The organism is Bartonella sp. CL266QHHD, from assembly GCF_042195355.1.
Taxonomy (GTDB): Bacteria; Pseudomonadota; Alphaproteobacteria; order Rhizobiales; family Rhizobiaceae; genus Bartonella.
Map to the genome: position 1 here is coordinate 115,343 of NZ_JBHIOD010000058.1, position 57,671 is coordinate 173,013.

At 36.2% G+C, this 57,671-nt stretch carries 45 protein-coding genes, 1 tRNA gene and 1 pseudogene (2 of these 47 running past the window's edge); 19 read left to right on the plus strand and 28 right to left on the minus strand.

The genetic code is table 11. The annotated features are described in order from the left end of the window. Both ACFIK7_RS08195 and pth read left to right on the plus strand, forming a co-directional pair. On the plus strand, positions 1-88 hold the end of the coding sequence (locus ACFIK7_RS08195) for a 50S ribosomal protein L25/general stress protein Ctc (protein WP_273791234.1). The gene continues 542 nt to the left of window position 1, outside the view; only the last 88 of its 630 coding nucleotides appear in the window; its start codon lies beyond the left edge, outside the window; its stop codon occupies positions 86-88. Positions 89-164: 76 nt separating this feature from the next. Next, positions 165-791: an aminoacyl-tRNA hydrolase gene (gene pth / locus ACFIK7_RS08200; RefSeq protein WP_375630837.1), complete on the plus strand. Its 627-nt coding sequence runs from the start codon at positions 165-167 to the stop codon at positions 789-791. Between the two features lie 189 nt (positions 792-980). Here pth and ACFIK7_RS08205 read toward each other — a convergent pair whose 3' ends face one another. Then, positions 981-1,724, minus strand: a complete 744-nt coding sequence (locus ACFIK7_RS08205) for a L,D-transpeptidase (RefSeq protein ID WP_375663210.1) — start codon at positions 1,722-1,724, stop codon at positions 981-983. A gap of 266 nt (positions 1,725-1,990) precedes the next feature. On the opposite strand from ACFIK7_RS08205, the gene ychF reads away from it, so the two are divergent. Beyond that, positions 1,991-3,094 carry a redox-regulated ATPase YchF gene (gene ychF, locus ACFIK7_RS08210; RefSeq protein WP_375630839.1) on the plus strand — a complete coding sequence of 368 codons (1,104 nt, stop codon included), beginning with the start codon at positions 1,991-1,993 and terminating at the stop codon, positions 3,092-3,094. Between the two features lie 159 nt (positions 3,095-3,253). Here the strand turns inward: ychF and ACFIK7_RS08215 are convergent, their stop codons facing one another. The 4 genes from ACFIK7_RS08215 to petA form a co-directional block, all read right to left on the minus strand. Then, the gene (locus tag ACFIK7_RS08215) at positions 3,254-3,694 is read right to left on the minus strand and encodes a PRC-barrel domain-containing protein (RefSeq protein ID WP_273791238.1); all 441 of its coding nucleotides are present in this window, start codon (positions 3,692-3,694) and stop codon (positions 3,254-3,256) included. 110 nt (positions 3,695-3,804) lie between these two features. Then, the gene (locus ACFIK7_RS08220) at positions 3,805-4,701 is read right to left on the minus strand and encodes a cytochrome c1 (RefSeq protein WP_273791239.1); all 897 of its coding nucleotides are present in this window, start codon (positions 4,699-4,701) and stop codon (positions 3,805-3,807) included. Continuing rightward, positions 4,695-5,948: a cytochrome bc complex cytochrome b subunit gene (locus ACFIK7_RS08225; RefSeq protein WP_375660534.1), complete on the minus strand. Its 1,254-nt coding sequence runs from the start codon at positions 5,946-5,948 to the stop codon at positions 4,695-4,697. The genes ACFIK7_RS08220 and ACFIK7_RS08225 overlap by 7 nt, the downstream gene beginning before the upstream one ends. A gap of 4 nt (positions 5,949-5,952) precedes the next feature. Continuing rightward, complete coding sequence (gene petA / locus ACFIK7_RS08230; protein WP_375630845.1) at positions 5,953-6,501, minus strand: ubiquinol-cytochrome c reductase iron-sulfur subunit; 549 nt, start codon at positions 6,499-6,501, stop codon at positions 5,953-5,955. Between the two features lie 724 nt (positions 6,502-7,225). Between petA and ACFIK7_RS08235 the strand changes: the two genes are divergently transcribed. After that, positions 7,226-7,702, plus strand: a complete 477-nt coding sequence (locus ACFIK7_RS08235; RefSeq protein ID WP_273791242.1) for a tRNA (cytidine(34)-2'-O)-methyltransferase — start codon at positions 7,226-7,228, stop codon at positions 7,700-7,702. 634 nt (positions 7,703-8,336) lie between these two features. On the opposite strand, the gene ACFIK7_RS08240 is transcribed toward ACFIK7_RS08235, so the two are convergent. After that, the gene (locus ACFIK7_RS08240; RefSeq protein WP_375663211.1) at positions 8,337-9,590 is read right to left on the minus strand and encodes a CCA tRNA nucleotidyltransferase; all 1,254 of its coding nucleotides are present in this window, start codon (positions 9,588-9,590) and stop codon (positions 8,337-8,339) included. Between the two features lie 245 nt (positions 9,591-9,835). Here ACFIK7_RS08240 and ACFIK7_RS08245 point away from each other — a divergent pair, with 245 nt between their 5' ends. The 5 genes from ACFIK7_RS08245 to ACFIK7_RS08265 all read left to right on the plus strand — a co-directional run bounded on the left by ACFIK7_RS08245 (position 9,836) and on the right by ACFIK7_RS08265 (position 18,144). After that, positions 9,836-10,867, plus strand: coding sequence for a MoxR family ATPase (locus ACFIK7_RS08245; RefSeq protein ID WP_273791244.1), 1,032 nt, complete (start codon positions 9,836-9,838; stop codon positions 10,865-10,867). Then, the gene (locus ACFIK7_RS08250) at positions 10,868-11,779 is read left to right on the plus strand and encodes a DUF58 domain-containing protein (RefSeq protein ID WP_375663212.1); all 912 of its coding nucleotides are present in this window, start codon (positions 10,868-10,870) and stop codon (positions 11,777-11,779) included. Then, entirely contained in the window at positions 11,776-14,574 is a 2,799-nt protein-coding gene (locus tag ACFIK7_RS08255) for a DUF4159 domain-containing protein (protein WP_375663213.1), read from the plus strand. Before ACFIK7_RS08250 ends, ACFIK7_RS08255 begins: the two co-directional genes overlap by 4 nt. Continuing rightward, positions 14,571-16,667 (plus strand): glutamine amidotransferase, encoded by a 2,097-nt coding sequence (locus tag ACFIK7_RS08260; protein WP_375663214.1) that lies wholly within the window; start codon positions 14,571-14,573, stop codon positions 16,665-16,667. The genes ACFIK7_RS08255 and ACFIK7_RS08260 overlap by 4 nt, the downstream gene beginning before the upstream one ends. A 592-nt stretch (positions 16,668-17,259) precedes the next feature. Beyond that, entirely contained in the window at positions 17,260-18,144 is an 885-nt protein-coding gene (locus tag ACFIK7_RS08265) for a metallophosphoesterase family protein (RefSeq protein ID WP_375654399.1), read from the plus strand. A 1,449-nt stretch (positions 18,145-19,593) separates the two neighbouring features. Here the strand turns inward: ACFIK7_RS08265 and ACFIK7_RS08270 are convergent. The 12 genes from ACFIK7_RS08270 to ACFIK7_RS08325 all read right to left on the minus strand — a co-directional run bounded on the left by ACFIK7_RS08270 (position 19,594) and on the right by ACFIK7_RS08325 (position 34,051). Continuing rightward, the gene (locus tag ACFIK7_RS08270; protein WP_375654400.1) at positions 19,594-20,418 is read right to left on the minus strand and encodes an outer membrane protein; all 825 of its coding nucleotides are present in this window, start codon (positions 20,416-20,418) and stop codon (positions 19,594-19,596) included. Positions 20,419-20,861: 443 nt separating this feature from the next. After that, a complete protein-coding gene (locus ACFIK7_RS08275; protein ID WP_375663215.1) occupies positions 20,862-23,807 on the minus strand; it encodes a bifunctional [glutamine synthetase] adenylyltransferase/[glutamine synthetase]-adenylyl-L-tyrosine phosphorylase in 2,946 nt (981 codons plus the stop codon). A 77-nt stretch (positions 23,808-23,884) separates the two neighbouring features. Next, entirely contained in the window at positions 23,885-25,267 is a 1,383-nt protein-coding gene (locus tag ACFIK7_RS08280) for an ATP-binding protein (RefSeq protein ID WP_375637409.1), read from the minus strand. After that, entirely contained in the window at positions 25,264-25,950 is a 687-nt protein-coding gene (locus ACFIK7_RS08285; RefSeq protein ID WP_273791552.1) for a response regulator transcription factor, read from the minus strand. Before ACFIK7_RS08285 ends, ACFIK7_RS08280 begins: the two co-directional genes overlap by 4 nt. Positions 25,951-26,023: 73 nt before the next feature. Further along, the gene (locus tag ACFIK7_RS08290; RefSeq protein WP_273791551.1) at positions 26,024-27,535 is read right to left on the minus strand and encodes a Do family serine endopeptidase; all 1,512 of its coding nucleotides are present in this window, start codon (positions 27,533-27,535) and stop codon (positions 26,024-26,026) included. Positions 27,536-27,749: 214 nt separating this feature from the next. Next, a complete protein-coding gene (locus ACFIK7_RS08295) occupies positions 27,750-28,160 on the minus strand; it encodes a cytochrome c-type biogenesis protein CcmH (RefSeq protein ID WP_375654403.1) in 411 nt (136 codons plus the stop codon). A 1-nt stretch (position 28,161) separates the two neighbouring features. Next, positions 28,162-30,141, minus strand: coding sequence for a heme lyase CcmF/NrfE family subunit (locus ACFIK7_RS08300; RefSeq protein WP_375663216.1), 1,980 nt, complete (start codon positions 30,139-30,141; stop codon positions 28,162-28,164). Positions 30,142-30,148: 7 nt separating this feature from the next. Continuing rightward, positions 30,149-30,628 (minus strand): cytochrome c maturation protein CcmE, encoded by a 480-nt coding sequence (ccmE, locus tag ACFIK7_RS08305; protein WP_273791548.1) that lies wholly within the window; start codon positions 30,626-30,628, stop codon positions 30,149-30,151. Positions 30,629-30,705: 77 nt separating this feature from the next. Continuing rightward, positions 30,706-31,476, minus strand: coding sequence for a tetratricopeptide repeat protein (locus ACFIK7_RS08310; protein WP_273791547.1), 771 nt, complete (start codon positions 31,474-31,476; stop codon positions 30,706-30,708). Between the two features lie 233 nt (positions 31,477-31,709). After that, entirely contained in the window at positions 31,710-33,128 is a 1,419-nt protein-coding gene (locus ACFIK7_RS08315) for an ATP-binding protein (protein WP_375663217.1), read from the minus strand. Then, positions 33,128-33,793, minus strand: coding sequence for a response regulator transcription factor (locus ACFIK7_RS08320; RefSeq protein WP_273791556.1), 666 nt, complete (start codon positions 33,791-33,793; stop codon positions 33,128-33,130). The genes ACFIK7_RS08315 and ACFIK7_RS08320 overlap by 1 nt, the downstream gene beginning before the upstream one ends. Positions 33,794-33,814: 21 nt before the next feature. After that, positions 33,815-34,051, minus strand: coding sequence for a hypothetical protein (locus ACFIK7_RS08325; protein WP_273723886.1), 237 nt, complete (start codon positions 34,049-34,051; stop codon positions 33,815-33,817). Between the two features lie 343 nt (positions 34,052-34,394). Here ACFIK7_RS08325 and ACFIK7_RS08330 point away from each other — a divergent pair, with 343 nt between their 5' ends. The 6 genes from ACFIK7_RS08330 (at position 34,395) to ACFIK7_RS08355 (ending at position 40,351) form a co-directional block, all read left to right on the plus strand. Further along, positions 34,395-36,545, plus strand: coding sequence for a transglycosylase domain-containing protein (locus tag ACFIK7_RS08330; RefSeq protein ID WP_375630862.1), 2,151 nt, complete (start codon positions 34,395-34,397; stop codon positions 36,543-36,545). A gap of 17 nt (positions 36,546-36,562) precedes the next feature. Further along, positions 36,563-37,159 (plus strand): DUF1214 domain-containing protein, encoded by a 597-nt coding sequence (locus tag ACFIK7_RS08335; protein ID WP_273791544.1) that lies wholly within the window; start codon positions 36,563-36,565, stop codon positions 37,157-37,159. Further along, positions 37,152-37,691, plus strand: coding sequence for a hypothetical protein (locus tag ACFIK7_RS08340; protein WP_375630863.1), 540 nt, complete (start codon positions 37,152-37,154; stop codon positions 37,689-37,691). Before ACFIK7_RS08335 ends, ACFIK7_RS08340 begins: the two co-directional genes overlap by 8 nt. A gap of 533 nt (positions 37,692-38,224) precedes the next feature. Next, the gene (locus ACFIK7_RS08345) at positions 38,225-39,010 is read left to right on the plus strand and encodes a DUF1499 domain-containing protein (RefSeq protein ID WP_375630864.1); all 786 of its coding nucleotides are present in this window, start codon (positions 38,225-38,227) and stop codon (positions 39,008-39,010) included. Between the two features lie 892 nt (positions 39,011-39,902). Further along, positions 39,903-40,109, plus strand: coding sequence for a hypothetical protein (locus tag ACFIK7_RS08350; RefSeq protein WP_375630865.1), 207 nt, complete (start codon positions 39,903-39,905; stop codon positions 40,107-40,109). A gap of 8 nt (positions 40,110-40,117) precedes the next feature. Continuing rightward, on the plus strand, positions 40,118-40,351 hold the full coding sequence (locus ACFIK7_RS08355; protein ID WP_375630866.1) for a hypothetical protein: 234 nt from the start codon (positions 40,118-40,120) through the stop codon (positions 40,349-40,351). Between the two features lie 463 nt (positions 40,352-40,814). Here the strand turns inward: ACFIK7_RS08355 and ACFIK7_RS08360 are convergent, their stop codons facing one another. Both ACFIK7_RS08360 and ACFIK7_RS08365 read right to left on the minus strand, forming a co-directional pair. Continuing rightward, positions 40,815-41,045: a hypothetical protein gene (locus tag ACFIK7_RS08360; RefSeq protein ID WP_375630867.1), complete on the minus strand. Its 231-nt coding sequence runs from the start codon at positions 41,043-41,045 to the stop codon at positions 40,815-40,817. Positions 41,046-41,270: 225 nt separating this feature from the next. After that, a tRNA-Gln gene (locus ACFIK7_RS08365) sits at positions 41,271-41,345 on the minus strand. 875 nt (positions 41,346-42,220) lie between these two features. Here ACFIK7_RS08365 and ACFIK7_RS08370 point away from each other — a divergent pair. Continuing rightward, on the plus strand, positions 42,221-42,823 hold the full coding sequence (locus ACFIK7_RS08370; RefSeq protein ID WP_375663218.1) for a superoxide dismutase: 603 nt from the start codon (positions 42,221-42,223) through the stop codon (positions 42,821-42,823). Positions 42,824-42,905: 82 nt separating this feature from the next. On the opposite strand, the gene ACFIK7_RS08375 is transcribed toward ACFIK7_RS08370, so the two are convergent. Then, positions 42,906-44,999 carry a S9 family peptidase gene (locus ACFIK7_RS08375; protein ID WP_375663219.1) on the minus strand — a complete coding sequence of 698 codons (2,094 nt, stop codon included), beginning with the start codon at positions 44,997-44,999 and terminating at the stop codon, positions 42,906-42,908. An 854-nt stretch (positions 45,000-45,853) separates the two neighbouring features. Here ACFIK7_RS08375 and ACFIK7_RS08380 point away from each other — a divergent pair. Continuing rightward, positions 45,854-46,291 (plus strand): MucR family transcriptional regulator, encoded by a 438-nt coding sequence (locus tag ACFIK7_RS08380; RefSeq protein ID WP_012754848.1) that lies wholly within the window; start codon positions 45,854-45,856, stop codon positions 46,289-46,291. Positions 46,292-46,389: 98 nt separating this feature from the next. Here ACFIK7_RS08380 and ACFIK7_RS08385 read toward each other — a convergent pair whose 3' ends face one another. Together ACFIK7_RS08385 and ACFIK7_RS08390 are read right to left on the minus strand one after the other, a co-directional pair. Then, positions 46,390-46,800: a SufE family protein gene (locus tag ACFIK7_RS08385; protein ID WP_375663220.1), complete on the minus strand. Its 411-nt coding sequence runs from the start codon at positions 46,798-46,800 to the stop codon at positions 46,390-46,392. Between the two features lie 108 nt (positions 46,801-46,908). After that, a pseudogene (locus ACFIK7_RS08390) lies at positions 46,909-47,284 on the minus strand (DUF5330 domain-containing protein). 1,038 nt (positions 47,285-48,322) lie between these two features. On the opposite strand from ACFIK7_RS08390, the gene ACFIK7_RS08395 reads away from it, so the two are divergent. After that, the gene (locus ACFIK7_RS08395; RefSeq protein WP_375637422.1) at positions 48,323-49,156 is read left to right on the plus strand and encodes a peptidoglycan-binding domain-containing protein; all 834 of its coding nucleotides are present in this window, start codon (positions 48,323-48,325) and stop codon (positions 49,154-49,156) included. An 823-nt stretch (positions 49,157-49,979) separates the two neighbouring features. Here ACFIK7_RS08395 and ACFIK7_RS08400 read toward each other — a convergent pair. The 4 genes from ACFIK7_RS08400 to ACFIK7_RS08415 form a co-directional block, all read right to left on the minus strand. Then, positions 49,980-50,201, minus strand: a complete 222-nt coding sequence (locus tag ACFIK7_RS08400) for a hypothetical protein (RefSeq protein ID WP_375663221.1) — start codon at positions 50,199-50,201, stop codon at positions 49,980-49,982. Positions 50,202-50,896: 695 nt separating this feature from the next. Next, positions 50,897-53,563: a pyruvate, phosphate dikinase gene (ppdK, locus tag ACFIK7_RS08405; protein WP_375631392.1), complete on the minus strand. Its 2,667-nt coding sequence runs from the start codon at positions 53,561-53,563 to the stop codon at positions 50,897-50,899. A gap of 177 nt (positions 53,564-53,740) precedes the next feature. Continuing rightward, the gene (locus ACFIK7_RS08410; protein WP_273791562.1) at positions 53,741-54,400 is read right to left on the minus strand and encodes a DsbA family protein; all 660 of its coding nucleotides are present in this window, start codon (positions 54,398-54,400) and stop codon (positions 53,741-53,743) included. 82 nt (positions 54,401-54,482) lie between these two features. Next, complete coding sequence (locus ACFIK7_RS08415) at positions 54,483-54,983, minus strand: DUF721 domain-containing protein (protein ID WP_273791561.1); 501 nt, start codon at positions 54,981-54,983, stop codon at positions 54,483-54,485. Between the two features lie 203 nt (positions 54,984-55,186). On the opposite strand from ACFIK7_RS08415, the gene mutY reads away from it, so the two are divergent. Further along, positions 55,187-56,245: an A/G-specific adenine glycosylase gene (gene mutY / locus ACFIK7_RS08420; RefSeq protein ID WP_375663222.1), complete on the plus strand. Its 1,059-nt coding sequence runs from the start codon at positions 55,187-55,189 to the stop codon at positions 56,243-56,245. Between the two features lie 756 nt (positions 56,246-57,001). Here the strand turns inward: mutY and ACFIK7_RS08425 are convergent. Continuing rightward, a protein-coding gene (locus tag ACFIK7_RS08425) for a site-specific DNA-methyltransferase (RefSeq protein WP_375613050.1) crosses the window boundary here: on the minus strand, positions 57,002-57,671 show its 3' portion. Its footprint extends 419 nt past the window's final position; 670 of the gene's 1,089 nt are visible here — the last part of the coding sequence; its start codon lies off the right edge, out of view; the stop codon is at positions 57,002-57,004.

Genomic DNA, 57,671 nt, shown 5'->3' on the forward strand with positions numbered 1-57,671 from the left:
TGCAACCATTGCAGCTCCTGCTGGCATGGATGTCAGCGATGAAACTTCTGAACAAGAAAATGATGAAGAAAACACGGAAACTTCATAAAACTCAAAAGGCGGGAATTTTTTCCGCCTTAATTTATGAGACATTACCCTTACTCATACTTTGACTGAAGATACACATGTGGCTTATTGCTGGTCTTGGCAATCCTGGTTTACAATATCAAAATAACCGCCATAATATCGGTTTTATGGCTGTTGATGCCATTTATCAGTCCTTCTCTTTTTCTCCATGGTCAAAGAAGTTTCAAGCAGAAATCTCCAATGGTTTCATAAGTAATGAGAAAATTTTTCTTATAAAACCACAAACTTTCATGAATCTTTCTGGTCAAGCTATTGGCGAAGCTTTGCGATTTTATAAATTAGATTTGAAGAATTTGATCATCATTTATGATGAGTTAGACCTGTCACCGGGAAAAGTTCGTATAAAAATTGGTGGAGGAAATAATGGGCATAATGGCATTAAGTCTATTGATGCCCATTGTGGTACTGACTATTGTCGGATACGCATAGGAATTGGTCATCCTGGAAGCAAAGAACTTGTTCATCAGCATGTTCTGGGAAATTTCACCAAATCTGATCAAGAATGGTTATCCCCTCTCTTAGAGGCAATTGCAAAAAATATTGCTCTCCTTATAAAAGATGAGAAATCCCTCTTTATGAATGAAGTTTCACAAACGATAAAAAACAATCAAAACCATTGGCTTGAGTGTCCCAGTCGCGTGAAGAATATGGATAAGAACTCTTAAAAAAATCCTCTTATAAACTTTCTCAAAGGAAAAATCTGTTGGCAACGTGAGAAGCTAGAAAATAGAATCAGAATACAAGCTTGTATGCACTTTTGAAAAAGAAAGGCTTATTTTCTCTTTTAAGAAAAAGAGAAGATTGAACAGAAAACCAAAATACTTAAACAGCTCTCTCCAATCTTCTCCCCAAAATTAAAAAAATTCATTTGGCTGAATGGTCGACTGTAGCGGATCATAGCCATTTGATTGTTGACTATAAACTGTAGGAATACTCCTATTGTTTTGCAATACCACAACACGCGAACCAACGGGAACACGATCATAAAGATCGATAATATCTTGATTAAGCAAACGAATGCACCCACTTGAAATAGCACGCCCAATTGACCACGATTCGTGTGAACCATGAATACGGAAAAGTGTATCTTTCCCATTTTTGAACAAATAAAGTGCCCGCGCACCTAATGGATTATCGGGTCCTGGTGGCATTCCTTTCCCAAGATGTCCATAACGTTCTGGTTCTCGAGCCATCATAGCTGCAGTAGGAGCCCAATTTGGCCACCGACGCTTGCGCTGTATAACCCCCTCACCTTCAAATGCTAAACCTTCCTTACCGACCCCAATCCCATAACGCAAAGCTTTTCCATTTTCACCAATAAGGTAAAGAAAACACTCTTGCGTATCTACAACCAATGTTCCAGGTGGATAAGATGTATAATAAATCACTTCTTGTCGCCAATATTTTGGATCAATTGTCGCAAGATCAACAGCAGGTAACGAATAAGTCTCATTCGTTACAGGACCATACAAAGCCTGTATTTCTGGTGGAATGTATCGAACTTGTTGAAAAGAAACCGATGACATATCTGACTGATGTGTAGCACATCCAGCCAAAGCCAAAAGTGCTGCAATTAAAAAGGCACAACGAGATAACACTCTTCTATTTTCTCCGATTAATTATTTATGCAGATTTGCATACCATGAAAAACTTAGCACAATATTAACATTAATTCGAAGTTTTCTTATCCTTGAAACTAAGGAGAGAATTAAGATAAGAAGAACTAAGGTAAAAAAAGCAGATACCTGCTACTTTATACTTTTTTCTCACTTATCGCAAGGCAAGGACTATAACTCTTCTGAAAATATGCTATAAAAAAGAAGCTTTATCTTGACTATAAAATCAAACGAAAAGAAAGACTCTCATGGGCTTTAAATGCGGTATTGTCGGATTACCTAATGTTGGGAAATCAACTCTTTTTAATGCATTAACAAAAACAGCCACTGCACAGGCTGCCAATTATCCTTTCTGTACCATTGAACCCAATACCGGTGAAGTTGCTGTTCCAGATTTACGAATGGAAAAAATTGCATCAATCGCTGGTTCAAAAGAAATGATTCCTACACGCATTAACTTCGTCGATATTGCGGGGCTTGTGCGAGGAGCTTCAAAAGGCGAAGGTTTAGGAAACAAATTTTTAGCCAATATTCGCGAAGTCGATGCCATTGTCCACGTTTTACGCTGTTTTCAAAATGAAGATATTACCCATGTAGAGGGACGTATTGATCCTGTTAGTGATGCAACAACGGTTGAAACCGAACTCATGCTTGCGGATCTTGAAAGTCTTGAGAGACGAATCATACAAATTCGTAAACGAGCAACCGGAAAAGACAAAGAAGCTCTCACAATTTTGCCTATTATGGAAAAAGCATTAAACATACTGCAACAGGGAAACCCTGTCCGGTTATTGCTCAAAGATATCTCTTCCGATGAACACCACATTCTTAAAAGCTTGAATCTTTTAACCTCCAAGCCTGTACTTTATGTTTGTAATGTAAGCGAAAATGACGCCGCTCATGGAAATAGCTTTACCCAAACAGTTGAAAAAATGGCAACAGAGCAAAATGCACAAAGCATTATCATTTCTGCTTCTATCGAAGCGGAAATCACACAACTGAGTGATGCTGAAGCATCAGAATATCTCAATGCTTTAGGACTCTTTGAACCGAGTCTCAATCGCCTCATTCGCGCTGGTTACCATTTACTTGATCTCATTACTTACTTCACCTGTGGGCCTAAGGAAACACGAGCATGGACAATTACGCGTGGTACAAAAGCTCCCCAAGCAGCTGGCGTTATTCACTCAGATTTTGAGCGCGGTTTCATTCGTGCCCAAACCATCAGCTACAATGACTATATTGCTCTGGGTGGAGAAAGCGGTGCAAAAGAAGCAGGAAAAGCCCGCGATGAAGGAAAAGAATACATTGTGCAAGATGGCGATATCATGTTATTTAAACATAATACTTAAATCTTCACTCTGTCTTAATAGTTTATCTTGAAAACTTTGGTAATAGCTCCCTGGAATCTTGTCGCAAAAGCTCTCAAGTGTTTTTAGAACAAAAAGACTGTTGCTAGCATATGATTATGATAGCAACAGTTCTATCCATTAAAGAATGAAAATATAAAATTAGCGTGTCCAACGCCCTTCGTATTTAAATGTTGGAGCGTCCTTTAAAGAATCTTTTGTCGCATTTGTAATGAGTTTCCATTTACCATAATCATTTGTCATCTGGATTGTTTCTGGAGAAACGACCACATAACTCTCGCCTATGCCAAGAAAACCACCAACAGCAATAACAAATCCTGCAATATTATTTTCACGTAAAATAATATCTTTTACTTCACCAATATTTTCATCTTCTATATTATATACATTGGCGCCTATAAGACTGGAAGCTACAAAATCCGTTGCTAAAGGTGTCACATAACGCACAGACTTATCTATCCCCACCTGTACAATACCCGTCGAAGAGATCATTTCAGGTTTTGAAGGCACTTCAAAAGACTGAGCATAAGTACTAGAAACCATCAAAATTGACATAAGAGTAGTACATGCAATTTTTTTCATTTTAACATCTCCATTTTTACTTTGCTTTTACTTTATAAAACCTCAATGCATCATAAAAAGATTTGTTCCTTATGCTCTTTATACTCTATACTCTTTCGAGTCTTGTCGCTTTACCCTTTTCTCTTTATTTCGTCTTTTATTTCTTTCTCTAACTCTTTTTCTAAACCACACCAAATACGATTTTTTAAAATATAAACAAGCCCTGCAAAAATGATTAAAAATAAAATAACACGAAAACCGGTTTTTTTACGAATTTCCATATGAGGATCGGCAGCCCACATCAAAAAAGCAGAAACATCGCGCGCATAATGTTCAATGATTTCTGGAGTTCCATCTTCATAAGCAACCATACCATCACTCAAAGGAGGAGCCATCGTTAAAGAATTACCGGCAATAAAATAAGGATTATACCAATAACCATTCGCAATTTTTATCTCCTTCGGTGCCTTCTGATATCCTGTTAAAAGAGCTGTAATATAATCTGGACCAGCTGTATCATAATGAGTTAATACATCAGTAATTAAAGCAGGAAACGGCAAAGATACCCCACGTGCACGTGCCATCAATGACAAATCTGGAGGATAAGCACTATTCAAAATAAATCTTTCTTCTTCTTCATGTGAAAAGGGAGAAGGAAAATAATCCGTTGCAACCCCAGCACGTTTAAAAAATTTTCCTTCTCGATTAGGGCCATCGCGCACTTCATATTGCCCCGCCAAAGCTTTAATCTGTTCTTGATCATACCCTAGAGCTTTTAAATTGCGAAAAGCCACATATTTTAGCCCATGGCAGCTGGAACAAACTTGTTTATAAACCTTTAATCCGCGCCTCAATTGCGCCTTATCATAAAGCCCAAATGGACCTGAAAAACTCCATTCTTGTTTTTTAGGAACTTGTAAAGGAAAAGAAATAAATCCCTCTTCCTGATCAGAGTCATCACTCGCTAAACTCTGAGCAGAAAAGCTCATAGCAACAATAAAAATCAGTCCGACAAAAACATTTACCATAGTCTCTTTTTCTGTTTTAAATCTTGCATAATTGAAGAAGGAAGAGAACAATTTTTTTCAAACGCTGGCAAAATCGGCAAAATAACCAAAAAAAATATAAAATAATAAACAGTAGCCAATTGTGTCCATAAAAGAATTTTATCACTTATTTCTCTTGACCCCAACCAACCAAGAAAAACGACATCAATAACCAACGCCCAAAAGAAAATTTTATAAACAGGTCGATATCTTGCTGAACATATTTTAGAACGGTCTAACCATGGCACAAAAATTAAAATGCAAATCGAACTGACGAATAAAACAAAACCAACAAAGTTTGAAGAGAAAATACCAATATCAAAAGTTATAGCACGAAGCATCGCATAAAAAGGCAAAAAATACCATTCTGGAACCACACGAAGAGGTACCTTTAAAGGATCTGCCACACTATAATTTTCAGCCTGCCCCATATAATCGGGCATATAAAACAAAAACCAGGCAAAGAAGATCAGAAAAACAGTAATAGCAAAAATATCTTTGATAAGCGCATAAGGCGAAAATGGAACTGTTTCCTTATCTGATTGTATAGCAAGACCCGTTGGATTACCTTGCCCAACACAATGGATTGCCCAAATATGCAGCCCCACAAAAAGAAGCAAAATAAATGATAAAACATAATGGAAAACATAAAAACGATTCAACGTTGGTTGTCCTACGACATAACCACCCAGAAGTGTCTCATGCAACCATGTCCCCACCAAAGGTATCGTTTTAAAAAGCCCTGCAATCACTGAAGCCGCTGAAATAGACATCATCCCCCAAACAAGCACATAACCAAAAAATGCTATTGCCATCATGATGATATAAATAAAAATACCTGTAACCCATACCATTTCTCGCATGTTTTTATAAGAACCATAATAAAGTCCACGTGCCAAATGGATATAAACAGCAATAAAAAAAAACGAAGAGCCTACACAATGCCATGGACGAAAAAGCCAACCAAACTGCCCTTCACGCCGAAATCGTTCACTGGTTTCAAAAGCCAAATGAATATCTGGAACATAATGCATAGCCAAGACAATACCAGTCAAGAGCTGTGATAAAAGCATAATGGTCAAAATACCGCCAAATGTGTAAAAGTAATTAAGATTACGTGGAACAGGAAAAGTCACAAATGTATTATAAAAAAAACGAGGAAGAGGAAAACGCTTATCAAACCAACGAGCAAGAGCATTTTTAGGACAATAAGGAGGAAACCTTGTCATAACCTTATCCTATTTTGAGCAAAGTGTCAGAAAGAAATTGGTAAGGTGGAATAACCAAATTATAGTTAGCTGGGCCTGACCGCACTCTTCCAGCGGTATCATAAACAGACCCATGACAGGGACACAACCATCCTCCAAATTTACCCGATTGCCCAAGTGTTACACAGCCTAGATGCGTACAAAGATTAATAACAATCAGCCAATTTTCACGTCCTTTACCTGCTGAACGCGCAAAATCTGTTGCTTCTTTTTCACCTTCAAGATTAGGATTGCGCGCTTGACGATCTTTTAGAAGTCTCAATTCAGTAGCGCGCGCATCAGCAATTTCTTTTGCCGTACGATTTCGAATAACAACAGGCTGTCCTCGCCACTTTACCGTTACCGACATCCCCTCTTCAATACCAGAAAGATCAACCTCAACAGAGGAAGATGCCAAAACAGCTTCATCTGGACGCAACTGACGGATAAAAGGCCACGCAACCGCTCCCATTCCAACTGCTCCTGCAACAGCTGTTACCAAAAACAGAAAATCCCGCCTCGTTTGCTCACCCATGGACTTAACTTAAAGAGACACTTTGCTAAAACATTCTTTTACCATACCCTCTCCCATTGTACAATGCTTGATCATTCAGTTACCTCAACCATGAAAACATCCCCGTAAAAAACTCCTGCCATTTGTATGGTTTATACAAAAACTGTTTTATAATGATAATTCATCGTTTTACAGAGTGAATGAAATCCTGAAACACCGTAAGTTTCTTTCATTTCAAACCTATTCATATTAATCAATCAAAATTACTCCCCCACCCGTGAAAATCAGAGATAGCATGTAAATAAACACTTCTAAAGAAAGAAATATTGTCTTGTTATGACCATATCTCAGTAAATAAGTTGAGCTTATCGGTTATTTCTTTAACACATTTACAGCATCTCTCCCTTCCTCAATTCCAACTGGTTGCATGAGTATTTTTTTCGCTTCTGTTTTTGCATAAAAAGCATATTTTGTTGATTTTAATTAAAATGGATGATCTAACCTCATTAAATACCCCACTTTTCAACATAATGAGCCAATCTATTTCATGGATTGCTCAATAAAAGGAAGTCTCTAATAGGGAGCTTCTCTCTTATCCCAAACAGACCTATATACATAACTTTTTCCCTGAAATTTAAAGGGAATAAAAATTAACCGTAAAAACATGTATTTCTCAAAGCATATTTTTCGAATAAATTGTGGTGCTTCTTTACAAAGTCGAAAGAAAAATCATATTACAGAGAACATGACACTTCATATAGCTCTTTTCCAACCTGATATTGCTGGTAATACTGGAACGATTTTACGTCTTAGCGCTTGCTTTGGTTTACATGTGCACATTATTGAACCTGCAGGCTTTAATCTGTCGGATCGTAATCTCAAACGCGCAGGATTGGATTATCTCGAATATGCTTCCTTAGAACGACACATTGATTGGCAACATTTTATAAGCTCCATGAAACACTTAAACCGCCGCCTGTTGCTTTTAAGTACAAAAGCAAAAACATGCTATACGCAGATATGCTATCAAAGAAATGATGTTTTACTTTTTGGTCGTGAAACAGCTGGCGTTCCCGATTATGTTCATGAAGCGGCCGATTACACATTGAAAATTCCCATGCAACCACAGGCACGCTCTCTAAATCTCGCCATGAGCGTAGCCATAACAACAGGAGAAGCATTACGCCAAATTGGTTATCATGAAAGAACCTGTAATCTATAAAAACACAACAATTCCACTAAAATTTTTAATAGAACGATAAAAATACATAAAATATGGTTTTAAATAATTAAAAAATATTTTTTATAGCGTATAATAAGTAATTAAAAGCGCATACGTTTCAATAATACTTTTGGAATAACTTACAGAATTCCTGTAAAAAAACATAAATTATTACGAAAAACAATATACAATATATAAAAAACAGTTAGAGTGTATAATGCCTATCATTTTCCAACAATTAAGTGCTGATAAAATAAACATTTCTTAGTGCCCATCATATCCATTTCATATCACCACCTATAAATGATTAAATACTCCTCCTAGTAAAAATCCATTAGATATCCCCCTCTTCATGCTCATACAAAGTGCAAACCGCTATCACTATTCTCTTTATTCGTTCTCATTTTCGAGAATCCTTATCTTTGAGATGGTTCATAAGAGACATTTTTCCTCTCTGTAATCATTTTTCCTCACTTGTGACATCTAAGGCAAATAATTTTGATTGATCTAATATGAACAGGTTTGAAATAACCTTACAATATTTGGAGCTCTTATTTCACATGAAAAATTACTATTATAAATTAATATGTTGACTTAAAAAATATAAACAACAGTGGGTTTGTAAACAGATATATTATAAATCAATTTTTTCTAATAGTGCATGACGATCCATTAAAAATCCGCTTTCAACCCATATCATTTCTAACTCTTTAAGCTTTTTTCCTAAAAGTACACCTTTAGCAAAACCTTTCTTTATTAAATCGTTACCATTAATGGGAAAAGTTGGAATCTGCCATTTTTTGGCAAGCTGATGAAGCTTGACATAACCCTCTGCTTTTTGCAAAGCATCACTTTTTTCCAGATGATCAAGATGTGATGCAGCGACAGACAACGATAATTGATCTAAAACTGGCTGTCGTCCATGAAAATAAATCAGTTTTTGCACAAAATGATCAGAACAGTTTTGGTTTATTATTTCTAACTCTGCCCATTCTTTTAATCGCGTTCTTTCTTTATGGGAAAAATGCAAGCGCTGTGCCATTTCATGAAGACGTATGGGGTCAGGAGGAAGAAGGCTTTCTAGCCGTAATAATGGATCAACTTTCCAACCAAGAGTCTGTTCTGTCTTCACCAATGCGTGAATTGCATCAATGCCCCATCGTTCTGTTTCAGGAAAAATGAGTGCCAAAACTCTGCTTTGTCGCATCCATAAAAGAGCACGCGTTGGATCAAACGCCGCAAGAAGCTTTTTCATTTCTGCCCAAATACGTTCAGAAGAAAGTTTTTTTAAACCGTGTTTTAAACGAACACATGCCTTCAATCCTTGCACATCAGGTCGCCCTGCTCCATACCACGCAAAAAAGCGAAAAAACCGTAAAATACGCAAATAATCTTCGCAAATACGATCTTCTGCAACCCCAATAAAACGAACTGTTCGGCTAGCAATATCACTCAAACCTCCCACATCATCATAAAGGTTTCCAGCAGCATCACAATAAAGTGCATTTATCGTAAAATCCCGCCGTTCAGCATCTTTTTTCCAATCACGACCAAATGCCACTTTTGCATGACGACCATCTGTTTCAATATCGCAGCGAAGCGTTGTAACCTCATAAGAACATGAATGAGCAATTACTGTTATTGTACCAAAAGCAATCCCTGTAGGAATAGCTTTAAATCCTGCTTCTTCTACACGTGCAATAACCTGTTGCGGCAAACAGGTTGTTGCAATATCAATATCACTAATAGGCTGCCCTAGCAGTTGATTGCGCACTGCTCCCCCTACAATACGCGCCTCTTCCCCCTCCTCAGACAAAACACGAAGAAGTGTTTGAATATCACTTTGTTGTAACCACGCAACCTGTTTGAAGTTCTGTCTTATATTCACCCTTTAACCTTTCAAAAAAGTTGTCTTCACTGCTTTAAAGAACTCTCTTCATAAAACAAAATTTTTAAGACATCCCTTATAAAACACGTCTATTCTTCCAAAGAAACTTTTCTCTTCTATACGAATATGAAAAAAAACGGCATATGATACTTCATTTCTTCTCATTTTCTGTTACAAACAATAAGATATCCATTATCATGCAGAGAAAATTACCATTTTTGCGACAAACGCCTTAAGGAAGAAATATGAGTCAACATGATCCATCATCCAATTCTATAAAAAAGGTCAATATCAATCATGAGGCTCAAGTCATTATTGATGATATTGATACGACACACAAAGAATTGGATATTTTACAACAAGAAATTGACAAAGTTATTTTTGGGCAAAATCAGGTAATCGAATATGCTTTAATCGCTATTTTTGCTGGTGGTCACGCCCTTCTTGTCGGTGCTCCAGGACTTGCAAAAACACGTCTTGTTGAAACATTGGGAACAGTCTTAGGGCTTGATGAAAAACGCATCCAATTCACTCCTGACTTAATGCCATCGGATATTATTGGTTCTGAAATTATGGATTCCGATAAAGACGGTAAACGTTCTTTTCGATACATTCAAGGTCCTATTTTTACGCAACTTCTCATGGCCGATGAAATCAATCGTGCTTCCCCACGGACACAGTCAGCCCTTTTACAAGCTATGCAAGAATATCATGTTACTGTTGCAGGTACCCGTTATGATTTGCCACAACCTTTTCATGTTCTTGCAACGCAAAACCCTCTCGAACAAGAAGGGACATATCCACTTCCTGAAGCACAACTGGATCGCTTTTTGATGCAAATCGATATTGACTATCCTGACCTCACAACAGAGCGACGGATTATTTTAGAAACAACAAAAGAAAAAAAAACAAATGCAAAACCAATTTTATCCGGCAAAAAATTGCAAAAAATTCAAAATATCGTTCGCAAAATGCCTCTTTCAGAAAATGTGATTGAAGCTATTTTAAAAATTGTCCGCTCATCTCGCCCTCATAAAGACAATAGCCTTGCTAATACTTATGTTTCTTGGGGACCTGGTCCACGGGCATCACAAGCCCTTTCACTTTGTGTTCGCGCCCGTGCTCTTTATTATGGACGCTTAGCCCCTTCACTTGATGATGTTGAAGCATTAGCCTATCCCGTATTACAACACCGCATGGCTCTTAATTTTTCTGCCCGTGCTGAAGATATAACCGTAAAAGATATTATCAATAACCTTGTGAAAGATGCTCTTTGAATGGCATTTGGCAAAAAAGTTTTACAAAAGCCTCCATTGTCGCTGGCAAATGAACTGCATAAGGATACTGGCAAAATGCCATATTTCCTTTTGCAAGCGCGTCATATCGCTAATACACTGATAACCGGATGGCACAGACAACGTAAAAGCGGTAATGGGGAAAACTTTTGGCAATTTCGTCCCTATATGGAAGGAGAATCCATTACCCGCATTGATTGGCGTCGCTCAGCGCGTGATGAAAATACGTATCTGCGCGAAAACGAATGGCAAATGACACAAACCGTTTGGCTTTGTCCTGATCAGAGCGCATCAATGCATTACTGTTCGCGCTTTTCTAAAATCTCTAAAGGTAATCATGCCATTATTCTTACCCTTACCTTGGCATCCCTTCTTGCACGCAGTGGCGAACATATTGCTATTCCCAATTTAATGTCCCCCACAATGACATCCAATGTCGTAGAACGAATAGCCTTTGCTTTAGAAAATCATTCAGATGAAAATTCATTTCCGGATTTTTCAATGATTACACGCTTTTCACATGTCGTTATAATGAGTGATTTTCTCGACTATCCTGAAAAAATCATCCAACATTTAACCGTTTTAACTACAAAACAGGTGACAGCTCATTTAATTGAAATTTCTGATCCCGCAGAAGAAAGCTTTCCCTACACAGGTCACACAGAATTTTTGGATCCTGAAACGAAAGAGAAACATGTTTCCACTAAAGCAGAAGATCTTCGTAAGAGCTATTGTAAACTATATCACGCAAGGCGACAAGAATTGGTAAATTTTTGCGCACGCCAAGGATGGTCTTATCACGTTAGTACAACGGATCAACCTTTAACAGAGACCATTTTTCATCTTGCAAATACAATGAGCGACTCTCCATTGCAAAAAAGGAGGGCACTTTGAGTTTTGCTGCTCCCTTTCTGTTACTAGGGCTTTTGTTCCTACCGGTCATTTGGTGGCTGTTACGGATAACTCCTCCATCTCCGCGCAAAGAGCTTTTTCCCCCTTTTCGCTTCTTACCCAAACCAACTCATCAACAAGAAACAGCAAAACATACACCTTGGTGGTTGCTCTTGTTGCGTTTAACCATAGCGGCACTTGTTATCATAGCTCTAGCACGCCCCACTTGGAATCAAAAACCAATCAGCTTTTCTGGGTCTCAACCCCTTGCACTCATTATTGATAATGGTTGGGCTTCTGTAAAAGAATGGAAAAAGCGCATCTCTATCACTGAAATGCTTCTTGCACAGGCAGAAAAACAGCAAAAAAATATTTATCTTGTTGCAACGGCTGAAAATGATATCTCCAATATAGAGCCCCAACCAGCCAAGGTTATAAAACAGCATTTAATGCATTTGCAACCGCGTCCTTGGCCTGTCAACCGTGTGCATGCCTTCAAAAAACTCAGCGAAAGAACCAAAGGAAAACCTCTTGATATTGCTTATTTAAGTGATGGATTACGAACAAATGAAGATGAGCAAGCTTTTGCTCATCTTGAAGAATTAAAACCTAGAAACTTCTTGTGGTATTTGACTGATATTTCCGATTTAACCGGCATAACATCCATAGAAAATAACAATGGAAACATGGGCGCGCGTATTATCCGCTCAACAACACACAGCAACACTCCCGCTATACTCAGCCTCTACGATTCAAATAATCAACTTCTCGGTCAATTTACGAACATTTTCTCTGAAGGAGAAACAACAGCACTTGTTCCTTTTAATGTACCACTTGAACTACGCAATGATATCGCTTGGATAAAAATAAACAATCAAAACCATGCTGCTGCAACCTTCTTGGTAGACAGCCATAACAGGATAAGCCGTGTTGCTCTTCTCTCACCAGATACCAATGAAATGGCACAGCCTTTACTTGCTCCATTTTATTACATTATCAAAGCCTTACAAGGTCATACACAGCTTATAACAGCCGGTGGAAGAGAACTTTCAACGGATATTGATCATTTGCTTAAACAAAATCCATCTGTTTTGATTATGGGTGACATTGTTAACATACCCCCAAAAGCAGAAAAAAAACTTTCTGATTTTGTGAATAAAGGGGGAACACTCATCCGCTTTGCAGGAGAAAAACTCAGTAGTGCAGAACATTACGATAACCTCCTTCCGATACCACTACGCCCAGGTCAACGTTCCCTTGGAAGTATTATGTCTTGGACAAAACCACAAAAGCTTGCCCCTTTTGCAAAAAATAGCTTTTTCTTTGATCTTCCTTTTCCAAAAGATGTCACTGTCTCGCGCCAAATCCTCGCAGAACCAACCCCAGATCTTTTTGAAAAAACGTGGCTTAGCCTTTCGGATGGAACTCCTCTTATTACCGCAGCAAAACGTGGTAAAGGAACCCTCATTCTTATTCATGTTGCTCCTGACCCAACATGGTCTAATCTTCCTCTTTCTGGCTTTTTTGCACAAATGCTGCAAAAATTAATCACATTAGGTTCTAACGAAAACACAAACCTAACACACAGAGAAAAAAGAACCGTGGTACAAAGCCCTTGGCGAACTATAGCCGTTGACGGACAATTACAAGTACCACCCTCTGATGTTGTTCCTTTGATCTTTGACTCTCAAAATCCACCCCATCCTTCCTACCATACTCCCCCAGGACTTTATGGTGTCAAAAACAATTTTTATGCACTCAATCTCTTAACTCATTCGTCGCACTTGATGAAACAATCATCATTGCCAACTTCTCTTAATAAAAGCCCTTTATCTTACGATACAAAAGAAAAAAATCTTATTGGTCCACTTTTAGGATTAGCCATCTTATTATTCGCCTTTGACAATTTTCTCATTTTATGGATGGGAGATATTTTTTCTTTCATGAAACGGCGTAATATGTTTCTCCTCCCCTTTATAAGTCTTATTGCCTTGTTTTCATATGATCCAACTCTTCATGCACAAACGAAAGAAAACCATCATGATAGTGTACAAGCTGCCGGCGCAACACATCTTGCCTATGTTATAACCAATAATCATGAAATTGATACAACGAGTAAAAGTGGTCTAGAAGCGTTAAGTCAATTTATCGCAGAGCGCACAATGCTTACCCTCGGCTCTGTTACAGCACTTGATCTCGATAAAGATGAACTCTCTTTTTATCCTCTTATTTACTGGCCAATTGATGTTAAAAGTCCTATACCAACCCCCAAAAGCCTTGAAAAAATAAATAACTTTATGAAACATGGGGGAACAATTTTATTTGACACGCGCGATCAGATAAAGAGCAATCTTAATCTTGAAGGAGATGCCACTCCAGAAACGCAAAGATTACGAGATATCTTAAAAGAGTTAAATATTCCATCCATTGAGCCAGCATCAACAGATCATGTTGTTGCACGTTCTTTTTATATTATGCCAGATTTTCCTGGTCTCTACCGTGGTTCACCTTTATGGATTGAATCCTCCTCAACAAACAAAAAAAATAAAAATTCTCTTGCCAGCGGCGATAATGTAAGTTCTCTTCTCATTACTGCCAATAACTTTGCCGGTGCTTGGGCACTCGATGAAAAAGGGACATGGAAATATCCCCTTGTTCCCAATGATCCCATGCAACGTCTATGGGCATTTCGTGCAGGTTTAAATATTGTCCTTTATGTTCTTACAGGAAACTATAAAGCGGATCAAGTTCATGTTCCAGCACTCTTGGAACGCTTTAAAAGAGAAAGAAGGCAATGATATCATTTTTCACTTTTCAGCCTTTTTTACCACTCATTTGGATTCTGTTCTTAAGTGGAATATCGATTCTTTTTGTCGTTGTTGGTCTTGTTACGCAACGGCAAGGTTCTTTATTTCGTCTGATGGCATTAAGCGCCCTCATCCTTGCTTTGCTCAATCCAATGATCATAAAAGAACAGCGCGAACCACTGAAAAGCACAGTGGGAATTGTTATTGACCGCAGCAAAAGCCAAACATTTGGAACACGTACAAACGACAGTGATGAAGCGCGCGCGCAATTAACTCAAGCATTGGCGCATTATCCACAATTTGAACCACGCTTTATTGAAGCTGGAAAACTTGCTGATAATCAGTATGCGCCCTCAACGAATTTGTTTGAGGCTTTAACACAAGCAGTATCTGATGTACCGCTCTCTCGTTATGCAGGAACCATTTTTATCACCGATGGACAAGTGCATGACATTCCTGACCTATCAGACCTTCATCATGAAGCCCCTCTCAATGCCCTGATTACAGGGCACTCAGATGAATTTGATCGCCAAATTAAGTTTATCTCTCCTCCACGATTTGCCCTTGTCAACAAACCACAAACGCTCTCCATTTTGGTAGAAGATAAAGGCCCCACCAAAAAAACAATACCACAGAAAGCAAATATTACATTAAGCGTCAATGGACAAGACATTGGCCATTATTCTGTGACTCCTGGCGTGATTTTTCAAACTGAAATTACCCTTCCTCATGCTGAAAAAAATATTATCCAAGTTATAACCGATCCACACAAAGGTGAACTAAGCTTTGAAAACAACCGCGCCATAACAATTATTGAAGGAATCAGAGAAAATTTACGCGTTCTTCTTATTTCAGGTGCTCCTTATAATGGAGAACGGACATGGCGAGACCTTTTGAAAGGTGACTCCAATATTGATCTTGTTCACTTTACTATTTTGCGTCCTCCCACCAAAGCAGATAATACGCCCTCAAGCCAATTATCCTTAGTGGTCTTTCCCACAAGAAAACTCTTTGTTGAAGAAATTAATAACTTTGATCTCATCATCCTTGATGGCTACCAGCACTCTACTGTTCTCCCCTTAATCTATTATGATTATATCGCCCAATATGTACAAAAGGGGGGGGCATTGTTGATGGTAACAGGACCTGAATTTGCCCAAAAAAACTCACTTGCGAAAACACCTTTAATAAGCATTTTACCGGCATTACCTAATGGAACTATTATTGAAAAACCTTTTCGCCCCACATTAACCAAAGAAGGTGAGCGCCATCCTGTCACAAGAGGTCTTACAACACTTAACCTTCCAGCTTCTCAATGGGGGCAATGGTTGAGACAAATTGCTATTCAAAACATAAATAACGGAATCGCCCTCATGAAAGGAGCCGATGAGCAACCACTTTTACTTCTCTCTCATGTTGATAAAGGACGTGTAGGCATGTTGCTTTCTGATGAAAGTTGGCTTTGGGCTCGAGGTTTCGAAGGCGGCGGTCCTTATGCTGCTCTTTATCGACGAATTGCTCATTGGCTCATGAAAGAACCAGAACTTGAAGAAGAAAAATTAAGTGCGACCAGCAGCCATCATCATTTAACAATTCGCCGCCAAACTCTAAAAGACCATCCAGAACCCGCTGAAATAATCTTTCCCTCTGGAAAAAAAGAAAATATTACTCTGACCAAAGAGCAAGAAGGCCTTTTTACTGCAACTGTGACCACTGATGAGACAGGAATTTTTACCATTAAAAATGGCGATTTAACAATACTTTCTTCTGTAGGGATGCTCGATAATCTTGAGTTGTTTGACTTGACTTCAACACAAGAAAAACTAGCCCCCATTATTAAGCACACAGGCGGCTACATCGGACGTTTACACCCTGAGGGAAAAGAAAACATTCATCTTCCTCCATTCAAACTGATTCAATCAAAAACAAGTCCGTCCTCTTCCCCAGCACATTCAATTGTTCTGAAAGAAGCAACAGAAACCCGTTTAATCAATACCTTTTATTTTTCGATATTTTCTGGTTTTTTTGCATTGCTTGCTTGCCTTTTACTGTTGAGCAGCATGTGGTATTATGAAGGACGTTAAAAGGTTTGAGATTTCGTATAATAGTTTTAAAATTCAGCTTATCTTTTTACGTATTTACTTGTCTTTTATAATTAGATAACGTATTGATTTATAACTAAAAATACAGTATAATTCTCCTTATTTCAAATATCCTCATATTAAAAAAATAAAAAACATTCTCTTGCGTATTATTAGAAGAGATGCAGTATGGATAGAAACCATCGAAGAAAAGAATGAAATACCTCTTATGAATCCTCTTAAAGCAAGGATTTTCATAAAATTGGAGGAAAATAGTATGATGTTTTTTATTTGCACCTTGTATAAGCGTAGAGATGGTAGTGTACAGTAAGCCCTATATACTTCACAGAAGCTTTCTATTATAGCATCGAATACCGGTCGTGAAATTAGCTCAAACGCATTGAGAAATGTTTTTTTTACAAATATGTGAATGTACAACACAATGATATTCTATTGGGGATATTCTATTTGGAACATTCCGCTTGAGGCGTTCTTTTTTGCAAGCTAATTTTTATTTTACAATCTTTCTTGCCTTTAAGCACTAACTTATCTTATGTTTATTCTTTAAATCGTTTTTAATACTCTACGAGCTTTTATGTTTTATCTTGCCCATATATCGGATGTACATCTTTCACCTCTCCCGCAACCTTCCCTCTTCGAACTTTCTGGGAAACGTCTTACCGGTTATCTGAATTGGCAAAAAAAACGTAAGAGTCAGATGGCAACAGATGTCCTAGAAACTTTAATAGATGCCTTGAACAAAACAAAACCTGATCACCTTGTGATCTCTGGTGATCTTGTAAATCTTGCTCTCGATAAGGAATTTGAACAAGCACGTCGTTGGCTACTTAACTTAGGACAACCTCAAGATATTTCTTTGACATTTGGAAATCACGATGCCTATGTCCGCGGCGCTTTCCAAAAAGCATGCACTCTCTTTAAACCTTGGATCACAGGTGACATCCCTCAAAAAAATGCCTTTCCTTATATGCGCATTCGCAAAGATGTTGCCATCATAGCAGCTTCTTCAGCCATTGCGACACTGCCTTTTCAAGCTTCTGGTTATTTTGGTAAAATGCAAGCGCAAACTTTACCGCTCTTTTTAAAAGAAGCAGCACAGCGCAACCTTTTTCGTGTCGTCATGATTCACCATCCCCCTTTTCCCAATGCAACGTCTTGGCATAAAAAACTACGGGATATAAAACGTTTTCTAAACGTTATCAAATATCACGGTTGTGAGCTTATTCTTCACGGACATACTCATTTACCCACATTGAATTACATTGAAGGACCAATTAAAAAAATTCCTATTGTTGGTGTTCCTTCCGCATCACAAGCTTTTGGTGATAAAAAACCACCCGCAGGCTTTAATTTATTTTCCATTGAACGCTTACAAAATCAATGGCATTGCCAATTACAACGTTATAGCATTATCAACCCCAAAAACGAGATTGCATGTACTGAAACAATTAATCTTTAAACACCTTCATAGTTGCCAAAACAACCAAAAACGAAAATATTTTTATTTCATATCCCTTTGGAAATCATAATTCTTATTTCCCTTTTTCTCCTTAAAAGACAAAGTTTCACCTTCTCTGTTAATAGATCAATTTTTCTCAGAGAATTCCATCTGCTGCCCCACTTATGTAACGAGCTTTTTACAAGCTTATTGGTTTTCTTCCTTCCCGCCCTAAAGGACGAAAATTCTACCCCATCTGATTTATAAATAATCCGGATTCTTGTCGCACGGGTTCCAGCTGCTAATTGCGCATGTGATTTACTTCACAAAGCTCTACACATAAACCCTGCTTTAAATTTCATCATACACTCCTCCAAAAGCATCTAATGCGTAAAATCCTTATAATATTACAATGATGATATTTTATAGAATAATAGAGAAGCTCATTCAGCTTCTATACCTGAAAATAGATGACTAAAAAAGCCAAATAATAACTAAAGTATATAATTTAAATAACCCAACCTACTTGTGATTTATAAACAAATAATGTTGATTGATTTATCGTAAATAGATTTGAAATAATCCCTTACTATTTTACTCGATATTTATTATCGTACATTTAAAAAAATATAAAAAATAATAGATTATATTTCGATAACAGATATAGGTAATAATGTTTTTTATGTCTCGATAAATTCCTAATTTGCTATCTATTTTTTCCTATAAATAAATTTATAATACTCTTTATAATTATTTTATTATTATAAATTATTATTTATAATATCACATAAAATATCTAATAATAAAAATTATAATATGAATTTTTATTATTATTGAGTTATATTGCGGATGTAATTTTACATGCTTTAGAATTTTTTTGCGATCTTTTTGTTATTAAATAAAATATTTTACGATAACGCAAAACAGAAAAGTCGATTGTATCAGAGGTCTTTCAAATAAAACAAAACGCCATTAAGTTGCCAATTCATGTGTTGGTTTAAAAAAGCATCTTTTACAGCACCCAAACTCATTTCCCGACGGCACCTATGAATGATGTAATGATAAGTCCATTTAGCATCACCATCTTTACGTTTATGGAAAAGCAAGCTAGCATCAAACCTCACACTTTGCCAATCCCCTATGTAGCGACAGCTTTTGGCACTTAAGATGATTCATAAGAGGCATTTTTATTCTTTCTTTAATGTTGTTTATCTCACTGCTCTCCCTCCTTTTGACGTACAAAAGACGCGGTTTTGATTGGTCAACATGGTATAGGTTTAAAATGAGAAAATCTTATGATCCTTGGATCTCTCACTCAACATGACAAAAAGTAAATTATATTTATAAATCAACGTATTGTTCGAATAAAATAGTAGCTCTTTTGAGTGAAGAATATTTTCCAGCGCATATCTGAAAAATAAAAGCCTCATTCGAAAATGAGACTTTTGAATTGTTTAATTCTGCAAAAAATTAAAATTTATAAGCTACACCCACGCGGAAATCATTTGTTTTGTAGCCCATTTCAAATTTATCCTGTATGAACTTTTTTTTGCCAAAATCTGAATAACGATATTCTGCACGCACAATAACATTATCAGTCATTGCAAAATCAATACCACCTCCAAAGGTGTAACCAATCATGGTCTTTTTTTCATCATGCAACCAATCAGAAAAATCAACTTCTCCATTTTTGCTATCAGTAACTAACCCAAAAATATTCTGAAGCTGCGTATAAGCAACCCCTCCGGAAATATAAGGCATCATACGCTCAATCGCAAAACCAACTCTCACCCGTGTAGCACCAGCCCATTTTTGTTTTAAGGTATGACGTACAGCTTTAATACGCCTTGTTGAATCATTCTCATGCAAATCTCTTGTTAGACTTTTTTCTTCTGTAGGTTGTGGTTTTTCTTCAGTTGGACTTTTTTCCGGTAGATCGACATCTTTAGAATCCTTTTTACCAGACCACATAATATCCGTATCAATACCTATAATAAAACTATTATCGATATCAATATTGGAACCTGCATAAACTCCCCCTATAAAACCAGAAAGTTTAGGTAAATTCTCCTTTCCAATTGGATTCCATATCCTTGTCTCATCTTTTAAATAACTTGCAGTTGTTTTACCTGAAAAGTTACCAATCTGTCCTCCAAGATAAAATCCTGTCCAAGAAAAAGCAGGCGCTGCAATAACAGGAACAGGCTGTTCAGGAATAGCGATATCCGACGCCTGTACTACAGAAATTGAAATTAAAGAAAATATAGATGTTGAGGCTAAATACTTTGTAATCATAATTGCTCCCCTAAAAGCTAATGTGATACATAAATAATAATAAATCGTTTCACACTTTTTTCAAAAAATCTATAGCAAAAATGACACAGTTGAAAAATTAAAATCTTATTTATAATTTCCTAAAACTATTAATCTATAGTAGCTTTTATAGCTTCATATTGATCATTATTATCCAGAATTATATAAATAATTATAATATCAATTTTTTGAAAAGAATGAGATAAGGCTCATAAAGCATATCATTCACTAAACTAGTCACTCATCGCTTTTTGTATAAAGAATAATACCTAGAATAGCACATTTAACAGAGAAATTTTTTCATCACACTTGAAAAACCACTAGAGAACTTCACTCTAACCCTCTCAAGCGTGTAATGAAATAAAAGACAAAAATTAATATATAAAAATGGAATTAATAATTTTTATTATTCTTATAGAATTATTTTAATGTTTCATGATTTTTGTAAAAACTGAACAGACCAATTGCCCAGTTTCTGCAATTAATTTTTCAACACGAAGCAAATCAGGTTCCCCAACACTATTTAACAAAAGGTCACTTAATCTAGGTGGCATGTCATTGGGATCAAGAGAATCATTTAAGCAAAGCCGTATAATTTGACTCAAATTTGTATAAAGACGATAGGCATAATGTAAATCAGCAATACATGACTGATTAAGAAAACTGTTTGGTAAGTGATCTAAAATATCCGCTGTCGTCGCTCCAATTTGAAACTCAATGACATGCGTAATAAGAGAAAATTGAGCAATAAACTCCAAATCCATAATGCCACCAGACATCGTTTTTAAATCCCATTGATTTTTTGGCGGCTTTTCTTTTGCAATCAAGGAACGCATTTCACACACTTCTTTTGCAACTTCCTTCTTATCACGAGAAATAGCAATAATTGCACACACTTCATTTTCTAGCTTTTGTAAAAAATCAGGATCTCCTGCAATGCCTCGAGCCCTTGTTAAAGCAAGATATTCCCATATCCATGCTTCTTGGCGATAATACTTTTTAAAAAATGGAAAAGAAACAGCAATAGGTCCTTTATTGCCTAACGGCCGTAACCTTAAATCAACGACATAAAGAACACCTTGGCTTGTAAGAGTGGATAAAGCAGAAACGAGGCGCTGTGCTAAACGCGTATAATATTGAGAAATATAAAGAGGCTTTTCTCCATCAGATACTTCTGCATCATCATCGTGTTCATAAAGCAAAACGAGGTCAACATCGGAATCTGCTGTTAATTCACGACTTCCAAGTTTCCCCATACCCAATATGCCAACACGCCCCCCTTTAATACGACCATGAAGACGAGAAAATTCCTCTTGAACGGTAGCAAATGTTTTTGTAATCATAAGATCAGCAAGCGCAGTAAAAGCAAAACCCGCTCTTTCTCCTGTAATTGCACCATTCAAAATTCGAATACCAATCAAAAAACGTTGTTCATCTGCAAAAATCCTTAAATGGTCAAGAATCTCCTCATAAGAAAGAACATTTTCAAGAAAATATTCAAGCCGTTTTTCTAAATACGTTTTTGTTGGTAATTCTGAAAGAATATTTGGGTCTAACATTCCATCAAAAACGTGGGATCTGCGTGTAATAATTTCTGCAAGACGTGGAGCAGCACCCATAATAAGGACAAGCATATCCAAAAGAGAGGGATTAGACTGCAAAAGACTAAAAAGCTGAATTCCTGAAGGTAAGCCCTGTAAAAAACCATCAAAACGCAACATCGCCTCATCAGCTCGTTTTGTCCCACCAAAAGCTTTCAAAAGAGCTGGTGTTAATTCCGTTAATCTCTCGCGTGCTTCGGCTGATTGCGTTGCTTTATAACGACCAAAATGGAGCGTGCGCATAATACGACAAATATCACTTGCTCTTTCGAAGCCTAAACGGCTTAACGTTATTAATGTCTCCGGATCATCTTCTTCACCGGTAAAAACTAAATTACCAATTTCTAAACCAAGTTCTTGCTCATTCTCAAACAGTGCTGCATAATGTTTTTCAACAACCTGAAGTGTTTTTAATAAATCACGGATAAAACTGCTACTGTCTTGATAACCCATTAAATAGGCAACACTTGTGAATTGAGCAGTATCATTTGGAAGAAGATGTGTTTGTTCATCGAAAAGCATTTGAATACGATGTTCCACATTTCGAAGAAAAGCATAACTTTTTATAAGGCTATTTCTCGTTTTCTCACTGATCCAACCAAGCGTGTGAAGTTCTGCTAACATTGCAACTGTCTGACGTCCACGTAATTGAGGAAAACGTCCACCAGCAATGAGTTGCTGTGTCTGAACAAAAAACTCAATCTCACGAATACCACCACGACCTAACTTTATATTATGCCCATAAGCTGCAATTTGACCGTAATTTTTATGCGCATGAATTTGACGTTTGATCGAATGAATATCAGCAATAGCAGCGTAATCTAAATATTTCCGCCACACATAGGGAAACAGCTCTTTGAGAAAGTTAAAACCTGCCCTCTTATCACCAGCAACTGGACGTGCTTTAATCATGGCTGCTCGTTCCCAATTTTGCCCACGCCCTTCGTAATAACGCAATGCAGTCCTTACTGGTAAGGCCAAAGGGGTTGAACTTGGATCTGGACGAAGACGAAAATCAAGACGAAAAACATATCCTTCCGCAGTGCGTTCTTGAATGATACGGATTAATCGGCGTACCATTTTAGAAAATACGTCAACACTTTCAGAAAGATTACCAATATGAGGTGATGTTTCATCAATGAAAACAATAAGATCAATATCAGAAGAATAATTAAGTTCCCCTGCTCCTAACTTTCCCATCCCTAAAATAATTAAACCACAGTCTTTTTCTGGATTCTCACGGCTTAATAAATTGATCTTACCATGATCATGCGCTTCTCTTAATAGAAAACGTAGTGCTACACTTAATGCTGCTTCGCCCAAACGTGTCAACCAAGCACATGAAACTTCGTAAGTAAAAACACCTCCCAAATCAGCTAAAGCAATGAGAACATGCGCTTCTCGTTTTTTGCGCCTTAAAGCAGCCATCAATGAAGTTTCATTTATAGTTTCATCCTTATCGATAGCCGTAATATCATCTATAATTTCGCTCAGCCTTGTTTCTACATCAACATTTAATAAAGCACTAAGATATGATGGATTGGCAATTAAAACCTCACGCAAAAAAGGAGATAAGGTCATAACCGAACTGATAAAATCAATCTGCGTTCCACTCTCTGAAATGATGGAAATAAGCGATTCTAAACCTTCTTTCCTTGCTTGTTCTTCCATGTCTTTTAACCATTGGGAACTACTTTTATCGAGAGGGCATAAAGGGAGAAGCTGTGTTTTTAAAAAAGCTTGTTTCGTCTGCGCTCCCTTGAAAAGCATTTTGCTTTCCTTTCTATTGCTTTATACTTTTAAAATAGTTGTTACGTATGAAAAGAGAAAAGTGAAGAAAAATATCTTTAAGGAAATAACAAAATAGCCCTAAGCCCTGGATTTGCATTTTCAAGTAACAATTCACCCCCGTGAAGCTTCATAACTGCTTTTGCTATACTTAACCCAATCCCAAACCCAGGTTGTGTGCGGCTTTCTTCAAGACGAACAAATCGTTCTGTCACTTTTTCACGTTTATCCTCTGCTATTCCTGGTCCATTATCGCTCACAACAACTAATAAATGTTCATCACGATATTCCATTGATAAGCAAACCTCCGCTTTCCTTTCACCTTTAGAGGCATATTTAATGGCATTATCTATAAGATTAAAAATTGATTGTGCAACAAGCTCACGATTCAACTTAAGCTCTTTATCAAATATATTCCCCAACCGAAGTAAAACACCTGACTCTTCAGCAAAAGGTTCGTAAATCTCAACAGCATCCTCAAGGATCAGTTTCATATTCATCATTTCAAGATGCTCAATTGCACTGCTGGCCTCAATACGTGAAATCATTAAAATTGCATTGAACGTACAAATAAGTTGATCTGATTCTGCAATAACCCTATCAAGAACCTGACGATATTCAAGCTTTGTCTTATTTCCTGAAAGTGCTTCTTCAGCACGATTTCTAAGACGCGTTAACGGCGTTTTCAGGTCATGAGCAATATTATCTGATACTTGACGTAAACCAATATTTAACTCTTCAATGCGGTCTAACATAACATTAAGATTGGTTGACAATCGATCAAACTCATCCCCTACTCCAGAGACAGGTAAACGCCCACTGAAGTCACCATCCATCAAGCGCTGTGATGCAGCCGTTACATGATCAATCCTTTGTAAAGCTCTCCTGCCAACAAAAAACCATATGAGTAAAGCGCCTCCAACCATTGCAGCAAGTGCAATGATCACAGCTTTGCGAATAACAACAGCAAAACGTTCTGGCTCATCCAAATCACGTCCTATAAGAATCTTCATAGCATTAGGTAAATCAACAATAACCGCCAAAGCGCGATGTTCACTTGTTTTGCCATGTTCTCCAAAACGGGAATATAAAAAAGAGGTAGAAATAAAACCACTCTGATTCAAAAGACCTAATTCAATACGTGCTACATTTCCTGCTAAAATACGCCCCATAGAATCCGTGACAAGATAAAGAAATGCTCCTGGTTGTCTTGAACGATAATCAATAGTGCGCATTAATAAGGATAATCCCCCATAATTATAAGCATTTTCAATATACTTTAATTCTTCATGTAAAGCCTGTTCAGTTTGCTCTGTTAACAATGAAGCAGAAAATGCCGTCATATAAATAGAAAGTCCTGTTGCCACCAATCCAAACAATAAAATGTAAAGTGCTGAAAGCCTTAGCGCCGTCGTGCGCATTATATTAATCAAACGATTCATGCTTTGTTATCTGGTACTTTTAGCATATATCCAGCTCCACGCACTGTATGGAGAAGGGGAACATCAAAATCTTTTTCAATTTTGGCTCTCAAACGGGAGATATGGACATCAATGACATTCGTTTGTGGATCAAAATGGTAATTCCAAACATTTTCCAAAAGCATAGTGCGTGTAACAACCTGCCCGGCATAACGCATCAAATATTCAAGTAAACGAAACTCTCGTGGTTGCAATAGAATGTTTCTATCACCTCGTTTTACCGTATGTGCTAGCCGATCAAGCTCAAGATTACCTACACAGTAAACAGTTTCTGCTTCTTTAGGATTTTTCCGCCGTTGTAAAACTTCAACACGCGCAAGAAGTTCAGAAAAAGCATAAGGCTTTGTCAAATAATCATCTCCCCCTGCACGCAGCCCCGTTACACGATCATTAACTTGCCCTAAAGCAGACAGGATAAGAACCGGTGTTTCATTGCCTTTAGCGCGCAATTCAGCAATAATAGAAAGACCATCACGATGTAAAAGCATTCGGTCAACAACCATAACGTCATAATTTTCCGTGGTTGCTAAAGCATATCCCGTATCCCCATCATAAGCAACATCAACGGAATGCCCTACTTCCAAAAAAGCTTTTTCGAGATAATGCCCCGTCTCATGATCATCTTCAATAACGAGTATCTTCATAAAACGTATCTCCATTATTTTATTATGTTGTAGGACAAATATTTAATAAACATTTGTCCTACAAACTAAAGCCTTACTTTTTGAAAATTGGAAGAGCAACAAAACGATTTTGATCATTTGTCCGCACTTGTAAGAGTATAGCCTTTCGTCCTAACTGCTGAGCATTTTTGATTGTGTTAATAATATCAGAGACTCGTTTAACCGGTTTATTATTTACTGTCACAATGACATCACCAGGGCGTATCCCTTTATCTGCAGCATCTGAATCGGTATCGACATCCGTTACGACAACCCCTACACCATCATCAGAAGGCATAACAATCAGACCATAATCTTCCAATGTTTCATCTAAATCACTCTGTCCATTTGAATATTTTGAAGTCTCTTTCTTACTTTCATCTTCAGACATTGAAGCGAGTTTAACCTTGATGCTCTCCTCCTTACCTGATCTCCAAATCCCTATGGTTACCATTTCTCCTGGTTTAATATTTGCAATACGTTTCGCCAGCTCACGCGCATCAGCAATTTTTTCATTATTCACTGAAATAATTACATCACCCGCTTTAATACCAGCCTTTTCTGCCGGTCCTTTTAACGGATCAGTAACCAAAGCACCTTTGGCTTCTTTCAAACCTATTGAATCGGAAATCTCCTTTGTTACCGGCTGAATCTGAACACCTAACCAACCACGTTGAACTGAACCTTTTTCAATAAGTTGTTGTACAACCTGTTTTACAGTCGCAGCCGGAATAGCAAAAGCAATCCCAACATTTCCTCCAGAAGGAGAAAAAATTGCTGTATTAACCCCAACAACCTTTCCATTAAGATCAAACGTTGGACCACCAGAGTTTCCTCTATTAACAGCAGCATCAATCTGAATAAAATCATCGTACACACCAGTGCCAATATCACGTCCACGTGCAGAAACAATACCTGCTGTCACAGTTCCACCAAGACCAAATGGATTCCCAATGGCAACAACCCAATCCCCAACACGAAGCTTTGAATCATCACCAAAATCAACATAGGAAAATTTTCTTTTATCATTCACTTTTAGTACGGCAAGATCGGTTTTGGGGTCTTTCCCAATGAGCTTTGCATTCAATTCTGTACCATCATCAAGAACAACAGTATAACTTGTTCCATCAGAAATCACATGATCATTGGTCACAATGTAACCATCAGATGAAATAAAAAAACCCGATCCAAAAGCAACAGGACGGAGTCTCTGCGATTGGTGCGGAAATTTATTTTTAGGTTTATCAAAATCATAAAACTCTTTAAAAAATCTTTTTAAAGGATGCTGATCTGGTAATTGATCAAGTCCTGGACCACTAAAAAAGTTGCTAAAGAACCTATCTTCTTTCTTTTTATTGCTCTTTACTTGTACTGCTACAACGGCTGGTTTCACTTGAGCAACAATATCGGCAAATCCCTGTTGTTGCATTAACGAAGTAAATACAGAACTTGCATGAGCCTTTGTCATCCACAAGCTTGATGTACATCCACTAAAAAACAGTGCACTTTCCAATATCGCAGAAAAACTCACTGCGACAAATGTTTTAAAGAAAGCCTTTTTAACCATTTACTCTATGCTCCTATTCAATCATACCTTTATTCCAATTCCGACCACTTATAAAATACCAGACCTTACCGTTTTCTGTCTAAATTATTAAAGTTTTGTAAGGTTTCAGTATTCCCTAATATAATTACAATAAGATTGTATGCTCATTGCAAATGATCTGATTTCTTTTATGTAACATCTTTTTTAATGCAATGACATTTTTGACTGTTCTTTTTCATTCACATAACGCATGATTATTCCGTTTGAAGTGGAAAAATATGATACTTATGCCAATGATAATAATGATCAAAGGCGAGAACCATAAAAACCAAGTTATTTTATTCAATGGTGGCTTCAAGAGAATAAATTCACCATATCGCTCAACAAGAAAGTCAGTGACTTGCTGATTACTATAGCCCATTTTTAGCCTTTCCCGAATTAAAAGCCGTAAATCACGTGCTAAAGCAGCATCTGAATCATCAATTGATTGATTTTGACAAACCGGACAACGTAAATGCGATGAAATATGGCGTGCTCGCGCTTCAAGAATCTTATCCTTTAAAATCTCATCCGGCTCTACTGCTATTGCTAATTGAAAAGGAAACGTTGCAATTAAAAAAAATACAATCCAAAGAATTTTTTTCATCTCAATGTCTTTTCCAAAAATTTAAAGCAAGCACTACCCTATTGTACATGCCAATGCGAAACCAATACCCCAGAAGAGAAAGACATCCCCCCATAGCCATCATGAATGCCCCTAACCAAATACATATTACATAAGGCTTCCACCATACGTGCACAACAAGACCCCGATTATCGATATGTCCCGGTACAATATATAGCTGCGATAAGCCATGATTTTTCAGACCAACTTCTGTTGTTGATGTATTTTGACTTGAGTAAAATCGCTTTGAGGCTGTTACATGACCCACAATGTTTTTATTTTCATATATTTTAAAATAAAACTCCATTGTCGAATAATTCGAACCAACACCATCATACACTGCATCAAAATGAAGCGTTTTATCCGCTATCGTCACCCTATCCCCTATGTTCATGATTAAAATACGTTCTTGCCCAAAACTTGCCACACAAACAATACCAAATAGTGTAACGCCTAATCCCATATGTGCTATTGCTGCACCAAAAGTAGACCATGGCAATCCAAGAAATCTCTTAACGCGTACTGAAAAAGCTCTTTTGCCATATCCACTCTTTCCCCATAGATCCGCTAAACTGCCTAAAAAAACAAACGCTGAAAGCCCAATCCCTAAAACTGCAAAAATATCACGCACAGATGCCGCATAGAATATTATAAAACAGACGATACCAACGAATACAAAAACAAACCATAACCGTTCAAAAACTGCAAGAAAATCACCGCGTTTCCATGCCATCATTGTCCCAAACGGAACAAACAACAACAGCAAAACCATTAGCGGTCCACAAGTAATGTTAAAAAAAGCAGACCCTACAGAAATTTTTTGCCCAGTTAATATCTCAATAAAATAAGGATAAAGCGTACCAATCAATACTGTTGCTGTTATTGTTGTAAATAACAAATTATTTAAAACAATAAACCCTTCACGTGAAATTGGTTGAAAAAATCTTTCTGTTTTTAAAATAGGGGTGCGCAAAGCAAAAAGAAAAAAAGCCGCTCCTGTAAAAAAAAAGAAAAGCGCAAGCATTGCCTGCCCCCGTGCTGGATCAACAGCAAAACTATGAACAGAAATTAAAAGCCCAGAACGCACAAGAAAAGTTCCCATCAGAGAAAGGGAAAAAGTAAGCAGCGCTAAAAACAAAGTCCAACTTTTCAATATTTCTCGTTTTTCGAGAACAAGAGCAGAATGTAAAAGAGCCGTTCCTGAAAGCCAAGGCATAAACGAAACATTTTCAACAGGATCCCAAAACCAATAGCCGCCCCATCCTAGCTCATAATAAGCCCAATAGGAGCCAACCATAATACCCAATGTCAAAAAACACCAAGAAAGTAAAAGCCACGGACGAATTCCACGCGCCCAAATTCTATCAACATGTCCCATAATCAATGCCGCAACGGCAAAAGAAAAACAAAGTGAAAAACCAACATAACCTAAATAAAGTAGCGGTGGATGAATTGCTAATGCGATATCTTGTAAAAGAGGATTGAGACCATTTCCCTGCAATGCTGGTGGATTCACGCGTAAAAATGGATTGGATACAAAAAGAATAAATAAAAGAAAAGCAGTTGTAATCCAACTTTGGCAAATTAAAACAAGCGTCTTAAAATCTTCTGGCAAATGTTGGCTAAAAAAAGCCATCAATGCGCTAAAAAAAGCAAGACTTAAAACCCATAACAACATAGAGCCTTCGTGATTTCCCCAAACACCTGTAATTTTATAGAGCATCGGTTTTTCTGAATGAGAATTCTCAACAACGTTCAAAACAGAAAAATCAGATACGACATAAGCATAAATTATCACTAAAAAAGATAAAAGTAGTAATGTAAAAGTGATATATGTTAGAGGAACAGCTGTTTGCATTAACAAACGCTCTCTCCACCAAAAACCTAAAGCAGGTAAAAACGCCCCTAATAAGCTTACTGAAAATGCTGCAGCTAAAAAAATATGACCCAGTTCGACAAGCACAATCGAATTATTTCTCCATAATGTAATGTTTTTTCAAACGATCAGCTGTTTCTTTAGGCATATAAGTTTCATCATGTTTTGCTAAAATACGCATCCCTATAAAAAAGCCCTGTTTATCGAAATGCCCTTCTACAATCACCCCCTGACCTTCACGAAAAAGATCCGGTAAGGCACCATTGAAAACCACTTTTTCATGTTTTTTGTTATCCGTTACAAAAAAAATAACTCCTCTCTCTCCAACATATTGAACGGTTCCCTTTTCAACAAAGCCACCCAAACGCAAAGGGCGCTCCGTTAAAATATCTTCTCTTGTAATTTCAGAGGGCATTCTAAAAAAACTGACCGCATGACGCATTGCATACACTATGAGACTTGCTGCAATTGTCATAACCAAACAACATAATAATATGATCAGTAAGCGCCTTTTTTTTCGCTGCTCTAAAATAACCTTCCATGAGGCAGAACTCTTTAAAGATTGACTGTTCATAGACACTCTGCGAAAAAAGTTTAAATACGTTATAATTAAGTATCAATATTTTATTTTTTAAGAGCTTTGCACATCTTCTACATAGGTGCAAGATTTCTTTTCTCTGTATGCTCACTCGATAAATCACGTAACTGAATCATCATTTTTTTAACACGTGATTGTCCTGAAAAATTTTCAGGCATTGTATCAAGAAAGCTTTGTAAAAATTGCACTGCCTGCGCAGTTTTTCCTGCTTGATGCAATGCATCGGCCAACAACAAACGTGGATAAAAATCTGTTGGGGCTAAATCTGCTGCTTTTTGAAAGGCATTTTGCGCTTCTTGCGTTATCACCCCCCCTTCATAACCAACCAATGCTAAACCGTATCCGACAAGCCTTGGAGCTGTTTCTCCATTCAAACGAAGTGCATCTAAATAAGTATTCACAGCTTCTTGAAAAAGGCTTTCTTCGAGATACCCTACCGCTAACGCATCTGCTAGCTTGCCATCGTGAGGTGCACGGAAAAAAAGCACTTGTAAACGAATAAGCTTTTCTTGCTTACTGAGAGTTTTAGGATCCTTATCCATTAATTCGCTAAAAAAATAACTTTTCACTTCTGGATTGCCTGTCAGCCCATAAATACTCCATGTCATCAGAAGAACAAACAAAATACTCAAAGCCTTAAGAATATTTCTTTTTTTATAATTCATATAAAGCTTGTTAAACTCAATCATACGCTTATGGCTTCTATAACCATCTACGGTTTCAACTGTCCATTCTTTCTTTATCTCATCGTCAAAACGTAGTGAAAGAAAAAGAATACTTGCCAGAAAAGTCAGAAAAAATGCTGCAAAAATTAATAAGAGCATATCGTTTTTTTCCAATACGAACAGAGAATAACTCGCTTACATTTTATCCTCTTCATGAGAAAAGTAATGTGAATTAATAAAAATTCATTTTTTCATGGAGAATATTATAAATATCTATCATATATATCAATTAAGCAAAGAAACTAAAAACAATGTTTCCCTACTCTTTATGTATTGTCTAAAATACTGCTTTATAAACTTTATAGACATTTCTTGCTTAAGAAGAAAATATGTTATTCTCCCATCTTAGGTAACAAAACTTTTGCATACAATCCACCCAAATCAGAACGTGATAAAAAGAGATTGCCACCATATTCACTGACCATATCTGAAACAATTGCTAACCCTAAGCCTGCCCCTAGTTTACTTTCATTAAACCGCCGCCCTCTTTTTAATGCTTCATCAATTTTGTCTTCTGTTAAACCAGGACCATCATCTTCTACAAAGATACTAAAATATTCTTTTTCTTCAACATTTTCTTCTAAACAACAAGAGATCAAAACCTTTGCTCGAGACCACTGAGTAGCATTTTCAATCAAATTCCCTACAATTTCTTCTAAATCTTCCTTCTCTCCAGAAAAAACAATATCATCAACATCCATAATAAATTGAATTTGTTTTTCAGGATTAAGCTTTTTCATAACCCGCACCAAACGTTCAAGCACACTGCGAACAGACGTATGATAGACAATACTATCGCATTGTGCTGCAATCCGTGCACGCTGAAGATAATGATTGATTTGAGCTTGCATTATTTGCGTTTGCTCTCTCAACAAACAAGCCTTTTCTCCGCGCATCTTATCTGTCTCATTCATAATCACGGATAGAGGCGTCTTCAATGAATGCGCGAGATTACCAACTTGTGTGCGAAATCGCTCAATAATACGCTGATTATTATTAATGAGAGCATTCATCTCTTGTACAAGCGGCATCACTTCGCTTACTAAATCCGTATTCACATAATGAACTCTTCCTTCGCGAATATCATTCAATGCGCGTCGAATAAGCTTCAACGGTTGAAAACTAAAGAAAATAATAGCAATATTAATAAGAACACTCCCGATACCGAAACTCCAAAGAAAAATTTGCAAAGTTCGCGTAAATTCCTTTACCTGGGCATGAGCTTCATCGATATTCCCAACAAGCCGAAAACGTGCAATATGATTTTTATTATCAAGAACAACATCACTCTCAATCACTTGTAACTTTTGACCATTGTTCCCCGTTATCCGATAAGAGCGAAAGAATTTATTGTCAAAAGGTATATCAACATCACTTGGTGTAAATATCTCGCCTGTTCCCAATGAGGGGGATGTCAATCTTCCTTTTAAATTATGGGATATCGCAACAACTTCCCAATACCATCCTGTTGTTGGATCAGAATAACGAATATCATCAATCCCAGCCCCTCCTATCAAAGTACCTTCCGATGACACCGTCACTGTTGCAATAAGACTGTAGAGTTGAGCAGAAAGGATACGCTCTAGGCTTTGTTCAGTTGAACGCTGATAAAATAAAATACTTACTGCAGAAATCGATAAAAGAGAAATAACAACCCATAATGTTGATAAGATCATAACACGTAAACTGAGAGATCGAGTAATTACAAAAAAGAACCTCCTACACCAATTATTCTCTTCAAAAACATTCATTAATCACCTAGCATTCTCACGCGATACCCCATTCCTCGAATAGTTTCAATCAAATCCACTCCAAGCTTTTTCCGTAACCGACCTACAAAGACTTCCACCGTATTCGAGTCCTTATCAAAATCCTGATCATAAAGATGTTCTGTAAGCTCTGTTCTTGAAATGACCCTGTCACAATGATGCATGAGATACGAAAGCAGTCTGAATTCATAAGATGTTAGTTTAATCAATTGACCATCTACAAAAACACGAGACGTCTTTGTATCCAACAAAACATTTCCGCAACATAATGCACTTGTCGCATGTCCCGTAGTGCGACGAATTAATGCTCGCAAGCGCGCCATCACTTCCTCCAAATGAAATGGCTTCACAACATAATCGTCAGCTCCAGCATCAATACCGTGCACCTTATCAGACCAACGGTCTCGCGCCGTTAGCATTAAAACAGGCATGGAGAGCCCTTCTTGACGCCACTTTTCAACAACACTAATACCATCAATCTGCGGTAAACCTATATCAAGTATCACCGCGTCGTAAGACTCTGTGCTCCCTAAAAAATAAGCCTCTTCACCATCGAAAGCACTATCGGAAACATATCCTGCACGTCTTACAGCTTCTACTAATTGATGGTGAAGATTCCGATCATCTTCAACGATTAAGATACGCATCACAACACCATCTGCCAAAAACTAATCAGCAGGAACAAAAAACTCAACACGACGTAACTTTTCACCATTACGGGCTGGTACAACAACTACAATTGCACACATGTCCTTTCCATCCTGAACAACCGGTTTTGAACGGACGAGAACCCCGCTCTCTTGCGCGGCAGCCTTCTTACCTACTTCAGCACACCCAGAAGCTAGAACAGAATCTGCTCCTAAAAAAGCTGCTATTATTACGAACAAGAATTTTTTTTTCATCATAAATATTTCAATAACCCATCTCTTCTCCTTGATAAAGGATAAAAGAAATAATGGTTTTTTTCAGTCGATTTAAAAATCACAAATGGAAATAATTTATCCTCTATCTTACAGAAGAACATATTAACATTACTCCAAATTTTTAAAAAATCAAAAAAATATTTTTAATAATGAGAATAAAATTTATTCAATAAAATAATAAAATATTAATACACTATCTTACGAAAAATGAATAATTCTAAAATAAACTCTTTCTCTGTTAGCACTATAGCAAAAAAATACTTCTACTCCATATAATTATTGTAGATTTGTTTGGTTGTATTTCTTTGCCATAGGCTCTCTTTAAATGTTTGATTTTTTTAAAAAAAAGAAAGGGCAACATCGTAAGCCATTTCACAGTCCTGCTCTCATTGAATTAGACGCACGATTAGACACAGCGCTTTATCACATTCGTTCTGCTAACAGTTTTTTCTGGAAAAAGGCAAAAATCGTCTCACAAAATTTTCATCTTCAAGGATGGAAACGTTTTATCGTTGAAGTTCTCGATGAAATACTGACATTAGGGTTGATGGGATTTACTCTTTTCACTATTTTGGGCATTTCTGTTTTTGAAGTGACCAAAACAGATTGGTCTTCTCCTAAAAACTTTTCCATTCTTTTTCTAGATCGCTATGGAAATTCCATTGGGCACCGTGGTGCACTGCCGGCGATCTCTGTCCCCGTTGAAGAAATGCCTGACACTGTTATTAAAGCGGTTCTCGCTACAGAAGATCGTCGTTTTTTTGATCATTGGGGCATTGATTTTCAAGGACTTACACGGGCAATTTCACAAAATATGCAAGCTAAAGGTGTGGTGCAAGGTGGTTCAACTCTCACACAACAATTGGCTAAAAATTTATTTTTAACAAACGAAAGAACCATAACACGTAAAATCAAAGAAGCTTATCTTGCTCTTTGGCTAGAAGCAAATTTTAGCAAAAAGCAGATTTTACAACTTTACCTTGACCGAGCCTATATGGGAGGAAACAATTTTGGTATTGCCGCAGCAGCAAAATTTTATTTTGGAAAAAACATACGTCATGTCTCTTTAAGTGAATCTGCTATGTTAGCAGGACTCTTTAAAGCTCCAACAAAATATGCTCCTCATAGTCATCTCTTTGCGGCTCAAACACGTGCCAATATCGTCCTTTCTAATCTTGTTAATAGTGGCTTTATGACGAAGAGCCAGATTATCAATGCGCATCGCCACCCTGCTAGGGCACTTCCCCAAATAGAAAATAATCAGCCTGATTATTTTCTTGATTGGGCATTCGAGGAAGTCAAAAAAATGCGCAATCAACTTCCAAGCCATAGTTTAATTATTCAAACGACTCTTGATCCAAATATTCAAAAAGCAGCAGAAGAATCAATTGCATATCATTTACATCAGTATGGTCAACAATATCGCGTAACACAAGCTTCCACTGTTATACTCGATAATAACGGTGCCGTATGCGCAATTGTTGGAGGACAAGATTATAAAAAGAGCCAATTTAACAGAGCAACACAAGGCGGACGACAAACTGGTTCTTCATTCAAACCTTATGTTTACGCAACCGCACTGGAACACGGACTTTCTCCCTCGACAATCGTTTTAGATGCTCCGATCAATTGGGGAGGTTGGACACCAAAAAATAATTCTGGCCGTTATTTGGGGAAAATTGATTTAGCAACAGCTTTAGCTTTTTCTATTAATACAGTCCCTGTGTATCTCACCTATCAATATCTTCACCGCGATACCCAACCTATCATAGATCTCATCAAGAATATGGGGATTAACGCGCATATTTTATCACACAAAACGATGGTTCTTGGCACTTCCAACATGACCCCCATGGATCAAGCAACTGGCTTTAATGTCTTTGCGAATGGTGGGATAGCTGGTAATCGTCATGGGTTCACGCAAATCAGAACAATTGATGGGCATGTGGTATGGGATTTCGAGCATAACGGAAATAAGTTACACCGAGTTCTCAGCAGACAATCAGCTGCTTATATGAACCAAATGATGGTGGGTGTCACAACACGAGGGTCTGGTAAGCGTGCTGCTCTGCCCATGACTCTCGTCGCTGGGAAAACTGGAACATCACAATCCTATCGTGATGCTTGGTTTGTTGGCTTTACTGGCAATTATACTGGAGCGGTATGGATGGGAAATGATAACTTTTCACCGATGAATCGTGCTTTTGGGGGTGGAGTTCCTGCCATGATATGGCAACGCATCATGCTTGCTGCACACCAAAATATTATGCTCAAACAACTCTATGGTGTTAAAGATTCTCTTCTTCCTTATCATCCCCCAATACTTTCCTCCCATGCAGATTCTGAATTTTTTTCCCCAATACCCTCTACGCTTTCTCCTGAAACATTGAATATTGTGCGATTGATTAACAAAGATCTGAAAAAACCATCTGCAATTTCTTTGAAGGTGAAAACAACTGGAGATTCAACATTTTGAATTCAAGATATTCACTGATGTTTTTTAATATCACCATTTTCTTTTTTATCTTCGCTTTTTCCATTTTATGTGGAAAACTGAGTGTCGATTATGTGCTCAATTCCTTTCCTCATTTTGAACGCTTTAGAATTGGAAAATGGAGTGCTTATCCAAAAATGGGAACCGCCAATATGGATCCTTATACCCGCGCCCGCACGACCAAACGAGGCATTGTTTCACTCGGACGCACTGAAGGTCTTCAATTCCAGATTTGGCAAGACAACCAAGGGCGTCCACTCCACCCCCACTGTCATTATTTACTCAAAGGCACCATCCCTGAAACTCGTCTTTTCACCCTTTATACAGCTGACAAATCCCTAAAACCCTATACTTCATCCAAAGAAATACCTTTTGAACTCCACACGAATGCTATTATTTATGAGCATGATGGCTCATTGCGCATCAATATTTCACCTACACCACAAGCTGGCAATTGGCTTGCAACAGTTAGTCAAAAAGAATTCGGGCTTATTCTTACCTTATACGATACCTCAATCATCTCTGCAACGGCATTACAAAAGCTTACAATGCCATCAATAGAACAAATTCCATCAGGACAAATAAATTGTGACTAGATTTATTCATACCGCACTTCTTGCAATCATTGGCGCTATTATCGTTCATATTTGCGTTCTCTTTCTGATCCCCTATTGGGCACAAAATAATATATGGACAGCACTTAAAAAATCCGGAGCCCCTTATCAATTTGTTGCTTTTACTCCCGATAATCCTATTCAACAATCTGCTGATCCCCTCTTTCTTCTTAAAGTCTGCAGATTTAATCTTGAAAATGGACCTGTTCATTTAAAAGCTTTGAAAACACGACAATTTTGGTCACTAGCAGCCTACTCACACAAAGGAATTATTTTCTATAGCCTTAATGACCGAACAGCCCCTGATAATACACTCGATCTTATTATTGGAAAACCAATACAAATCATAGAACTCAAAAAATCAAAACCTAAAAAAAATGCCAATTCAGTTTTGGTTGCTAAAAATTTGAATGAAGGTTTTGTCATTTTACGTATTTTTGCCCCTTCTTCACTTGCAAAAAAAGAAAGTGAATCTTTTCTTTCATCTGCGACCTGCCGCATATTTTATGAATAAAAACGGAGTAACCTCTCATTTGTACAATACCTTACTTTCTATACAAAATACATGAAGCCTATCAAAATGGTTATCTTTTTCTCTATTAATTGAATCTTCGAATTCAGATTTATCTGATTATAAATCCCTCAATTTTTTATTGAGATAGAATGAAATCTCTATTGCACATCATCATATCCTATTTGATTACGCATTATCTGACAGAAAAAACTCCCAGCAATCAGAAGAGAAAATCAAGAGTAAAGTTCTAGAAAAATATGCTGCTAACAACCGTAAAACTTGTTATTTGAGTTTATTTCTTTTTATTTACAAACATTCCCATAAAATTCGCATCAATGACATGATAAACTATAGAAAAAATACTGATTACCTTCAATGAAGTGCAAAAATAATCGCTGGAAACTTATAAGACATTATGCATCCTTGACCTCAAAAATAAGTGCTTTATTTTTGTTTTATGAGCATAAGCTTTTTGTAAGATATGCACTCTGAAAAAACTTGGCTTATAGTTTACAATTGAGGGGAAAAACTTCATGAAGAAGAGATATGTTCGGTTCATTTCAAGAGCAGCAGTATGGTCCCCTCGATTTGGTGGATTGTCGTTCTTTGTTTTATTATTTTCATTCATTTTACAACGTTTTTCCGTCATTAACGTAACCGACTTCATAATTTTGATCGGAATCTCTACCGGCTGTGTGATTATTTCTCTTTTTCTTGCTTTAAAAGCACTTTACAGCTTATGGGTCTATGGAGCCCTAGGGGGAATGAAAGCTTTAAAAGGGATCATTTATTCGGTAATAACGGCTACACCACTGATGTTATTTTTTGGACTTTGGTTTACCTTACCGGCTCTTTACGATATTTCTACCGATACACAAAGCCCGCCGGCTTTTTTTCGCACAATACGTCCCAGCGATGCTTTACCGCTCAAAAGTGTTTTGACTGAACAAGCAACATTACAGATGTCACAATGGCCAGAAATATCGGGGCGCCGTTATGATGGCTCACCTGATCGTATTCGCGAATCTGTTCTCAATGTTTTAGCAGCCTATGATTGGCCTGTTGTGGCTCAACGAGAGTTTAAAGGTGAAGAAAATGCGCTTTATATTGAAACAATGGCAAAAACTTTTTACCTTGGTTTCATTTCAGACATTGTGATACGCTTAACCAATGAAGGGGATACAACCTTCGTTGATATGCGCTCTGCTTCTCGTTATTTGCCAAGAGATTTGGGGACGAATGCTGCTTTTATTATCGATTTTATGGATGCCCTTGATACAGAAATCGCGTCACTGCCTCTTTCTCAAGATGATGAATAGAAGTTAGAGGTATAATAAATTATATTTGACTAAATCAGCTTATTTCAAAAATAACTTTTGAGACGTGCAAAAGCAAATAAATCAGTTATTATTTCTCAACAGCTATAAGCATACTGACAAGTTCTTTGACCATCCCCTGGCAACTTATAGCCTATTTTTAGCTCGTCATATGTAGATAAAATATCTGAATTCAAATTCTAAACTTAAATACCATAATTGAATTTACGTATATTTTTTATGCTCAGAAATCTCATCATAAGAGGAGGCAAAAAGACTTCTCTAATAAGGAAATTAAGCATTTCGTACAGGCTTATTTTTCCAATGAGAGTAGAAAATCATATCTCCATCAAGATAGAGAAATCTATTTATCTAATCTGATGTAAACTCACATAGTTACAGAAAAAATCAAAAATAAAAACACACTTATCATCGATGATAAGATTTTACAGATTTTTTAAAATCTGCAAGCATTAAATCTTCAAAAAAAAACATTACAATACATACAAATTCACCGATAATTGTCACAATCAATGATAATTGCAATTTTGTAAACAAAAATAATAATAAAATAAAAAACTAATATCTAATATATTTAAACGCAAAATAAATAAAACAAAACGCCAAAAATAACAAAAAGAACCAACAAAATGTCTTAAGCGACTCCTTTATACTATTTTTCCAACTATCACTACTGTATCTATAAATTAATGCAAATGAAAATATAAAAATAAATATTGAAAACAACATATCAAAAACATTACCAATTAATAGTAAAAAATATTATTACCAATATACATAATGTATAATATAATTTTATAAATAATTCTATTTACAATACTGTTGAATTATGAGACATAATAACTGTTTTTTCTTAACAAAATAATAAAATTAAATGAACAATTCACCTGAAAATCTCGTATCCTTCTCGTGGTTTACTAAAACTACCAAGAAATATATTCATTATGTCATTGAACTTAGTCTTGTGGCCATTGTTTTGCGCTTACTTGGCTTGGTCAATCCTTTTATTTTTCAAGCGATTATTGACCGTATTTTGCCCTTTCAGCGCATAGAAAGTCTTTATGCTATCGTTTCCTTATGATTGCTATCATGCTGTTTAGTACAGCTCTGAGTACTCTATCGGGATATTTAGGAGCTTATTTAGCAAATCGGCTAACTCTAGAATTTGCACGTCGTATTTACACCCATGTGTTAAGCCTCTCTTTGCCTGTCTTACGCACTTGGCAAATAGGAGAGTTGTTCACACGTATTGGAGAGGTTGATATGTTGCTAAAAGTTAATATATTTAAGGAAAAAATTCATAATATAAAAAATAATAATTAATTTCAATATTTCTTTTTTTAAGTTTTTTTCCAATCATTACCTTTGAATATATAAATAAATCTAAAATTCTAATCATAATTGTTGTTAAAAAAGATTTAAAATATCCATAATAAAAAACCCAAATAATTATATATTCACAAAATTACAAAAAATATATAAGCTATAATTTATTCTCATATAACAAACATAATATATTAATAATTATTAACAAAATAATTATTAATATAAAATAGAAAAAATAATATAATTAATCCAAATAATGTTGCTTTTATAGATTCTTTCCAAGTACAATCACTAATTTTTTTAAAAATAATAATATATATGAAGGATCCTATAATTATAAAAAATGGCCATTTTATAACTTTATAAAAAATATCCATTATAATACACCTTAAATTATAATGTATCTCTGAAATTTGTTGTAAAATACTGAATTCAGAGATACTTTTATATTATTTAATAACTAAAAAGGATGACACTCATTATACTTACTTTCCAAACCGTACGCAAACCCTAGCGCATAGCCTGCCATTGCGTGTCCCCCTACAACTTCTAGAGTTAGTGGTCCCGCTACCCAACCGTACGTTAACCCACTTATAATTCCATTAGCCCCACCTACAAGCGCTGTCGAACTCCCAGCAGAGATATAGTCAAAAGGACCACATTTGTCAAAGAAACCTCTTGAACCAAACATATTATTTCTCCTTAATTAATTATTTAAAAAACGTATCCATATGATACACTTTCTATAAAAAACGTGTCTATATGATACATATTCAAGAGAACCTTACCATATTTAGAGCTAACCCACTATAAATAAGTGTTTCTCAACTTACCAGACTTGCTATGAATAGCAACAGAGGTTAAGAAGGCTAATCCACTCTCAAGCTGAACTTTGATTAACTAATTTCACTAGAATTGGCTGGGGTACCTGGATTCGAACCAGGGAATGCCGGTACCAAAAACCGGTGCCTTACCGCTTGGCTATACCCCAAAAAAACACGCTTTATAGCGACTCCTGCACCTTATAGCGATTCCTGTGATTGGACGCAATATCTGAAAATCAAAGACTTTACTTTTTTATCATAAAATTTCTGAGTCTTGTATGGCATTGCCATCGATACAAATTCGTAGCAGAAACTGATATACAGTTGTAATTTTAACATAAGAAGGAACCATTTATCCATCAATTATTTTGCTCTTTGTATTGATTTTCTAGGAACAGAAAATGAAAATCTTGCAGTTTACTCATGTGTCTAATAAATTTGCATATGATTTACTTTTCTTGATATATTAAAATCCCATCTTGCTCAATTTAAGAAAAAAGCTGTCACCACATTGGCAACCGGTAAGTGTATGATAGTGCTGCAGTGCTCTTGCATTAAGCATAAAGATGGTAATGTCCACTAATTTTTACATTATATTATTCATGGGTAGCACCATAAAATAAAATCAAGCACATTGAAAAATATTTCCTAAAAAATAACACTTAATATTCTGTTGAAAACATTATGATACACCAATAAACTGGAAGAGTTTTGCAAAAATTAAAAACATTTTATATGGTATTTGAAAAAATAGAGATGCAAAAACAAGGAATAATAGCTATTTCCATTTACTTTTTATTCAAAAGATAATGATATTTATTACCCACTCATAGATGTAAAAAATCTTCAGAAGCAATCTTTATGTAGACCAATACCCTTTTTGATTGATGAATATACATTTCCTAAAAGCTTCTTTTACAAAAAGAGAGACATTAAAACTATTTCATACAAACTAGGTATTCAACATTTGCTTTTAAATGCGGTAAATGGCAAATTAGGCTTATGAAATAAGCTTAACAATTAGAATCGAGGAGATTTTTAAATGGCTTTTGAATTGCCCCCATTGCCTTATGATTACGATGCCCTTTCGCCTTATATGTCACGCGAAACGCTTGAATATCATCATGATAAGCATCACCTCGCTTATCTTACCAACACCAATAATTTTGTGAAAGAGTTAGGCTTAGAAAATGAAAGCCTTGAAGATATTGTTAAAAAAAGTTTTGGAAAAAATATTGGTTTGTTTAATAATGCAGCGCAGTATTACAATCATAACCACTTTTGGCTTTGGATGAAAAAAAATGGTGGTGGCCAAAAACTTCCTGAAAAGTTAGCAAAAGCTATTGACGCTGATCTAGGTGGTTACGACAAATTCCGCGCTGATTTTATTGCTGCTGCTAGTGCCCAATTTGGTTCTGGATGGGCGTGGGTTGCTGTTAAAAATGGCAAGCTTGAAATTATGAAAACGCCTAATGGCGAAAATCCCTTAGTGCACAATGCTCGACCTATTTTGGGTGTCGATGTGTGGGAACATTCCTATTACATTGATTATCGCAATACTCGACCGAAGTACCTCGAATCCTTTGTAGACCATTTAATTAATTGGGACTATGTTTTGAAACTTTATGAAGAATGTGAATTTTAAACTGTCTCAATAATTTTTTAGTGTATGAAAGTCCCTATAATCCAATAAATTATCGGAGACTTTCATACAGAGGTATTATGGATTAGCAAAAGTCTTTTCCTGCTATCTTTAGAATATATGCATAGATATAGGCAACTTCTTCTAGCTTTGAAAAACGTCCAGCTGCACCAGCGTGCCCTGAATCCATATTAATACGTAATAAAACTGCATTATCGTCTGTTTTTAGGTCTCGTAATTTTGCCACCCATTTTGCAGGCTCCCAGTAAGTTACACGAGGATCTGTTAATCCTGCCATCACAAGTATAGGGGGATAGTTTTGAGCTTTGACATTATCGTAAGGGGAATAGGAAGCAATAAGCTTATAATCTTCTTCTGATTCAAGAGGATTCCCCCATTCGGCCCATTCTGGAGGTGTGAGTGGCAATGAAGCATCTAACATTGTCGCTAAGACATCAACAAAAGGCACATTTGCTACGATCCCAGCAAAATCCTGTGGAGCTATATTGGCAATGGCTCCCATCAACATCCCCCCTGCTGAACCACCATGAGCAATCAGCCGGTCGTGAGAAGTGAATTTATTGTTTACAAGGTAACGCCCACAAGCAATAAAATCTGTAAATGTATTGTGCTTAAAGAGATGTTTTCCTTTCTCATACCATTCTACTCCCTTTTCTTTTCCTCCGCGAATATGAGCAATAGCGTAAATAAAACCTCTGTTTACTAGAGAAAGTACATTACTATTGAAACTGGCAGGTATAGAGATCCCATAAGCACCATAACCGTAAAGCAGACAAGGCGCACCACCATCAAGGGGAGTATTTTTGTGATAAAAAAGTGAAATAGGAATCTTCTCACCATCGTCTGCTATTGCTGTAATACGTCGTGTTACATATGCATCTTTATTATGCCCAGAGGGAATTATTTGTGTTTTTAAAAGCATTCGTTTACAATTTTTCATCTCATAATCAAACACTTGATCAGGTGTTGTCATAGACGAATAGGAAAAACGAATAGTTGGACTGTTATATTCTGCAACTCCTTGCAGACCTAAAGAATAAGCCTCTTCAGTAAAAGCAATGGAATTAACTTGTTTAGTAGTACGTTCCATTACTTTTATACGTGGAAGCCCCTCAAAACGTTCGATCCAGACAAGAAAATCTTGATAAGCATCATGGGATAATATTAGGCACCCAAGCTGATGTGGGACAAACTCAGACCAATTTTCTGATTGTGGAGATGTATATGGCGCTACCATAATTTTGAAATCTTTTGCATTATCTAAATTGGTCAGAATATAAAAGACATCACCACCTTCTGTAAGTGAATATTCAATACCTTTTTGTCGTTTCCGTACACATTGGGGAATAGTGAAAGGCGCCTCAGCAGGAATTAACCAGATCTCGGATGTTTCATGATCATGAATATTAATATAAATAACATCATTAAGCTTAGAACCGCTTACATCTAAGAAAAAACCTGGATTGTCTTCACGAAAAATAAGCTTATCTTGTGATTGATCTGTGTTTAATTGGTGATAATAGAGCTCTGAAGGTCGGTGGTTTTTATCCATCTTAGTATAGAAAAAACCTTCAGATCTAGCATCCCATACAATTTGACCAGATGTATCAGTAATTGTGTCCATACAGTCAGACAATGTCTCAAAATTACGAATTTTAGCTGTATAGAATTCTGATCCTTTGTCATCATAGGTCCATACCACATGTGTATGGTCAGGAGATTCTTGAACTGAACCAAATTTGAAATATTCTTTGCCTTCTGCCAAGACATCACCATTAAGGTACACGTTTTTTTCTCCGCCATTCCTTGGTGTCCGAAAATAATGTGGTTGTTGGCCTCCGGTAACATAAGAGAATCCGTAAGCAAAAGGACCATGTTTTATAGGAACAGAACTATCATTCTCTTGGATCCTGTTTTTCATTTCGGTAAAAAGCAAATCTCGTAGTGCTTTTGTATCAGCCATTTGAGCTGATTGATAAGCATTTTCTTTTTCAAGATAATGTCGAATATTGAGATCAAGACAGTTAGGATTTTTAAAAACATCTTGCCAGTTAGACGCACGTAGCCAATGATAGGGATCATCACGAAAAATACCATGATATATTTCCTTATGAGTGATTCTAGATGCTTTGGGAGGAATTGCAAAAGTGCGAGTCATACACAATCCTATATTAAAATATGTTAACAGCTTCATTTATATGTTAGAATCACAATTATTGATGCAAGTGTACAAATCTATAAGTTCTATTCACTTGCAAAAATAGTGCCATGATAATTTTTAAAACTAATACCTTTCTGTTCATTACATATCACAGCTATTGTTTTCTAGGGATATAATACCACTTTTATAATGAAAGTGACTGGTAAAACAATTAAACTATGAGAAAAAGAATTGATTTTTTTTGAAACAGTATAATCGCATAATTTTATAGAAATGAATAAATATATCAGAAATATTATTGTTACTTTATAAAAAATAAAAATATTCTATGTCGTTTTAATGAATAGTTTTATATTATAAACAATGCTATTGTGTCATGTTTGTAATATATATTGTTTTTTATTATTAAATTTAATAAATATAAATAATAAAAATAAATTTGAAATTTATTAAAAATAAACTTACTAAATTATAAGTATTCAAAACAAAAAATAATAATTTATATATTATATTTTTATAATTAGTAATTTTATTTTTACGTTCTCAAAAAAATAAATAAATTTCATCCTATATCTTTTTATATTTGTGATGTATTATATATTATGTATGATATGTTATAGGCTAAAAATATATTTTAGCATGTAATAATTTCGTTTTTCTTATTGTATATTATGACAAAAAATGGGTATTTATTTGATTTTTTTGTGTTTTGGCAATTTTATAGAATAATTGAATTGACAAAAAAGATTTTTGTACAATATGAAACTCATGTGCATGAGATCTTTATATCATGAGTATATGCACTATATCTCGATTTTGAATTACTCAATTTTAAATTAAAGGAAACAAGAATGGAACATCGTGCAGTCTTAGAGACTGAAAGCAATTTAGTTATTACATTGGTTGCTGATATTGTTGCTGCCTACGTGAGTAATAATTCTATTCGACCGACTGAAGTGCCAAGTTTAATTGCTGATGTCCATGCTGCTTTTCGTAAAGCAGGGAATCTAGAATTAACAGAAGTCGAAGTTGAAAAACAAAGGCCTGCCGTTAATCCAAAACGTTCAGTATTTCCTGATTATCTCATTTGCCTTGAAGATGGAAAGAAGTTTAAATCTCTAAAGCGTCATCTCATGACGCATTATGGAATGTTGCCAGAGGAATATCGTGAAAAATGGCAGTTAGATAGTTCTTATCCTATGGTGGCGCCTAATTATGCAAAAACACGATCGGCTTTGGCCAAAGAAATGGGTCTTGGACGCAAAAGCAAACGGAAAAAAACTAAATAATCTTATTTTGCGAAAAAATGGTTTCGTGTATAAAGTTGATTTTAGTATACATGTGTTGTGTGAAGCTTTTGTATATATAGCAATTTCTACCAAGGGGATTACGTATAGCTTTCGTTACGAATCCGTTTAATCATTGATTTCAAACCATTTGATCGTTGTGGTGTAAGATTTTCATTTAAACCAAGTTTTTCAAAAAGCTCTTGAGCATCAGCATTGCGAATTTCAGAAGCTTTTTTGCCTGAATAAAAAGCAAGAAGTATATAAATGAGTCCACGCACAATATGAGCATCGGAATCACCTTGAAACGTCAATATTGGATCTTCTGAGTTATTACGTGAAGATAAAAGCCACACTTGGCTAACACAACCAGGAACTTTGTGAGCATCATTTCGAGCGCTTTCCGGAAAAGGTGGCAATTCATAGCCAAGCTCGATGACATAACGATAACGATCTTCCCAATTATCCAAAAGCGAAAAGTTCTCTATAATAGTACCGATTTTTTCCGCCATTATTTTAGTCCTGTTTCGTTTGAATAATCATTCTTGAATACACTTATAAAAAATAAATATTTATTCTTCCTAACATAAATAACACGAAGAACGTTAAAAATCCTTATTTCAAGATAACATTTCATGGTTTTGTAAGAACTCTTGTATTTCTATTTTGTAAGAAACATTAGGGGAAGTCTCTGATATTATTTTTGTTCCCTAATATGTTCCCTAAATATTCATAAGCAGCTCTTGCACCGTAATATGCGCGTTCGCCAAGTGAACTTAAAAAAGATTTTCCTACTTTACAGGTTTTTATATTACGGTCACAAAATGCGCCTAAATCATTTAAGGCTTCCTTAAAAGCAATAATCACATCGCTCGTTGTTGTCTCATTATTTTTGGGGCTAGAAGAATGATTACTGCTTGGATCTGCTACAAAAAATGAAATAATGACAAAAATAAAAAATAATAATAATAATAATTTGATTAAAAAACGTATCATGGATAATCAATGTAGCGCAGTGGTAAATACAATAAAAGAAGCATTTTATATACTGTTGCTTTATAAACAATTTATAAAATGTGCTTTTTATAAAATTGAGTATTCATGTATTGGGTCTATATCATTGGCTTTTTTATAAATATGGCACAATTCCGCCGTATAAAATAGGATACATTGTCTATTCAGTAAAAAATTAACATCAAAATTATACACTTACAGGCTGATCATGTTAATGAACATACTATGGTAAAAAATGAGAGATATAATTATGTCGTGTACATACTTATTTTAGATAATAGCTCACCATCTTAGCTTAGTTGAAAAAGCTAAAAAGAGTAAAATTCTGTTATTCTGACTCTAGTGTCGATAAAATATTTATATTATCTATAAAATTTTTACTAGCACATCATAAACATGATCAACATGTCGATCAAAATATTAAACAATAGATGCATCTCTTACAACTCCATCTAAAGATCTCAAGACCAGTTTTTCTATAACATTGTAAATCAATTTAATTGATACGAAGTTATTTACACTAAAATATAATTATATTAAGAGATAATTATATTTTACCAAACCGTTTATGGATAAGTAACCATCTATATGTAAATTATAAAGAATAGATAATGATTGTCATCTGTTTATTGTTATAGGCAAATATTTTCAATTTTATTTTAAATAATAGGCAAACATATGCCCCAAAATGAAGAATAACGTGGCATTATTGTTTAGATAATTATATGTGATAATGCAGTTTGCAAACACCAAAATGATCTTGAATGCTAATCATTTGGTGCTCTCTTTATACACATTAAAGACTTGTCAAAATGAAATGAATAAAAGTTGCCAAGAACTCTTGTTGATTTATCAACTTATAAATTGATATAATGAAGCTGCTCATTTTAGGAGTTTGAAAGGAAAAATCAATAATATCAATGCACTTCTCTCTGGCTGGAAGTAAGAACTGATTCATATTCGTTTCCTAATTTATATTTGTTTCTTTGTAAAAAATAAACGCAACTGAAAATAAAAGTAATGGCAACAAAACGAAAGACATACCGAAAAAAAAATGTAAAACACCGTAAATACTATAGTAGTATTGTTATAACACTTCTTCTTATAATTTTTCATTTTATTTTTTGGAGTGCAAAAACTCTTTATTTCTATACGCGAAAAAATACTTTATTTTTTGTTGGATCTCTTCTTTTTAGCATTAGTTTTTTATTTATTTCATTTAATGCTTTATTTTCGCAAATGACAACGCATCAAAATATTTTAACTCAAATGAAATTTTCCTCTGTTCAAAGTATAGGTAAGAGCTCTACTTTATCGGAAAAAGAAGAAAAATCACAAGAACTCTCCCGTGTAACTTCTGTACATTCTCAAAATCATAACCACACAAATTCATCTTTATCCTCTCAATCAGCAAGCATGCTGGAAAAGCAAAAAGAACTAGCAAAATTAGGCCTTTATGATGGACCCTTAGATGGATTGGAAGGACCTAAAACACGCCGAGCCATCACTTTATGGAAACAGCAAACTGCTCAGAGAATGCAAAAGAATGTTCTATCTAATCCCGCAACAGATGAAATCGCGATATTAATTAAGCAAAGCGAAATAGAAACAAACAATACAAAAAATATGACACACTTAAAAGAAGCTATTTTAGAACCTTCTGTTGAAGATATTATACAAGTGCAAAAAGCTTTACATATTTTTGGGAATGAAGAGGTTATTGTCACAGGAATAGAAGATCAAAAGACGATAGAAGCTTTAAAACAGTTTCAAAAAATATTTGATCTTCCTGTAACAGGTAAAATTAATCACACAATTTTAATGAAAATGCGTGAAATTGGTTTATTTAATTGAAGCTAATCATCTACATTATAAAAATAATCTCTTAATTTATAATGATAATTCATCTTTCGTTTGTTTAATGCTCCCCTCAAACATTCCTTCATCTCAAGCCCTCTTATATTCAATCAATCAGAATGGTTTTCTTACACATTACATATTGAGCCGTATAATTTGCTGCAAGAAAACCACAACCGATTGCAGAAAAAAGAAATATTGCAAAATAGAAAACGCGCTTGTTCTAGCATTTTTATTGCTTCTGATGATAAAAGGACACAAAATTTTTGTAGTATCACGTAAACCTTTCATATTATCGAACCACGAATTGTCCATATATTATCGTCAATTTGATCTTTATAAATATGATGCAAAGAATTTATGCAAACACCTGTAAGGATAAGTAGACGTAAAGCTAGTTGTGTTATGGTTGTTGTTTTGCAAAGTATCTGAAAAAAACAGCACTTCTCTCCAATCTATTGCTGGAAAATTATGTGTTTTATGACATTGTTTTCCTAAAATAGCGTGTGTGTTTAATATTGCCTATAAATCAACATCTAAATTTAACGCAGCAGTATATTTGAAACAAATGTTAAGACAGTTTAGTACTTTTCTCAGCTGTTATAGCTTTTGTATGCCAAATGGAGGCAAGAATATTGCGCATCTCTGTTTGTATAATCTCTTAAAACAGGGAGACAGCCTAATTTGGGAAGAATATGAAATTTTAAGGTAAAAACCAGTTTTCATCTTTGCCATTTCCTTTTAATTCAGCTTTACGCCTTTCAAAGACATCTAAAGCAATATCTTTAAAATAATGGAGATTACCTATTGCCTCATGCTTTTATTTATCACATGTCTTTTTGAACTCACTCCCCCCCTCACGCAAAACAAAATGTCCCAAACGAAATACACTTGGATTGTCATTCACGGGCTTTCTTAAAAAAACATCTCTTAAAGCACCCAAGAGCATTTCACAACAACGCCCGTGAATAATAGCAGCCCCTACTGCGCGCGCGCTATCATTTTTACACTTGTGAAAAAGCAAGCCAGCACCATTACACACTGTACCTACCTTCAATTTGTGACAGCTCTTGACACTTGAGACGATTCATAAGAGGCATATCCTTGCTTTATTTTTTATCCACAGACGCTCATCCCGCCTATAACATGCAAAAAACATGGTTTTGATTGATTCATTATAAAAGAAGTTGAAATGAGAAGATCTTATGATATTTACAGCTTTTGTTCAATATAAGAAATAAAAAAATATCATTATAAATCAACATATTGTATAACTTTGATATTCCTTCATAAAGGTAAAGATGGTAGCGTATAGTGGAGTTTATAAACTTACGGGGAGTTTACATAATCCCCATTCCACGAATGTCAATGTGAAATGGACATCCACTGAAAGATGTCTATCTCAAACAGCATGATGTGCAAAAAAATACATTTGTTTGGAGCATTCTATTTTGCGTGAGGAGCTCATTCCCCCATAAAAAAGCAAACGCGTAAATTGACTGCACAATAACACGTTTCTCTCTATCAAGAGGTTCTTCAATAGAAAGTGTATTAATAATACATCTTTGTCTATCCTGCTTTATATTTTTTCTTATAAACTTCTAAAAAAAGCACTTTCTCGCGTAACATAACTTATCGTGCATTTTAGAAGCATTTTTATTCCCTTTATTAAAGAAAATAAAAGAATATATAAAAATTTATTTCAGTAATAACGATACAACAAAAAATATTAACCCATTACATCCTTTTTGCTATTGCGGCCTGAGCTGCTGCTAAACGAGCAATTGGTACTCGAAAAGGAGAACACGAAACATAATCTAGGTTATTTTCTTCGCATAAAGTAATAGAAGCAGGATCGCCTCCATGTTCACCGCAAATTCCCAATTTTATTTTTGCACGCTTTGAACGTCCACGCTGTGCAGCAATGGTAATAAGTTCCCCTACTCCATCACGGTCAATAGACACGAAAGGATCTTGCTCTAAAAGACCTTTTTGAAAATAGGTTGCTAAAAAAGGAGCAGCATCATCACGGGAAATCCCAAAAGTAGTTTGTGTCAAATCGTTTGTTCCAAATGAAAAAAATTCAGCAGTTTCAGCAATTTCATCTGCTCGAAGTGCCGCCCTTGGAAGTTCAATCATCGTCCCAACCATATATTGAATAGTGCTTCCCTTTTCTTTCATCACTTCCTCAGCAACCTGATCAATACGCGCTTTTACAAAATCGAGTTCAGATTTAAGCGCAACCAGTGGCACCATAATTTCAAGCATAACAGGAGATCCAGATTTTTGGGCAGCTTCTGCTGCTGCTTCAAAAATCGCCCGCGCTTGCATTTCTGCAATTTCAGGATAAGTAATAGCTAAACGGCATCCTCGTAATCCAAGCATAGGATTAAATTCGTGCAACTGCTGAGCGCGTTCAGCAAGCACTTCAGCAGAAACCCCCATAGCTGTTGCAACATCAAGAATTTCTGCTTTCGTTTTAGGCAAAAATTCATGTAATGGTGGATCTAGCAAGCGGATAGTAACAGGTAAACCACACATAATTTCAAATAATTCACTAAAATCTGAACGCTGCATTGGCAAAAGCTTATCTAGTGCTTTACGACGACCACTTTCATCATGACTTAAAATCATTTCACGCATAGCAACGATACGTTCATCAGAAAAAAACATGTGCTCCGTACGGCAAAGACCTATACCTTCAGCCCCAAAAGATCGCCCCATACGGGCATCAGATGGTGTATCAGCATTAGCGCGAACTCTTATACGTCGCATCCCATCAGCCCATTCCATTAATTTTGCAAAGTCTCCGCAAAGCTGAGGCTGCAACATTGCAACTTTCCCTTTGAAAATTTCTCCACTTCCACCATCAATTGTGATAACATCACCCTTTTTTAAGCTTTCTCCTGAGGCAAACAACGTATTTGTGTTATAATCAATCCGCACACTGCCAGCACCAGAAATACATGGTTTTCCCATCCCCCGCGCAACAACAGCAGCGTGACTTGTCATACCGCCACGCGTTGTTAAAATTCCTTCTGCAGCATGCATACCATGAATATCTTCTGGGCTTGTTTCTACACGGACCAAAATAACTTTGCGACCTTCCGCCGACACAGTTTCTGCCTCTTCTGAAGTAAAAACAATTTCACCAGTTGCGGCTCCAGGAGAAGCAGGTAAACCACGTCCTATAACAAAACGTTCTGCTTTAGGATCAAGTGTTGGATGCAAAAGTTGGTCCAGCGACTTTGCATCAATACGCATCACAGCCTCTTCACGGTTTATTAACCCCTCCTCAACCATTTCAATTGCCATCTTGAGAGCCGCACGAGCCGTGCGTTTTCCTGAACGAGTCTGAAGCATCCATAATTTACCTTTTTCAATGGTAAATTCGAGATCTTGCATATCCCGATAATGCTGCTCAAGCTTCTGCGCAATCTGACATAATTTCAAAAAAGCCTCAGGCATAATTTTTTCTAACGATGGTCTATTTGAACCAGCAACAATACGCGCACTTTCTGTAATATTTTGAGGCGTTCGAATGCCCGCCACAACATCTTCCCCTTGCGCATTAACTAAAAATTCACCATAAAGTTCTTTTTTCCCTGTCGATGGATTGCGTGTAAAAGCAACACCTGTTGCCGAATCTTCTCCCATGTTACCAAAAACCATAGCTTGCACATTAACTGCCGTTCCCCAACTTTCAGGAATGCTATGTAAACGGCGATAAGTAACTGCGCGTGCCGTCATCCAACTTGAAAAAACGGCTCCAATTGCCCCCCATAACTGTTGTTCAGGATCTTGTGGAAAAGGGGTTCCTAATTTTTCTTCAACATAGGCTTTATAAGAAATAATAACATTCTTCCAATCATCTGCTGTCATTTCTGTATCAATAGTGTAACCATTGCATGCCTTTGCTTCATCAAGAATCTCTTCAAAATACGAATGGTCTAGCCCCAAAACAACGTTAGAATACATTTGGATAAAACGCCGATAACTATCATAAGCAAAACGTTCATTATTGGCTTGTAAAGCAATGGCTTTTACAGTCTCATCATTCATGCCAAGGTTAAGCACTGTATCCATCATCCCTGGCATAGAAGCCCTAGCCCCTGAACGAACAGACAGCAAAAGTGGCTTTTGCTCACTCCCAAATTCACGTCCTGTTTGTTCACCAACACGTCTTAGTGCTTGCTTAACAGATTCCTGTAGCTCTTCTGGATATGATTTGTCATGGGCGTAATAAAAATTACAAACTTCTGTTGTCAGCGTAAATCCTGGCGGTACGGGCAAACCAAGATTACTCATTTCTGCCAAATTAGCCCCTTTACCTCCGAGAAGGTTACGCTCACTTGCACTTCCTTCTGCCTTTCCATCTCCAAAACTATAAACCCATTTTTTCACTGTACAAATCCTCCCATATCAGCATCAAAACATCATTCAACCGAGGCTCATTTAAAAGCAATGATTTGATTCAAAATTGGCTCAAAAACAATATCGCTTCATAAATGCATAATATTAATCCTTCCAAAGGAGATAATGGCCAAAAGTATCACTATCCATCTTCTGGAAGATTAAGATTCAGTTTTTAAGAAAACTATCAATCACCGAAAAAAATTCTTCTACTTTCATGGCACCTTCATATTTACTACCATTAATAAAGAAAGTAGGTGTTGCTGTGACACCAAGCTCTTTACCGCGTTCAAAAGATGCATTTACTTCATCTAAAATGGACTGATTTTTCAAACAAGCAGTAAAACTTTCATCTGTAAAACCAGCCATTAAGCCAATTTTTTTCAATGGTGTTAGAGCATTTTTTCCGAAAGCCCATTCATTTTGTTTTTGAAATAAAACTTCTATCAAAGGAAAATAGCGATCTTCTGGTGCACACCGTGCCAACATAAAACCTGCTGTTGCCCGAGGATCAAAAGCATATTCTCGGAAAATAAGTTTTACTTTTCCTGTTTTGATATATTTTTTACGAATTTGGGGAAGTATATCATTATAAAAATGCGCACAATGGGTACATGTCAACGAAGCATACTCAACAATGACGACTGGTGCATCCGCCTCTCCCTCAAAGCGATCCTTTACTTTACCCGATTGGAGAAGCTCTGCCATATCAACAGTTGTTGCCACTGGTTTGGGATCACGCGCTAAAGCAACTGTTACACTGTTTTGTACAATCGTTATGAAGAGAAAAATTATCCCGAAAGATAAAAAAGAACGATATTTTACCATAAATAATACTTTTCTGTTGTTATTAACAAATAGGAATCCAATGCTTTCTCATATATTAAAGAAAAATATATAAAATATCTTTCTATTTATTATTTTTTTCCAAGAAAATGCAACAGCCAAGTTTATAAAGTGCTTGGTGCAAGCTTTTATCTTCAATTCCTTCAAGCATTTTTTCCACGCATTTTTTGTCTTGTTCACTCAAAGGCGGTTTTAGAGGCAAGTGATTCATAAAAACCGACATACTCCTTTGCTCAATCTTGATGCGATCAATAGCAATATAGCCAAAAAATCCGTTAATTCTATGAAGTAATTCCTCTGTTTCATGCATCAATTTTAACGCAGCAAATCCTTCACATGCGACAACAAGTGTTGCTGGCTGAAAAACTTCATCTTGATCTGCACGACGTTTCCAAATAATTTTAAGCGGCATTGTATGTTCACTGATATCATAGCCCGCAATCTGTGGCCAATGTTCTATAAGCGCTACATTAAGCCCTGTCCGTTTGCGTAAAACTGGATCAAGTATTTTGTATACCGTCTCAGAAAGAGAATAAAAGATACGTTTTTTAAGTTGTTTTCTCATTTTTAGATCATTGTTCAACCGCTTACTAAATTAAAATCATTTGTTTCATCTAAAAATTGTTGCCTCCTCAATTTATGAAATATCAACAAAATAAAAAGCCTTTTCTCACCAGAGCCTTGACAATAAAAGAGCAAAAAACATGAATTGCAAAATAAATAATTTTTTCTTTTGCATTTTATATCTCCCTATGCTTGAAAGCAATCATGTATGAAATTTCTTCGCACCTCCTTGCTTGGTACGATCAAAATCACAGACATCTTCCATGGCGGATTACCCCTGAAAAGCAAAAACAAGGTATCCGTCCTGATCCTTATCAAGTTTGGCTTTCTGAAATCATGCTTCAACAAACAACCGTTGAAACAGTTAAGCCTTATTTTAAAAAATTTCTAAAACTATGGCCTGATCTTTTCTCTTTAGCAAAAGCCTCACAAGATGATATCATGAAAGCATGGGCTGGACTTGGTTATTATTCACGCGCACGTAATCTTAAAAAATGTGCGCGACAGCTTGTTGAAAACTACGCGGGACAATTTCCACAATCTGTAAAAGAATTGCGAACTCTAGCCGGTATTGGAGATTATACTGCCGCAGCCATTGCTGCGATTGCTTTTAACCACCCTGTAGCAGTGGTTGATGGTAATGTCGAACGTGTGGTAGCGCGACTTTTTGCTATCACTTCAATATTGCAAAAAGCAAAAGTTGAAATTAAAGAAAAAACACAAAAAATTACTGCTTTAAATCGTCCTGGTGACTTTGCTCAAGCAATGATGGATTTGGGAGCAACAATTTGTACTCCACGCAAACCATCTTGTTATACCTGCCCTCTTCAATGTTTATGCAAAGCAGAAAAGATGCAACAACCGGAGTCTTTTCCAGTTAAAGCCCCTAAAAAAGAACGCCCTTCAAAAACAGGTATTGCTTTTGTGGTCCTTAATAAAAAGAGACAAATTTATTTGGAAAAACGACAGACGCAAAAGCTCCTTGGTGGAATGACCCAAATTCCTAACAATATTGGCTTAAACAACGAAAATGGCCTCCAAAACGCACCCTTTACTGCCAATTGGCAATTCAAAGGACAAATTACGCATGTTTTTACTCACTTTTCTCTAAAACTCGATGTTTACTATACCGAAGATGTTCATGAAATGAATTGTGAAAATGGTTGGTGGTGTAACATTCAACATCTTACCGAAGAAGCATTACCTACTGTTATGAAAAAAGCCATTTCCGTAGCACTTCCCAATTCTTTCAGATTTAAATAACCTTCCCTATTCATAAAAATGTTTTCTAACAGAGACTTTTGTATCTCTAGCGATTATTTATTAATCTGCAAAAGAAAAATTAAAAAAATGAAATAACCAATTTTTTCTACAGATAAGAATTAAGGAGGAATAGAAAAGCTTAGAAATCTTAAATTTAAATTTCAGGTTCTATCCTTTTTTCGCTTATGAAGGAGTAAGTCGGCTCCATCGTTATATTTACCAGCCCCCTCAACATCCCTTGGTACGTGAAACGGTTCATAAGAGGTACTTTTAGTTCTTTCGTTAACAATTTTTATTCACACGCCAACCCCGTTTATGACATGCAAGCAAGTAATTTTCATCGATTCAATATGGAACAAGTTTGAAATGAAAAAACTTGACGATATTCCGAGGGCAATTCAATATGAGTTGCGTTAAATTATCTTTATAAATAAATACATTTTACGCACTTTACAGATGTACGTATTCAAAAAAGCACTTAATTTGGAACTTCTGAATGAACCTTTTAATTCTGATATTTCATTTTTATAAGCTTATATTGAAATTTTACTGTCTTGGAACTAAAACTAGAACATAGAGTGAAAATTTCTCATTTTAATTTCTTCTACAAGAAGCATAAAAATACTCGCTTGCCGCTTACAAGCGAGATTAGTGTGTCAATAAAAAACATCTAAGAAAGGCATAAAACGCCCTCACGTCCATCTTAATCAAGATCAGGTACATTGGTGGTCAATAGAATGAAGCGATCAGCTTAGTTCATAAAACACCCGTTTTTAACATTTGTGAACGTATGATCATTCTTAAATGATCTATGGACTTCAACCGTCCATTTTCCTCATAATACCAAAAGGTCCAACCATTACAACTCTGCGAATCTTGAGCCTTTCTTCCCATTGCGTGAATTGAACCCGCTTCACCACCATGCATAATCGTACCATCAGCTCTTACAATAGCAGATACTTGCTTCTTACGATCATAAAGAACTTCTCCAGGATAGAGTAAACCTGCTTCAAGCAAACTGTTGAATGCTACGCGCGGTTCTGCTTTTTTTCTATCCAAAATCGCTAGTTCTGGTTGCGCTAAAGGTTGAACCGCCGCAATTCTCTCACATGCTGCATCGATGTAATCTTGCTCGCGCTCAATCCCAACAAAATCACGCCCTAAAAGCTTGGCAACAGCACCTGTTGTTCCCGAACCAAAAAACGGATCGAGAATAACATCACCAGGTTTACTAGAAGCCATAATAATACGCGCTAATAACGCTTGCGGTTTTTGTGTTGGATGCAATTTACGCCCTGAATCATCCTTTAAACGTTCAGCTCCAGTGCAGAGAGGGAAAAGCCAATCTGAACGCATTTGTAGATCTTCATTTGCCGCTTTTAAGGCATCATAATTAAATGTGTACTTTTTATCTTTTTGATCTCGC

Coding starts and splice junctions, on each gene's coding strand:
- ACFIK7_RS08265 (WP_375654399.1), top strand. CDS start 17,260: ATGTTTTATCTTGCCCATATATCGGATGTACATCTTTCACCTCTCCCG.
- ACFIK7_RS08370 (WP_375663218.1), top strand. CDS start 42,221: ATGGCTTTTGAATTGCCCCCATTGCCTTATGATTACGATGCCCTTTCG.
- ACFIK7_RS08315 (WP_375663217.1), bottom strand. CDS start 33,128: ATGAATGTTTTTGAAGAGAATAATTGGTGTAGGAGGTTCTTTTTTGTA.
- ACFIK7_RS08260 (WP_375663214.1), top strand. CDS start 14,571: ATGATATCATTTTTCACTTTTCAGCCTTTTTTACCACTCATTTGGATT.
- ACFIK7_RS08220 (WP_273791239.1), bottom strand. CDS start 4,701: ATGGTAAATGTTTTTGTCGGACTGATTTTTATTGTTGCTATGAGCTTT.
- pth (WP_375630837.1), top strand. CDS start 165: ATGTGGCTTATTGCTGGTCTTGGCAATCCTGGTTTACAATATCAAAAT.
- ACFIK7_RS08310 (WP_273791547.1), bottom strand. CDS start 31,476: ATGCTCTTATTAATTTTTGCAGCATTTTTTCTGACTTTTCTGGCAAGT.
- ACFIK7_RS08410 (WP_273791562.1), bottom strand. CDS start 54,400: ATGGTAAAATATCGTTCTTTTTTATCTTTCGGGATAATTTTTCTCTTC.
- ACFIK7_RS08275 (WP_375663215.1), bottom strand. CDS start 23,807: ATGCTTTTCAAGGGAGCGCAGACGAAACAAGCTTTTTTAAAAACACAG.
- ACFIK7_RS08350 (WP_375630865.1), top strand. CDS start 39,903: ATGAACAATTCACCTGAAAATCTCGTATCCTTCTCGTGGTTTACTAAA.
- ACFIK7_RS08245 (WP_273791244.1), top strand. CDS start 9,836: ATGAGTCAACATGATCCATCATCCAATTCTATAAAAAAGGTCAATATC.
- mutY (WP_375663222.1), top strand. CDS start 55,187: ATGTATGAAATTTCTTCGCACCTCCTTGCTTGGTACGATCAAAATCAC.
- ACFIK7_RS08320 (WP_273791556.1), bottom strand. CDS start 33,793: ATGCGTATCTTAATCGTTGAAGATGATCGGAATCTTCACCATCAATTA.
- ACFIK7_RS08225 (WP_375660534.1), bottom strand. CDS start 5,948: ATGACAAGGTTTCCTCCTTATTGTCCTAAAAATGCTCTTGCTCGTTGG.
- ACFIK7_RS08215 (WP_273791238.1), bottom strand. CDS start 3,694: ATGAAAAAAATTGCATGTACTACTCTTATGTCAATTTTGATGGTTTCT.
- ACFIK7_RS08285 (WP_273791552.1), bottom strand. CDS start 25,950: ATGAAGATACTCGTTATTGAAGATGATCATGAGACGGGGCATTATCTC.
- ACFIK7_RS08235 (WP_273791242.1), top strand. CDS start 7,226: ATGACACTTCATATAGCTCTTTTCCAACCTGATATTGCTGGTAATACT.
- ACFIK7_RS08325 (WP_273723886.1), bottom strand. CDS start 34,051: ATGATGAAAAAAAAATTCTTGTTCGTAATAATAGCAGCTTTTTTAGGA.
- ccmE (WP_273791548.1), bottom strand. CDS start 30,628: ATGAACAGTCAATCTTTAAAGAGTTCTGCCTCATGGAAGGTTATTTTA.
- ACFIK7_RS08375 (WP_375663219.1), bottom strand. CDS start 44,999: ATGACTCGCACTTTTGCAATTCCTCCCAAAGCATCTAGAATCACTCAT.
- ACFIK7_RS08280 (WP_375637409.1), bottom strand. CDS start 25,267: ATGAATCGTTTGATTAATATAATGCGCACGACGGCGCTAAGGCTTTCA.
- ACFIK7_RS08290 (WP_273791551.1), bottom strand. CDS start 27,535: ATGGTTAAAAAGGCTTTCTTTAAAACATTTGTCGCAGTGAGTTTTTCT.
- ACFIK7_RS08355 (WP_375630866.1), top strand. CDS start 40,118: ATGCTGTTTAGTACAGCTCTGAGTACTCTATCGGGATATTTAGGAGCT.
- ACFIK7_RS08295 (WP_375654403.1), bottom strand. CDS start 28,160: ATGAAAAAAATTCTTTGGATTGTATTTTTTTTAATTGCAACGTTTCCT.
- ACFIK7_RS08395 (WP_375637422.1), top strand. CDS start 48,323: ATGGCAACAAAACGAAAGACATACCGAAAAAAAAATGTAAAACACCGT.
- petA (WP_375630845.1), bottom strand. CDS start 6,501: ATGGGTGAGCAAACGAGGCGGGATTTTCTGTTTTTGGTAACAGCTGTT.
- ACFIK7_RS08250 (WP_375663212.1), top strand. CDS start 10,868: ATGGCATTTGGCAAAAAAGTTTTACAAAAGCCTCCATTGTCGCTGGCA.
- ACFIK7_RS08335 (WP_273791544.1), top strand. CDS start 36,563: ATGTTTTTTAATATCACCATTTTCTTTTTTATCTTCGCTTTTTCCATT.
- ACFIK7_RS08330 (WP_375630862.1), top strand. CDS start 34,395: ATGTTTGATTTTTTTAAAAAAAAGAAAGGGCAACATCGTAAGCCATTT.
- ychF (WP_375630839.1), top strand. CDS start 1,991: ATGGGCTTTAAATGCGGTATTGTCGGATTACCTAATGTTGGGAAATCA.
- ACFIK7_RS08360 (WP_375630867.1), bottom strand. CDS start 41,045: ATGTTTGGTTCAAGAGGTTTCTTTGACAAATGTGGTCCTTTTGACTAT.
- ACFIK7_RS08415 (WP_273791561.1), bottom strand. CDS start 54,983: ATGAGAAAACAACTTAAAAAACGTATCTTTTATTCTCTTTCTGAGACG.
- ACFIK7_RS08345 (WP_375630864.1), top strand. CDS start 38,225: ATGAAGAAGAGATATGTTCGGTTCATTTCAAGAGCAGCAGTATGGTCC.
- ACFIK7_RS08270 (WP_375654400.1), bottom strand. CDS start 20,418: ATGATTACAAAGTATTTAGCCTCAACATCTATATTTTCTTTAATTTCA.
- ACFIK7_RS08380 (WP_012754848.1), top strand. CDS start 45,854: ATGGAACATCGTGCAGTCTTAGAGACTGAAAGCAATTTAGTTATTACA.
- ACFIK7_RS08385 (WP_375663220.1), bottom strand. CDS start 46,800: ATGGCGGAAAAAATCGGTACTATTATAGAGAACTTTTCGCTTTTGGAT.